61 protein-coding genes, 1 pseudogene and 1 riboswitch (2 of these 63 running past the window's edge) are annotated in these 56641 nt (G+C 48.4%); of the genes and pseudogenes, 18 read left to right on the forward strand and 44 right to left on the reverse strand.

From position 1 onward, the window contains the following. The 5 genes in view from BC351_RS09215 to BC351_RS09235 are tightly spaced (at most 16 nt apart) and all read right to left on the reverse strand, a layout consistent with a single transcriptional unit that may run on beyond the window. On the reverse strand, positions 1-544 hold the 5' portion of the coding sequence (locus BC351_RS09215) for a PPK2 family polyphosphate kinase (protein WP_079411012.1). It extends 272 nt beyond the left edge of the window; the window shows 544 of its 816 coding nt (coding positions 1-544); its start codon is at positions 542-544; its stop codon lies off the left edge, out of view. 12 nt (positions 545-556) lie between these two features. Further along, on the reverse strand, positions 557-1324 hold the full coding sequence (locus tag BC351_RS09220) for a sigma-70 family RNA polymerase sigma factor (protein ID WP_079411014.1): 768 nt from the start codon (positions 1322-1324) through the stop codon (positions 557-559). Continuing rightward, positions 1321-1779, reverse strand: coding sequence for an anti-sigma B factor RsbW (rsbW, locus tag BC351_RS09225; protein WP_079411016.1), 459 nt, complete (start codon positions 1777-1779; stop codon positions 1321-1323). Before rsbW (BC351_RS09225) ends, BC351_RS09220 begins: the two co-directional genes overlap by 4 nt. Then, complete coding sequence (locus BC351_RS09230) at positions 1776-2147, reverse strand: STAS domain-containing protein (protein WP_079411018.1); 372 nt, start codon at positions 2145-2147, stop codon at positions 1776-1778. The genes rsbW (BC351_RS09225) and BC351_RS09230 overlap by 4 nt, the downstream gene beginning before the upstream one ends. A gap of 16 nt (positions 2148-2163) precedes the next feature. Next, positions 2164-2619 (reverse strand): DUF948 domain-containing protein, encoded by a 456-nt coding sequence (locus tag BC351_RS09235; RefSeq protein ID WP_158082025.1) that lies wholly within the window; start codon positions 2617-2619, stop codon positions 2164-2166. Between the two features lie 165 nt (positions 2620-2784). Between BC351_RS09235 and BC351_RS09240 the strand changes: the two genes are divergently transcribed. Next, positions 2785-3243, forward strand: coding sequence for a Dps family protein (locus BC351_RS09240; RefSeq protein WP_079411023.1), 459 nt, complete (start codon positions 2785-2787; stop codon positions 3241-3243). Between the two features lie 34 nt (positions 3244-3277). On the opposite strand, the gene rsbW (BC351_RS09245) is transcribed toward BC351_RS09240, so the two are convergent. From rsbW (BC351_RS09245) to BC351_RS09275, 7 genes are all read right to left on the reverse strand, one after another. Beyond that, positions 3278-3715 carry an anti-sigma B factor RsbW gene (rsbW, locus tag BC351_RS09245; RefSeq protein ID WP_079411025.1) on the reverse strand — a complete coding sequence of 146 codons (438 nt, stop codon included), beginning with the start codon at positions 3713-3715 and terminating at the stop codon, positions 3278-3280. After that, entirely contained in the window at positions 3712-4044 is a 333-nt protein-coding gene (locus BC351_RS09250) for an STAS domain-containing protein (protein ID WP_079411027.1), read from the reverse strand. Before BC351_RS09250 ends, rsbW (BC351_RS09245) begins: the two co-directional genes overlap by 4 nt. A 130-nt stretch (positions 4045-4174) precedes the next feature. After that, on the reverse strand, positions 4175-4858 hold the full coding sequence (locus tag BC351_RS09255) for a hypothetical protein (protein ID WP_079411029.1): 684 nt from the start codon (positions 4856-4858) through the stop codon (positions 4175-4177). A 29-nt stretch (positions 4859-4887) separates the two neighbouring features. Next, on the reverse strand, positions 4888-6039 hold the full coding sequence (glgD, locus tag BC351_RS09260) for a glucose-1-phosphate adenylyltransferase subunit GlgD (protein ID WP_079411031.1): 1152 nt from the start codon (positions 6037-6039) through the stop codon (positions 4888-4890). A 117-nt stretch (positions 6040-6156) separates the two neighbouring features. After that, a complete protein-coding gene (locus tag BC351_RS09265; protein ID WP_079411033.1) occupies positions 6157-7341 on the reverse strand; it encodes a glucose-1-phosphate adenylyltransferase in 1185 nt (394 codons plus the stop codon). Positions 7342-7348: 7 nt separating this feature from the next. Continuing rightward, positions 7349-9250 carry a 1,4-alpha-glucan branching protein GlgB gene (gene glgB / locus BC351_RS09270; RefSeq protein WP_079411035.1) on the reverse strand — a complete coding sequence of 634 codons (1902 nt, stop codon included), beginning with the start codon at positions 9248-9250 and terminating at the stop codon, positions 7349-7351. A 139-nt stretch (positions 9251-9389) separates the two neighbouring features. After that, positions 9390-10526, reverse strand: coding sequence for a SpoIIE family protein phosphatase (locus tag BC351_RS09275; RefSeq protein ID WP_079411037.1), 1137 nt, complete (start codon positions 10524-10526; stop codon positions 9390-9392). 260 nt (positions 10527-10786) lie between these two features. Here BC351_RS09275 and BC351_RS09280 point away from each other — a divergent pair, with 260 nt between their 5' ends. Together BC351_RS09280 and BC351_RS09285 are read left to right on the forward strand one after the other, a co-directional pair. Further along, complete coding sequence (locus tag BC351_RS09280; protein WP_079411039.1) at positions 10787-11203, forward strand: YtxH domain-containing protein; 417 nt, start codon at positions 10787-10789, stop codon at positions 11201-11203. Between the two features lie 184 nt (positions 11204-11387). Continuing rightward, positions 11388-11801 (forward strand): hypothetical protein, encoded by a 414-nt coding sequence (locus BC351_RS09285; protein ID WP_079411041.1) that lies wholly within the window; start codon positions 11388-11390, stop codon positions 11799-11801. Positions 11802-12140: 339 nt separating this feature from the next. Here BC351_RS09285 and fumC read toward each other — a convergent pair whose 3' ends face one another. Continuing rightward, positions 12141-13526, reverse strand: a complete 1386-nt coding sequence (gene fumC, locus BC351_RS09290; RefSeq protein WP_279628323.1) for a class II fumarate hydratase — start codon at positions 13524-13526, stop codon at positions 12141-12143. A 195-nt stretch (positions 13527-13721) separates the two neighbouring features. Between fumC and BC351_RS09295 the strand changes: the two genes are divergently transcribed. Then, positions 13722-14114: an acyl-CoA thioesterase gene (locus tag BC351_RS09295; RefSeq protein ID WP_079411043.1), complete on the forward strand. Its 393-nt coding sequence runs from the start codon at positions 13722-13724 to the stop codon at positions 14112-14114. A 12-nt stretch (positions 14115-14126) separates the two neighbouring features. On the opposite strand, the gene BC351_RS09300 is transcribed toward BC351_RS09295, so the two are convergent. Next, complete coding sequence (locus tag BC351_RS09300) at positions 14127-14702, reverse strand: pyridoxamine 5'-phosphate oxidase family protein (RefSeq protein WP_079411045.1); 576 nt, start codon at positions 14700-14702, stop codon at positions 14127-14129. Positions 14703-14896: 194 nt separating this feature from the next. Here BC351_RS09300 and BC351_RS42130 point away from each other — a divergent pair, with 194 nt between their 5' ends. Continuing rightward, on the forward strand, positions 14897-15061 hold the full coding sequence (locus tag BC351_RS42130) for a hypothetical protein (RefSeq protein ID WP_158082027.1): 165 nt from the start codon (positions 14897-14899) through the stop codon (positions 15059-15061). A gap of 181 nt (positions 15062-15242) precedes the next feature. Then, positions 15243-15851 (forward strand): DUF3298 and DUF4163 domain-containing protein, encoded by a 609-nt coding sequence (locus BC351_RS09305; RefSeq protein WP_079411047.1) that lies wholly within the window; start codon positions 15243-15245, stop codon positions 15849-15851. On the opposite strand, the gene BC351_RS09310 is transcribed toward BC351_RS09305, so the two are convergent. After that, on the reverse strand, positions 15848-16873 hold the full coding sequence (locus tag BC351_RS09310; RefSeq protein WP_079411049.1) for a TRM11 family SAM-dependent methyltransferase: 1026 nt from the start codon (positions 16871-16873) through the stop codon (positions 15848-15850). The two genes, BC351_RS09305 and BC351_RS09310, sit on opposite strands and share 4 nt — an antisense overlap. Positions 16874-16914: 41 nt before the next feature. After that, positions 16915-17805 carry a LysR family transcriptional regulator gene (locus tag BC351_RS09315; protein ID WP_079411051.1) on the reverse strand — a complete coding sequence of 297 codons (891 nt, stop codon included), beginning with the start codon at positions 17803-17805 and terminating at the stop codon, positions 16915-16917. Positions 17806-17929: 124 nt separating this feature from the next. On the opposite strand from BC351_RS09315, the gene BC351_RS09320 reads away from it, so the two are divergent. Then, complete coding sequence (locus BC351_RS09320) at positions 17930-19000, forward strand: branched-chain amino acid aminotransferase (protein ID WP_079411053.1); 1071 nt, start codon at positions 17930-17932, stop codon at positions 18998-19000. A 94-nt stretch (positions 19001-19094) separates the two neighbouring features. Here the strand turns inward: BC351_RS09320 and BC351_RS09325 are convergent, their stop codons facing one another. The 5 genes from BC351_RS09325 to BC351_RS09345 all read right to left on the reverse strand — a co-directional run bounded on the left by BC351_RS09325 (position 19095) and on the right by BC351_RS09345 (position 22654). Continuing rightward, a complete protein-coding gene (locus tag BC351_RS09325; RefSeq protein ID WP_079411055.1) occupies positions 19095-19532 on the reverse strand; it encodes a YkvA family protein in 438 nt (145 codons plus the stop codon). Positions 19533-19578: 46 nt separating this feature from the next. Continuing rightward, positions 19579-19947: a hypothetical protein gene (locus tag BC351_RS09330; RefSeq protein WP_079411057.1), complete on the reverse strand. Its 369-nt coding sequence runs from the start codon at positions 19945-19947 to the stop codon at positions 19579-19581. Positions 19948-19964: 17 nt separating this feature from the next. Further along, entirely contained in the window at positions 19965-20219 is a 255-nt protein-coding gene (locus tag BC351_RS09335; protein WP_079411059.1) for a hypothetical protein, read from the reverse strand. 514 nt (positions 20220-20733) lie between these two features. Further along, complete coding sequence (gene aguB, locus BC351_RS09340) at positions 20734-21609, reverse strand: N-carbamoylputrescine amidase (protein WP_079411061.1); 876 nt, start codon at positions 21607-21609, stop codon at positions 20734-20736. Positions 21610-21619: 10 nt separating this feature from the next. Continuing rightward, positions 21620-22654, reverse strand: a complete 1035-nt coding sequence (locus tag BC351_RS09345) for an agmatine deiminase family protein (protein WP_079411165.1) — start codon at positions 22652-22654, stop codon at positions 21620-21622. 237 nt (positions 22655-22891) lie between these two features. Here BC351_RS09345 and BC351_RS09350 point away from each other — a divergent pair, with 237 nt between their 5' ends. Next, on the forward strand, positions 22892-23527 hold the full coding sequence (locus BC351_RS09350; RefSeq protein ID WP_079411063.1) for an FMN-dependent NADH-azoreductase: 636 nt from the start codon (positions 22892-22894) through the stop codon (positions 23525-23527). A gap of 240 nt (positions 23528-23767) precedes the next feature. Here the strand turns inward: BC351_RS09350 and BC351_RS09355 are convergent, their stop codons facing one another. Together BC351_RS09355 and BC351_RS09360 are read right to left on the reverse strand one after the other, a co-directional pair. Then, positions 23768-24502, reverse strand: coding sequence for a metallophosphoesterase family protein (locus tag BC351_RS09355; RefSeq protein WP_079411065.1), 735 nt, complete (start codon positions 24500-24502; stop codon positions 23768-23770). Positions 24503-24522: 20 nt separating this feature from the next. Next, entirely contained in the window at positions 24523-26484 is a 1962-nt protein-coding gene (locus BC351_RS09360) for a dihydroorotate dehydrogenase (protein WP_079411067.1), read from the reverse strand. A gap of 181 nt (positions 26485-26665) precedes the next feature. Here BC351_RS09360 and hmpA point away from each other — a divergent pair, with 181 nt between their 5' ends. Beyond that, the gene (gene hmpA / locus BC351_RS09365; RefSeq protein ID WP_079411069.1) at positions 26666-27880 is read left to right on the forward strand and encodes an NO-inducible flavohemoprotein; all 1215 of its coding nucleotides are present in this window, start codon (positions 26666-26668) and stop codon (positions 27878-27880) included. Between the two features lie 9 nt (positions 27881-27889). On the opposite strand, the gene BC351_RS09370 is transcribed toward hmpA, so the two are convergent. From BC351_RS09370 to BC351_RS09380, 3 genes are all read right to left on the reverse strand, one after another. Next, the gene (locus tag BC351_RS09370) at positions 27890-28408 is read right to left on the reverse strand and encodes a Crp/Fnr family transcriptional regulator (protein ID WP_079411072.1); all 519 of its coding nucleotides are present in this window, start codon (positions 28406-28408) and stop codon (positions 27890-27892) included. 118 nt (positions 28409-28526) lie between these two features. Then, positions 28527-29021 carry a hypothetical protein gene (locus tag BC351_RS09375; protein ID WP_079411075.1) on the reverse strand — a complete coding sequence of 165 codons (495 nt, stop codon included), beginning with the start codon at positions 29019-29021 and terminating at the stop codon, positions 28527-28529. A gap of 146 nt (positions 29022-29167) precedes the next feature. Continuing rightward, entirely contained in the window at positions 29168-30343 is a 1176-nt protein-coding gene (locus tag BC351_RS09380; RefSeq protein WP_079411078.1) for an ROK family transcriptional regulator, read from the reverse strand. Between the two features lie 171 nt (positions 30344-30514). Between BC351_RS09380 and xylA the strand changes: the two genes are divergently transcribed. After that, entirely contained in the window at positions 30515-31834 is a 1320-nt protein-coding gene (gene xylA / locus BC351_RS09385) for a xylose isomerase (RefSeq protein ID WP_079411080.1), read from the forward strand. 295 nt (positions 31835-32129) lie between these two features. On the opposite strand, the gene BC351_RS09390 is transcribed toward xylA, so the two are convergent. The 7 genes and pseudogenes from BC351_RS09390 to BC351_RS42695 form a co-directional block, all read right to left on the reverse strand. Next, complete coding sequence (locus tag BC351_RS09390; protein ID WP_079411082.1) at positions 32130-32609, reverse strand: CBO0543 family protein; 480 nt, start codon at positions 32607-32609, stop codon at positions 32130-32132. A 10-nt stretch (positions 32610-32619) separates the two neighbouring features. Next, positions 32620-33099: a CBO0543 family protein gene (locus BC351_RS09395; RefSeq protein ID WP_144028326.1), complete on the reverse strand. Its 480-nt coding sequence runs from the start codon at positions 33097-33099 to the stop codon at positions 32620-32622. Between the two features lie 139 nt (positions 33100-33238). Beyond that, on the reverse strand, positions 33239-33493 hold the full coding sequence (locus BC351_RS44085; RefSeq protein WP_425270910.1) for a YiaA/YiaB family inner membrane protein: 255 nt from the start codon (positions 33491-33493) through the stop codon (positions 33239-33241). Beyond that, positions 33485-33679 (reverse strand): annotated as a pseudogene (locus BC351_RS44090) (YiaA/YiaB family inner membrane protein); the annotation flags it as partial. The pseudogene BC351_RS44090 and the gene BC351_RS44085, both read right to left, overlap by 9 nt. 173 nt (positions 33680-33852) lie before the next feature. Then, positions 33853-34305, reverse strand: coding sequence for a hypothetical protein (locus BC351_RS09405; protein WP_079411087.1), 453 nt, complete (start codon positions 34303-34305; stop codon positions 33853-33855). A 4-nt stretch (positions 34306-34309) separates the two neighbouring features. Beyond that, complete coding sequence (locus tag BC351_RS42135) at positions 34310-35092, reverse strand: hypothetical protein (protein WP_244208935.1); 783 nt, start codon at positions 35090-35092, stop codon at positions 34310-34312. Next, on the reverse strand, positions 35082-35219 hold the full coding sequence (locus BC351_RS42695) for a hypothetical protein (protein WP_167388010.1): 138 nt from the start codon (positions 35217-35219) through the stop codon (positions 35082-35084). The genes BC351_RS42135 and BC351_RS42695 overlap by 11 nt, the downstream gene beginning before the upstream one ends. A 90-nt stretch (positions 35220-35309) precedes the next feature. Between BC351_RS42695 and BC351_RS09415 the strand changes: the two genes are divergently transcribed. Next, positions 35310-36599 carry a glycoside hydrolase family 18 protein gene (locus tag BC351_RS09415; protein ID WP_079411090.1) on the forward strand — a complete coding sequence of 430 codons (1290 nt, stop codon included), beginning with the start codon at positions 35310-35312 and terminating at the stop codon, positions 36597-36599. Between the two features lie 72 nt (positions 36600-36671). Here BC351_RS09415 and BC351_RS09420 read toward each other — a convergent pair whose 3' ends face one another. Next, positions 36672-38408, reverse strand: a complete 1737-nt coding sequence (locus BC351_RS09420; RefSeq protein ID WP_158082028.1) for a methyl-accepting chemotaxis protein — start codon at positions 38406-38408, stop codon at positions 36672-36674. 277 nt (positions 38409-38685) lie between these two features. On the opposite strand from BC351_RS09420, the gene BC351_RS09425 reads away from it, so the two are divergent. Next, complete coding sequence (locus tag BC351_RS09425) at positions 38686-41277, forward strand: Ig-like domain-containing protein (protein WP_244208936.1); 2592 nt, start codon at positions 38686-38688, stop codon at positions 41275-41277. A gap of 65 nt (positions 41278-41342) precedes the next feature. Here the strand turns inward: BC351_RS09425 and BC351_RS09430 are convergent, their stop codons facing one another. Then, a complete protein-coding gene (locus tag BC351_RS09430) occupies positions 41343-42383 on the reverse strand; it encodes an acyltransferase domain-containing protein (protein ID WP_079411094.1) in 1041 nt (346 codons plus the stop codon). Between the two features lie 181 nt (positions 42384-42564). Between BC351_RS09430 and BC351_RS09435 the strand changes: the two genes are divergently transcribed. From BC351_RS09435 to BC351_RS09445, 3 genes are all read left to right on the forward strand, one after another. Further along, a complete protein-coding gene (locus tag BC351_RS09435; RefSeq protein WP_079411096.1) occupies positions 42565-42963 on the forward strand; it encodes a hypothetical protein in 399 nt (132 codons plus the stop codon). A 156-nt stretch (positions 42964-43119) separates the two neighbouring features. Next, positions 43120-44220 carry a carbohydrate kinase gene (locus tag BC351_RS09440; protein WP_079411098.1) on the forward strand — a complete coding sequence of 367 codons (1101 nt, stop codon included), beginning with the start codon at positions 43120-43122 and terminating at the stop codon, positions 44218-44220. A gap of 7 nt (positions 44221-44227) precedes the next feature. After that, entirely contained in the window at positions 44228-45139 is a 912-nt protein-coding gene (locus tag BC351_RS09445) for a pseudouridine-5'-phosphate glycosidase (protein ID WP_079411100.1), read from the forward strand. Between the two features lie 370 nt (positions 45140-45509). Here the strand turns inward: BC351_RS09445 and BC351_RS09450 are convergent, their stop codons facing one another. The 5 genes from BC351_RS09450 to BC351_RS43860 form a co-directional block, all read right to left on the reverse strand. Then, positions 45510-46085: a nitroreductase family protein gene (locus BC351_RS09450; RefSeq protein WP_079411101.1), complete on the reverse strand. Its 576-nt coding sequence runs from the start codon at positions 46083-46085 to the stop codon at positions 45510-45512. Positions 46086-46175: 90 nt separating this feature from the next. After that, positions 46176-46949: an ABC transporter ATP-binding protein gene (locus BC351_RS09455; RefSeq protein ID WP_425270911.1), complete on the reverse strand. Its 774-nt coding sequence runs from the start codon at positions 46947-46949 to the stop codon at positions 46176-46178. Between the two features lie 38 nt (positions 46950-46987). After that, positions 46988-48220: an MFS transporter gene (locus BC351_RS09460; RefSeq protein ID WP_079411103.1), complete on the reverse strand. Its 1233-nt coding sequence runs from the start codon at positions 48218-48220 to the stop codon at positions 46988-46990. Positions 48221-48278: 58 nt separating this feature from the next. Then, the gene (locus BC351_RS09465) at positions 48279-48986 is read right to left on the reverse strand and encodes a FadR/GntR family transcriptional regulator (RefSeq protein WP_079411105.1); all 708 of its coding nucleotides are present in this window, start codon (positions 48984-48986) and stop codon (positions 48279-48281) included. After that, positions 48983-49105 carry a hypothetical protein gene (locus tag BC351_RS43860; protein ID WP_279628325.1) on the reverse strand — a complete coding sequence of 41 codons (123 nt, stop codon included), beginning with the start codon at positions 49103-49105 and terminating at the stop codon, positions 48983-48985. Before BC351_RS43860 ends, BC351_RS09465 begins: the two co-directional genes overlap by 4 nt. Before the next feature lie 588 nt (positions 49106-49693). Here BC351_RS43860 and BC351_RS09470 point away from each other — a divergent pair. Continuing rightward, positions 49694-51331, forward strand: a complete 1638-nt coding sequence (locus BC351_RS09470; protein ID WP_079411107.1) for an S-layer homology domain-containing protein — start codon at positions 49694-49696, stop codon at positions 51329-51331. A 152-nt stretch (positions 51332-51483) separates the two neighbouring features. Continuing rightward, a complete protein-coding gene (locus BC351_RS09475) occupies positions 51484-51897 on the forward strand; it encodes a YuzC family spore coat inner layer protein (protein WP_079411109.1) in 414 nt (137 codons plus the stop codon). Between the two features lie 7 nt (positions 51898-51904). Here the strand turns inward: BC351_RS09475 and BC351_RS09480 are convergent, their stop codons facing one another. The 3 genes from BC351_RS09480 to BC351_RS09490 are packed head-to-tail and all read right to left on the reverse strand — an operon-like array spanning position 51905 to position 54776. Then, a complete protein-coding gene (locus BC351_RS09480) occupies positions 51905-52702 on the reverse strand; it encodes an energy-coupling factor transporter transmembrane component T family protein (RefSeq protein WP_079411112.1) in 798 nt (265 codons plus the stop codon). Then, complete coding sequence (locus BC351_RS09485; RefSeq protein ID WP_079411114.1) at positions 52693-54174, reverse strand: ABC transporter ATP-binding protein; 1482 nt, start codon at positions 54172-54174, stop codon at positions 52693-52695. Before BC351_RS09485 ends, BC351_RS09480 begins: the two co-directional genes overlap by 10 nt. Before the next feature lie 5 nt (positions 54175-54179). After that, entirely contained in the window at positions 54180-54776 is a 597-nt protein-coding gene (locus tag BC351_RS09490) for an ECF transporter S component (RefSeq protein ID WP_079411116.1), read from the reverse strand. A gap of 102 nt (positions 54777-54878) precedes the next feature. Beyond that, a riboswitch (TPP riboswitch) is annotated at positions 54879-54988 on the reverse strand. A 190-nt stretch (positions 54989-55178) separates the two neighbouring features. Here BC351_RS09490 and BC351_RS09495 point away from each other — a divergent pair. Continuing rightward, complete coding sequence (locus BC351_RS09495; RefSeq protein ID WP_158082029.1) at positions 55179-55910, forward strand: DUF3105 domain-containing protein; 732 nt, start codon at positions 55179-55181, stop codon at positions 55908-55910. Positions 55911-55915: 5 nt separating this feature from the next. On the opposite strand, the gene BC351_RS09500 is transcribed toward BC351_RS09495, so the two are convergent. Further along, a protein-coding gene (locus BC351_RS09500) for an AraC family transcriptional regulator (RefSeq protein WP_079411121.1) crosses the window boundary here: on the reverse strand, positions 55916-56641 show its 3' portion. Its footprint extends 57 nt past the window's final position; only the last 726 of its 783 coding nucleotides appear in the window; its start codon lies off the right edge, out of view; its stop codon occupies positions 55916-55918.

The raw sequence follows: 56641 nt of genomic DNA on the forward strand, positions 1-56641 counted from the left end.
TTCGCAGCTTCGCAAGTTGGAAATCCTTGGAGATGTGCAAGAAAATCTTCACAATCTTCACGCCGCTGCTCTCCAGCAATTTCTCGAAACGGTTGATATGTTTGAGCCGCTTCTTCACTTCCGCCTCACTGATCCACTTATGTGTTCTAGTGATCAGAACATCTTCGTAATAAGAACGAATAAATGCACCTATCATGCCTTTGGCCGGCACAATTCTGTGTGCTCGCCATAAGAAATCATGCGCCTCTTCTTCTTCTGTTGGTGTCCGGAAGCTATGGACTTGAAAGCCTTGCGGATGCAAGCCACCCAGCGCTCGCTTAACAACCCCGTCTTTGCCGCTGCAGTCCATGCCCTGAATCACAAAGAGAACAGATTGCTTCTTCTCGGCGTACAGCATATTTTGCAGAGCTTCTAATCGTTCCTTCAACCTTTCGATATTGGGTTCCGCCTCTTCTCGATCGTGAAGCGATCCTGTTTCATTCGGATCCATATTGGCTAAACGCACTTTTTTCCCGTGTTCCAAACGAAATTGGCTGCCTTGCATCAACGTGCCCCCCTATGAGTTCTCAGTCATAACTGTCTTTAGCTTATCTATTGCCCGTTTCTGTATACGTGATACACTCATCTGAGAAATTCCCAACTGATCGGCAATTTGCCGCTGCGATTGCCCTTCATGGTAGATGAGGCCAATAACGGTGCGTTCTTCTTCCTTCAGGCACGTCATGGCTTCCTCAAGGTCCATTCGTCTTTCCAAGGTGGTATAATCGTCGGTTGGACCTGCAATCATATCCCCAATCGTGGCACTGTCGCCTTCGCTCGTGAGCGGTGTATCCAAGGACGTATAATTATAATAATCACGGCCGGCCAGAATCTCAATCGTTTCTTCCGAGCTCAGCTCTAAATAAGCAGCAATTTCATCAATGCTTGGCGAACGTTCGAATTTGACCGTCAATTCATCCAATGCCCGTTGAACCATTGAACCTTTTTCTTTAATCCGTCTGGGAACCTGTATGTACCACGACTTGTCACGCAAATAATTTTTGAGGTGACCAATCAGGCTTTTCATCGCATAGGCTTCGAATGGAATTTCCATCGAGCTATCATAATTAGTGAAAAGCCGGAGCATCGACATCTGCCCAACTTGAAATAGATCTTCATACAAATCAGGACGGCTTCGCGACATCTTGCCGACTGCCATACGAACAATAGGTTCATAATGCAGCAGCAGTGCCGTAGCCGTCTCTTGGCAAGCAGTTTCTCTGTAGATTTTCATTTTCAAATACATTTCATATATAGGCTTTGAGGACGATGCATTGGCATTCATACCATTTCCTCTTTTCTATTCAGCTGCCCTGCCAAATGTTTCAACAAAATAACTTCAGTCCCTTTACCGCTGTTCGTGCGTACCTGCACATCATCCATCAGGGCTTGCATCAGGAAGAGACCTAAACCACCAACTGTCGCTTCGCTGATTGACTTGTGATGCAGGGTAGCTTCATCAGGGTCTGTTTGGACATAATTAAAGCTATTGCCCTCGTCTTTTACCGATATTCTCAAATAGCCCTCGCTATGCTCAAACTGAACCTCAACGGTTCCAATCTGATCATCGTAAGCATGAAGAATCGCATTGTTACAGGCTTCAGCCACGGCTACTTTCATATCTTCAATATCTTCAAAGGAGAAACCAGCTTTGGTGGCAACGCCATAAAGCGTTAAGCGAACGATGTCTAAATACTCCGCTTTTGCCGGTATTGTAAGGCCAATGTATAGGGTCGTCATATGATTTCTTCTTTCCTTTCTGTCGCACGCTGATTTGCCGTTGGCGAATTGCCGTTCACGAAATATCGTGACACGCCTGTTAAATCAAACAACCGCTGAATTTTGGCCGGAATATGCTGAATATGGAAGGCTGCTTTCATGGATGCTCTCACTTTGAGCACAGAAACGAACATGCCGATTCCGGTGCTATCGATATAGCGCAGCTCTCTTAAATCCAGCGTAAGACTTTGATTCTCTTGATTAACGACCGAATCAAGCACCGCCGCTAGCTCGGATGCGGCGGACAAATCCAGCTCCCCGCTTAAATAGATAATGTTCTCTTTGCCATTTGACTGCTTATAGACCGTAAATTTGCGTATTGCGTTCACAAGATGACCCCTCTCACTATTTCATAACACCTGTATGCGGTGATTTTTTGGTTTTCATTTTTTGCCACATATCGAAGGAAATCGCTGCGCCTTGAATAATCGCTTGCCATTTGGGGCTTGGCTTTGCTCCTTCTTTCATTATACTCGTTTGCTTCACAGCTGAAATCAAGCTTGTTGCCGATTGTTTCACGGAAGTTGTTAATTCATGAATGACTTGGCCAACATCGTTAACGGAGCCGAAAAGATGATTAAGTTTAGCCAACTTAACGCGTACATCTATGGCCATCTCATTCGTATTGAGAATAACATCCTGGACTTCTGAACTGATTTGTGTCACTTCATTTTTCATTTGGCCCATGGTTGATGTGATCTCATCCAAGGAATGCTTCAGTGATTTCAAGGTTTGTATCAAGTAAAAGACGAGAAATACAAACGCAACGGCAACGATTATCGCACTAATTTGTATTAACATTTCCATCACCCCTGTCTGCTTAATTACTTATAGTTACCCTCCTTGTCTAGGGATGAAACAGGTTACCCAAGAAAATTTCATTATACTTTCTCTTGTTTCAACCTTCCTATGGTTGGGTATTGTTATTCTATACACACCTATACGAATTAAATGGAGGGATTTCACATGGTAAAAGTCGCAACGAAAGCAAATCCGATTACAGAAATTCTGGACAAGCAAGTCGCCAACTTCTCTGTTCTGTATATGAAAATTCATAATTACCACTGGTACGTAAAAGGCGAAAACTTCTTCACCTTACATATCAAATTCGAGGAATTGTATACCGAAGCTGGCTTGCATCTTGACGTAATCGCCGAAAGAATGCTGTCGCTTCGCGCGATCCCTACGGCAACCTTGACGCAGCATCTGGAGAAGGCTTCCGTCAAAGAAGCCACAAATGACGAGACGGCTGAACAGATGGTGAAACAGTTGGCCAGTGACTTCTCGCTCGTCTGCTCGGAACTGACCGAAGGCATTGAGCTCGCTGAAGGAAGTAAAGATCAGCCCACGGCAGATCTCCTCATCGGCATTCGCTCATCCCTGGAGAAACACAGCTGGATGCTGGAAGCCTTCTTGGGAAAATAAGAGATGAACAAAATAACGGATTGACGGTTTCCCGTCAATCCGTTATTTGTGTTTGCACATATTTCACAAGTGTAACCTCGGTCCCCGCATCCGTATTGACGACAACCTCGTCCATCAACGCTTGCATCAAATAAATGCCAAGGCCACCGGGCTGAAGTTCGCTAGGTGAAGCTCCTGTTAGCGGTGCCGCATTCTCACTCTGTTCTTGATAATTGAAACCTGCACCGTCATCCTTCACTTTCACAACCAATTTCCCGTCACTGGACTCATAGCTAATCTCAATTTGCCCAGCATGGCCGCTCTCCGGTTCCCCGTGCAGCACCGCATTGTTGCAAGCTTCCGACACGGCTACTTTCATATCTTCAATATCTTCATAGGAAAATCCTAATTTGCTGGCAATGCCATACAGGCTGAGTCGGACGATATCTAAGTATTCCGCTGTAGCGGGTATCTTTAAGCGAACGACATTCATGCTCTGCCTTCGATCCCTTCGTTTAGGAATCCGGAAATGCCCGTAAGATCAAAGAGCTTTCTGATGCTGGCCGGAATATTGCGAACACTGAAAGGCGCTTTCAGCTCATCCCTAATTTTCAACGCTGAAACCACAATGCCAATGCCTGTGCTATCAATATACCTTAACTGCCCTACATCTAGGATTAACGCTTTATCCGCCCGATGGACAACTTCTTCGAGTGCATGCCGGAAAGTTAGAGCTGCCGCCAAATCCAACTCCCCTCTGATATGAAGCTGTATGGATTCTTCCGATTCTTCTTGATCAACCTGGAACTTTTCCGCTGACATGAGCCACACTCCTTTAAGTTATTCTTCTTCTAAATAGTAACAATACCCTTGGCGTTTCACAAGTTATGTTTACAACAGATCAATCCTCCGCAAACAAGTTCAAGCTGGCCTTAGTGGCCAGCTGTCGCGGTTATGTGCTAGAGAGATGATAATAATCAATGGAGATGGGATTCTGCGTGTCAGGCTGCATAAAAAGTTTAATCAGCGCTTCCTTCCTTTGAAAAACAACCCCATCCTCCGCTACAAAATCAGGCTCGCCAAGCAGTTGCTTGATATCAGCCAGCGTTAAGGAGATTTCTTGATCATTAATTTGAATGCGGCCTGCCCGTGCCGGCACTTGCACAAAAGCAACAACATCTTCATAGAAGCCCACATTGACATCCGGATATTGATAAATGGTTTCTCCTATGAATTGAGGGTCCTCAACTTTGGTAAGCGGAGCCCCCTTTTTAGCTGTTACATCTGCTGTATTATCCTCCAATGAAATGCCTTCCAGACTAACCAAAGACGTCAGGATTGAGCTGCTGCTAACAGCCTGACTCAGATTAGAGGCAGTCCCGGCATCCTCTTGCGCAGCAAGCTTAGGAGGCGAGACGGGCAGGGAGGAATCGTCTGATCCCTCCGGCAGCATGCTGATCACCGCTGGCGAGAGGACAACTTCAGGTTCACCGATGCGCCCTGAGCTTGTCCCTTTTAGCACCAGCAAAATCAGTGTCACCACCAAAGCGAACAAGGCTAGTCTATAAAAGCGGCGTTGATAGCCTGTTACGTGTGTAAGCATCTGGGCTTCTTTCTCACGCATCAATACGTTCATATCCGATCCTCCCTACTCTCGCCTCTGGATTAAAGTATTCCGCTTTTCTCCGCTACGAAGGGATGTGCATACTGTCCGCATAAGACTGCCCCTCGCTCCACAATGACCTGCTTGTCCAAAATGACCCGGTCCAAATACGCGCTGGCTTCGATCGTGCAGTCGTGCATAATCACGCTATTTTTGACACTGGCACCGCTGCTGATCGTCACCCCGGGGAACAGGATGCTGTTCTCCACATACCCTTCAATTCGGCAGCCTGGCGCAACGAAGGAATTACGGACCAATGCTTGCTGATGGCAAGCGATTTGCGGTTCTTCCTCTTTCCGCGTGTAGACAGATTCCTGATTAATCATGAACTGCTTCCACCCCTGAGGCTGCAGCAGATGCATACTATGCGCGTAATAACTATCCACAGAGTCCATGATCGCGATATAGCCATGATTGGCATAGCCCTGCACATAAATATCATCCAAATGAGCCCAAATCACATTTTTCAAATAAATTTCCGTGCCGCTCTTCATACTCTTCTCGATAAGATCAATCAATAAGCTGCGCCCAATCACCATCGTATCCAGGTCAATATTCTGCAGCGTTAAACTTGGCAATGCATGATAGGTGGGCACAGCCCGGATGACACGGCCATGGTCATTCATTTCCAGATTGTACGCATGACCAATATGCGCGTGGCGGTCGATCTCCGTTAAGTTTTTGTAGAGAACCGTAATTTCCGCTCCGCTGCTGAGATGATAATCAACCATATTTTCAAAATTAGAACGGTAAATCACACTGCTCGGAGCCAGCAAAATATACGTTTCCGTACAGGATTTCAAATAATCCAAATGACTGTACAGATGGAGGAGATCACCATGTTCAAGCGTGCGCAGCCGATCCGCGTCATCAATCCGCAAGGAGACAGGCGGGAGAATGGACACTCCCCCTTCCTGCGACGCATCCAGTCCCCAATCCTGCCCATCGCCAACATGCTCAAGCAAAGATTCTGCCTTGGAATTCGCCAACACGACGACCTTCTGAATGCCCGAATTGCTCATATTGGAAAGTGCGAAGTCAACGAGCCTATACTTCCCTGCAAAAGGTACAGCAGCCACACAGCGATTACGTGTAAGCGTCGACAAATCATCCTGTTCATCCATAAGATTGATCATACCGAGAACATTTTTCATGATTTACTCCTCCTAAGAGATTTGCTTTAGCAAATCTAGCTTCGTAAGCATAATCTTGAGATTTGCTTTAGCAAATCTGGCTTCGTAAGCATTATCTTGAGATTTGCTTTAGACGCCTTATCCGAAATTCACCCTTGTACCCGTCAGTTTCGCTGGAATCGAAGCAGGGTAGTGACGTCCAATAATCGCTTTCTCTCCAATGACGGTCAGCTCCGAGCCACCTGGTTTGCCAACAATGGCCCCATCTTTGATAATCGTACCTTCGCCGACAATCGCATTCAGGACTAGGGCATTTTTGCCGATCTGAACACCCGGCATAATTACGCTGTTCAAGACCCTGCTGTTCTCTCCCACTCTCACACCATCAAAAAGCACGGAATGGCTCACACTGCCATAAATAGAAGTGCCCTCGCCAACAACTGCGTTATTTACCCTAGCGCTGAGCGATACATGACTCTTGGCGTCACCACGTTCCTTGGTGAACACCGGCCAATTCTCATGATCCAACTGCAGCCTTGGCGTATAGCCAAGCAGATCCATATGAGACTCCCAGAGACTCTCGATCGTACCGACATCCTTCCAATAGCCTTCAAAAGGATACGCAGATATATAAGCACCCGCATCCAGCAGCGCAGGGATAATATCTTTGCCAAAATCATGCGTAGAGGATTCATCCATCGCATCAATCTCCAAGGAAGAGCGAAGCACTTCCCAGTTGAAAATATAAATCCCCATGGATGCTAGATTGCTCGTCGGTTTAACCGGTTTCTCGGCAAAACCGGTAACTCGGTGAGCATCGTCCGTGCTCATAATCCCGAAGCGGCTCGCTTCCTCCCATTTCACGGGAATAACAGAAAGAGTGGCATCGGCGCCAGAGGCTTTGTGATGCGCCAGCATCTTTTGATAGTCCATGTTATAAATGTGGTCACCGGAAATAACCAATACATAGCTTGGATTATGAGCCCGCAGATAGGATAGATTTTGATAGATGGCATCTGCTGTACCGGAATATGCGTTAGGCGCGCCAACCTGTCTTTCCAGAATAGAAATGCCGCCGGACTCACTCTCCATCCCCCAAGCTTCCCCATTGCCGATATGGGCATGCAAAACAGCTGGCTTATACTGCGTGAGCACGCCAACCGTATCAATGCCGGAATTGCGGCAATTGCTCAACGTAAAATCGATAATTCTATATTTTCCGCCAAAATGAACGGCTGGTTTTGCTATATTTTTCGTTAATGGGCTAAGCCTAGTCCCCTCACCGCCAGCTAAAAGCATTGCTACACATTCTTGTTTGTTCATGACATCCTCATCCTTCCGAAGGGGTATATTTGAAGATCACAGCTGCAAGTGGTGGTATATGAATCGTTATGCTATAAGGGCGATCCTGACAGGCGAATTCCTCTGCCATTAAATGACTTTCGTTCCCTACACCCGATCCGCCGAATTCCGGCTTATCGCTGTTAAACACTTCCTGATAAGTGCCCTGCTTCATGACCCCTAAGCGATAGTTTTCATGAGTCTCTGTCTTAAAATTGCAAACAATCACGAGATGCTCATCCGTCTTTTCCGCTTTGCGAATGAACATGACCAGACCATCACTTCGGTCCTCGGCGCCAATGGCTTCGAAGCCGCTTGGGTCATAGTCGAGTTCCCATAACGCTTTCTCTGCTTTATAGAAATGATTCATCATCTTCACGAAGGCCTCAAATTGCTGATGTTCCTCGAACTCCAGCAGATTCCATTCGAGAGCACTTTCCGAATTCCAATCGTCCATCTGGCCGAATTCATTGCCCATGAATAACAGCTTTTTGCCGGGATGCCCGATCATATAGCTATACAACACACGCAGATTCGCGAAACGCTGCCAGTTATCATCACCAGACATTTTACCCAGAAGCGATTTGGATGAATGAACCACTTCATCATGCGCATAAGGCAGAATATAATTCTCCTCCCAAGCGTTCAGCAGGGAATTCGTTAATTGATCCTCCGCTTCGCCGCGCTCCTCTTGCGTTTTCTTCATATATTCCAAGGTGTTCCACGTATAGCCTAAGTTCCATTTATAATTAAACCCGAGTCCGCCATGATCAACCGACGTCGTTACGCCAGGATATGAGCTCGAATCCTCCGCCATCATCAGCGCATTTGGGTACCTGGAGAACACAACCGCATTCAGCTTCTGCAGAAAAGCGATGCCTTCCAGATTCTCGTCGCCTCCGAATTCGTTCGTAATACGATCCCCACCTTCTCTGTCGAAATTAAGCGTCAATATGCTATAAACGGCATCCACTCTTAATCCGTCAATATGATACACGTCCATCCAGAACAGCGCGTTGGAGATTAAGAAGCTCAGCACCTCCGGCTTCCCATAATCGAAGATTTGGGTCCCCCAGGTCGGGTTTTCTCCCTTCCGGCTGTCTGCATATTCATAAAGCGGCGTCCCATCGAAGCGAGTCAAACCATGAGCATCTTTGCAGTAATGCGCCGGCACCCAGTCCATAATGACGCCAATCCCCTTCTGATGGCAGCGATCAACGAAGACCATGAAGTCCTTCGGCGATCCAAATCGGCTCGTCACCGAGAAATAGCTTGTCACCTGATAGCCCCAAGAAGCATCCAACGGGTGCTCCTCTAATGGCATCAACTCGATGTGGGTATAACCACGCTCCAGCACATAGTCAACCAGCTCATCAGCCAATTCCAAGTACGTGTAGAAACCTCCGTCTTCCTTGCGCTTCCAGCTGCCCAGATGCACCTCATAGATCAAAAGAGGCTGCTGCAGAAATTGATTCGAGGTTTTCGTAGCCAGCCATTCCTCATCCTGCCATTCGTAACCTTCCAAAGAAGTTACAATGGATGCCGTTCCAGGACGAAGCTCCGTGTGAAAAGCGTACGGATCTGATTTCAGATAACACTCGTCATCCAAGGTGATGATCTCGTATTTATACAGCGTACCTTCCTCCAGCTTCGGAATGAAAAGCGTCCATACACCGTCTGACATCGACATCTTATGATTGCTGCCATCCCAGCCATTGAAGCTGCCCGATACATTCACTTGTTTCGCATTTGGTGCCCAAACGGCGAAGTTGATCCCCCTCATGCCTTGCCGTTCTTCCATGTGGGAACCCAGAAATTGATAGCTTTGATACTGTGTGCCCTCATACAATAAATAGGTAGCGTCTGAATCCGGTGCAGATGCCATCGTCATCCCATTTCCTCCCATCCTGATTGGATTGATATTCCTTATTACACCTCTTTGTGCCTATTGAAACAAAAAACGCACAAGTTTTATTCCCATTTGGGATAAACTTGTGCGTTCTCATATGTGATAAATAATAAGGCCCGTATTACTCTGCTGTAATCAAAACCAAGCACATATCATCTGGGGGTGAGCCGCTTTTGGCATATGGATAAATCCGTTCGATCAAGCCGTCAGGATCGTGCGTCTGCATAGCCTCCAAGCCCCCTTGGATCTTGCTGATCCCGTCCTCTTGCTCATCATCAAGCCATTCGGAGAGGCCATCTGTGAACAGAACAATTCGGGCATCCTTCTTATAAGGAATAACCCCCTTCGTAATCTCAATGCCTTCAAAAAAGCCAATGGCGCAGCAGCCTTCCGTCAACAGCTTCACCTCGCCATCCAAAATGGCAATTCCGGTAGGATGCCCGGCATTCACATATTCAATCGTACGATGCTCGGTATCGAGCACCATATAAATCGACGTAAAGTAATAATTGATCAAATTATCCGCTTTATGCAGCTGATTCATGCGTCCATTCAATTCTCGGATGACGCCTTCCGGATCACAAATATTCGTAATCGTATCCTTCAAGGCTGAGTAAATGTACATGCACACCAGCGAAGAAGAAATACCGTGCCCCATCATGTCCAGCAAAATAATGCCATACCGATTCGGTCCGATCGGGTACCAAGCATAGAAGTCGCCAGCCAGCTCCGATGAAGGCTTATAGACAGCCGATATGTTGATATGCTCATCCTGAATCGGACTGCTAAGTACGCTGCGCTGCACTTGTTTGGCCAGATCAAGCTCATACTTGATTCGCTTATCCCGCTCTTTGTGCCAATCCTTCTCGAATTTGAGACGAAGCGTGGAGCGAATACGAGCCAGCAGCTCTACTTTATTAATTGGCTTCATCACGTAATCCAGCGCCCCTGCATCCAGTGCTTCCGCCAATTTATTGGAATCTCCCATAGCCGTTACGAAGATAATCGGGATATCCCGGAACCGTTCATCCGCTTGAACCGTTCGACAGGCTTCAACCCCATCAATTTCCGGCATCATCATATCCATCAAGATCAAGTCCACGGGTACTTCTCCCGTAGTTGGTGAATTCATCTCTAATAATTGATACAGCTCTTTGGCTGAAGAGACCATTGTTAGATCCGTGTATCCGGCTTTAAGCAGAATTTTTTCGATTATAAGTAAATTCGTCGCGTTATCGTCGACAATGACAATACTCATGGCTCAAACCCCTCTCGGGCAAAAGTTAAACAGTAACCCTCACCATAGTTTAGCATAGTTTAAAAAATAAAAATCGCTAGAGTTCTTCTATTTACTACCCGCATTTGAAAATTTCAATCAGAATACAGGCATTCCTTGCACGTTTATATTAATGAAATGGAAATCTAAATAAACTTTTGCTGTTTCAGAATCAGGAAATACGGTTACTTCCTACTATGAAGCATGACAAACCATAACCCAATTTGAAGGAGAGATGACTCATGAGTGAAGCAGTCGGAACAAACAAAGGCGGACTATTATTAGGTTTAGTTATCGGCGGAGCGGTTGGTGCAGTAGCTTCCCTGTTATTTGCCCCTAAAGCTGGGTCAGAGCTGCGCGAAGACCTTTCTAATACGTACCGTACTTTAAACGATAAAACAAGCAAATTGGCTTCAACAGTTGGTCAAAAAACACAAGAAATTGTCTCCAGTGTTTGCGAGACAACCCAAGATATCGCGGCAACGGCCAGCGAAAAAGCCAAAGACATCGTTTCCACCGTCAGTGAGAAATCACAAGAAATCGGCAGCAAAGCCTCCGACGTAATCGATAAAGCCAAAGAGAGCAAACAACTGGTAGCTGAGTCCTTGCAGGCCGCCACAAGCAACAGCTCCCATGGCAGCAATAACAACCAGCATTAGAAGAGGGAGCTGGTAGAACAAACATTAGAACAGGGAAAGCTGGTTTCGGGCTGGTAGAGCAAATATTAGAACAGGCAGAAAGTCTGTTTCTGGCTGGTAGAACAAACATTAGAACACAAAAAACCGGTTTCGGGCTGGTAGAACAAATTTGTTTAGCCGCAGGTTTGAAAGGAGCGTTTGGACTATGGACAAAAACGCCTTGCATCAACAACTCACCGATTTGGGATTAGAACGTATTGAATATACAGAGAAATCGGTATACCAAATTAAAATCTACAACGAAGCTACCTCCGTCGGATACCCGCTCACATTGACAACACTGACGACCGAGCATGGGAACACCACCGTTCACTTCCACGAAGCCGACTTTCAAGAGAATGAATTCGTTCCTCTTCAAGTCCGGCGGGCTGCGCTGGATAAACTTATCGAACTCGAGCGACTATGCAACGGTTCCGCCAGCAAATCCTTGGAAGAAGCCAACAATAGCTCCATGGCCCAGGATATGGGCGAAATCAAAAAGCTCGGCAACGAGATGAAGCACATGAAAACAAACAGTGAATTACTGGAGAAGAATCTAATTCCCGATCCGATTCAGTAAGCAAGGATGAAGAAGGAACCTCTAACGCCACTTTGTGGGGTTGGAGGTTTTTCCCATGTTAGCTGGGTGCGGGCAGGGTGGTTGGGTTGGCGGGGCCCGGGAGTTCCAGCACTTTAAGGTTGTTTTTACTTAACAGTGGACACAACGAATTGGGGAGTTCGGCCTTATGGTGGGTCAGGTGCGTGTGTTGTGGGCTTTAGGGCTGGGAAACAGCCTTACGGTTGGCGGATTTGGTGGATCTGATGGATTCCACCACTTTGAACATACAAAATCCTACAGATTCGCGGTTTGCCGCTTCTGTAGGATTTATTTGTTTGCTTAACCGAGACAGACTCGATCTTATGCCTTCGGATGCACCATATCTTCCGGCTTAACGTAGCTGTCGAACTGCTCAGCCGTCAGGTAGCCGCTGCGCAGGGCTGACTCCTTCAGTGTCAGCCCTTCTTTGTGGGCTTGCTTCGCAATGCTGGCTGCTTTCTCATACCCGATATACGGGTTGAGCGCCGTGACCAGCATGAGGGATTGTTCCAGATTGCGCTGGATGACAGCGCGATTCGGCTCCATGCCCGCGAGGCAATTGTCGTTGAACGAGCGCATACTATCGGCCAACAGCCGCACCGACTGCAGGAAGTTGTGAATGATAACGGGCTTGAACACGTTCAGCTCGAAGTTGCCTTGGCTGGCGGCGAAGCCGATTGCCGCATCGTTGCCCATTACCTGGCAAACGACCATCGTCATCGCTTCGCTCTGCGTGGGGTTGACCTTGCCCGGCATGATCGAGCTGCCGGGCTCGTTCTCTGGGATCGTAATCTCCCCGATCCCGCAGCGGGGACCGCTGGATAGCCAGCGCACATCGTTGGCTATCTTCATTAAGTTCGCCGCCAGCGCCTTCAGCGCGCCGTGGGCGTAAACAATCTGATCATGGCTGGTCAGCGCATGAAACTTGTTCGCCGCCGAGACGAAGCGCGTGCCCGTCTCGCGAGTCAACGCTTCGGCGACGCGCGCGCCGAACTCGGGATGCGCGTTCAGCCCGGTGCCGACCGCGGTGCCGCCAATAGCCAGCTCGCGCATCGTATCCACGCTGCTGCGCACCATGCGCGCAGTCTGCTCCAGCATGGCCCACCAGCCGCTGATCTCCTGCCCGAGCGTCAGCGGGGTAGCATCCTGCAGATGGGTGCGGCCGATCTTGACGATGGAGGCGTAAGCCTCCATCTTGCTGTGCAGTGTCGCCTGCAGAAGCTCCAGCGCAGGCAGAAGCTCTTGCTCCACCGCGATGACGCCAGCTACATGCATCGCAGTTGGAAATGTATCGTTCGAGCTCTGCGAACGATTCACATCATCATTGGGATGGATGCGAGTACCATCCCCCATCAGCTCGCTGCCTCGGTGAGCAATCACCTCGTTCACGTTCATGTTCGACTGCGTGCCGCTGCCCGTCTGCCAGACGACAAGCGGGAACTCGTCGTGCCAGCGGCCTTGTACGATTTCGTCTGCCGCCTGAGCGATCGCCTCCGCTTTCTCCGGCGTCAACCCGCCAAGCTCGCGGTTCACCTGAGCGGCTGCTTTTTTCAACAAAGCAAAAGCCCCTATCAACCGTTCCGGCATCCGCTCCGTGCCGATTTTGAAATTCTCATAGCTGCGCTGCGTTTGAGCCCCCCACAACTTATCCACAGGTACTCTGATTTCCCCCATTGTATCCTTTTCAATCCGATACTCTTGCGTCACTCGAACCGCCTCCTATTGCTTCGTTATGCTGACATAACCCGCTAGAATGTATTAACCAATCACCAAACACATAAATCTTATTTTACCCAGATCATGGCAACCTATGAGCCATTTGCTGGTTTTCTCCTCCATCGAAGAGATATAATAAACAAAAAACACCCGCCAAGGCAGGTGCTGCCAAAGGAGCAAAGCCTCATGGAAACTAGACTAGACATTATCGTCCGATCCACCGAAATTGATGTGAATGGCCACGTCAACAATGCCAAATATTTGGAATACCTCGAATGGGGAAGGGAAGAATGGTACGAGCAATCCGAGTTGTTTTATGATACGTTTGGCGCGATGGGCATTCAAACCGTTACCGTGAACATCAACATTAATTATAAAAAAGAGTGCAAACAAGGTGAGCACCTGACCGTCACTTGCCGGCCTGACAAAATGGGACGCTCCAGCTATGTGCTGAAGCAAGAAATTGTCAACCAGCAAGGCGAATTGTGTGCCGATGCCCTTGTAACCAGTGTGACGATGGACAGTACAACACGCAAAAGCGTAGAGGCCCCTGAGGCATTACGAAAGCATTTTAGCTAAAGAACAAGTCATTTACACAGTCCCTGTGGATAACTTCTGGCCCAACGGCGTTGGCAGTCCATCCATGCTGACCATATTTTTCTCCTGCCAGTAGTCCGTTAATCCTTGCTCGCCTTTTTGTGCGGCCCATTTCTGCAGTGTCGTGCGTTCTCCCTCGTAATTGTAAAAAGGGACGCTATAGCCGCATGAGGTCTTGACCTCATGCACATCAACAACAATCATTTGACGCGCTCCAGGCAAAAGGGTGAACCTAGGCGCGATCACCTCCCACTCCTGCGTACCTGGCAATACGACCCGCCCTTCTCCATAGAGGCGCAGAATCATGGGCGGTCCCTCAAAAGCCATAAACATCACGGTAATCCGTCCGTTCCCGCTCTCCTCCAGATGCGCGCTCGTCTCATTCCCGCTCCCGGTTAAATCGAGATAGGCCACCTCATTCTTCGATAAAATCCGAAAAACATCGTGACCCTTCGGTGAAAGATTAACATGACCTTCCCCCGACAAGGGGGCAGAACCTACGAAAAAAATATGCTGCTTCGCGATAAACTGCTCATGATCCGGCAATAGTGCCTCGAAAGATTTGCCCATCGGCCATCCGCCTCCATTCCCAATTTCTTCTATTATGCTCTTCATAACGACATTTGTGAAATACCTAAAACAGACTTCTCTTATAGTTTTTACCTATGAAGATTCCCGCTTTATTCATCGTTAAAATTATCTGCATACTTATGGGGATTGCGAGACATACTTAGTTAGTTGAAACTTAGAGGAGGTGATCTTACATGTCAACGAACAACAGTGATGATGTGGTGAGCCATGCCATTAATGCCGCTGAGGCGAATGCAGAAGACAGCCAGTCCAAACAGCAAGTGGAGGAACTAAGTGCCTTGCTTCAGAATGAAACAACGAACTCCGCTGTCGATGAAGATTCATCTGAACAAGCGTAATTCGGATTATTTCTTTTACAATCGTCTCGTCGGCTCCTATAGCTTTGTGGAAGCCAGCGTAAAAAAGAGCTTTTCCGCTAGGTCTTAAACGACCGTGGAAAGGCTCTTTTTATTGGTGTAATGAACTAAACGCCCATCCACCGAATAAAATTATAGTAAAAACATTGGGATGGATGATGACATGGACGGATTGGATCACCCCGTTAGTATACAAACCTATCGAGTGCAGCGCAATAAATTGAAATTGTTATACCCCGCAGTCGTAAACCACACCCCTCAAGCAGCCCAACATGCCATGAACACGACTATCGTCAATGCGGTCAACAAGCAGCTTCGCGAGCAAGGCTACCCGAAAAATCCGCTAACAGACGTGACCGCTTACTTCGAGCTCAAAACGAATGAGCGCAATGTGCTTAGTTTGACTTTGTGGAATTACGCCTTTTCGGGTGGGGCTCATGGACTGACAATTCAACACGGATTAACGTTTAATACAGAGACTGGCAAGGACTACGCTCTGAAAGAATTGTTTAAACCACACAGCAATTATGTCGGCAAGCTCAGTGCCCTTATTCAAGCCGAGCTCAAAACACGGGATATCCCCCTGTTAGTTGAGTTCAAGGCCATACGTCCGGATCAGGATTTCTACATCGCGGATAAGTCTTTGGTCATTTTCTTCCAGGTCTATGAACTGGCTGCTTATGTGTACGGTTTTCTTTATTTTCCTATTTCCGTGTATGCCCTTCAGGACATCATTGAAGAGGATAGCCCTCTGGGTAAAATGCTTTATTAAAGGCAAACGATTATTTGCCTATTGAACTTGCCTTTGTGAACGAGGCAGCGCTCTGCGATCCGGAAGCCTGCTTTCGCAAGAAGCGGATCAATCTGCTCCGTCGTAATGATAACGGCGCGGTCCGCCAAACGGCGAGCGGACTGGAGCATTTCGAGCTGCTCCTCCTCCGGCAGCTTCGAGCAGAGATTATACGGCATGTCGAGGATGAGCGCGTCATAGCGGCTTGGCAGGTCGTTCGGTGGAACCTGAACCTGATCAGGAGCAGAGGCAGCCGCGAATGTGTGTGGCAGCGGGGACAGGGACTCATGAGCGTCTGCCGTTGCCAAGCCCAGCGTCCGCATGTCGGCGATGCGCACCACATCCGGCATGCCGAAGTGGGCGAGATTCACCCGCGCGCCGCGCACTGCCAGCGGGTTCAGGTCTGTACCCACGATGTCGATCCCCATCGACATCGCCTCGATCAGCACCGTGCCGATGCCGCAGCACGGGTCAATCACCTTCGTGCCGGCTGCATCCGGCACGGCAATGTTGACCACCGCCCGCGCTACGCGCGTGTTCAGGGCGGTGGAGTAGTTCTGCGGCTTCTGCTGATGCTGAAGCCAAACGGCTTCGCCGTAGCTGCAGTCGCCGAACAACCACCGGCCTCCCAGCTCCGTCACGGCGAACCACTGCTCCGGCCGTTCCAGCTCCGCTTTGCCGCGGAGCTGCCGGCCTATTTCGCGTGCGACCTCACGCTGGCGGTCCGTAGGGACCGCAGCTTCCGTCTCCGCGAACACGACCTTGAACGTTGACCCTCGCGGGGGCAGCGTCTCTACCTGCGAGGCCAGCTCCGGCAAGCTGCCGGCCTCGAGCAAGACACCGAGCCGCAGCTTCAGGAACGGGCTGCGGCTTGGCTCCACTTTGCGTGCGCTAACGGCGCAGCGCGCACCGATAACGGCATCTGCGCCCAATAGCGAGCGCAGCTCCAATTGACACAGCGCCTGCTCGTCTTCGTGACAAACATAGGTATAAATATATTCCATGGCATATCCCTCATTTTACATGTGACTTACTTGGTTGTTTCTCAGTAGATTGTGGCATCGTCAAGAAATTGGTGTTTCAACTGCTTCATAAACGTATCCGTCGTTTTGCATAAATACATGTCCTTACGGTATACGATCCCTACATCCTTCTGCGGAACAGGATCGACAATCGGAATACAGATGATCTCACTGCTGCGGATACTATCCACATACGAGCCTGGCAAAATCACCCCGACCACATTCTGTTTAGCCATCTGGAGCAAAGACTCCAGCGTTGAGAGCTCAAGTATCGGCTTCCATTCAAAGCCATTCTTTTTACAGCATTCGTCCATCAATTGCCGTACATAGAACTTGCCTGGCATCATCGCGACAGGAAGCTGAACGAGCTCTTCCAGTGGAATCGCTTGGGCCTGCGCAAGCGGATGCTTGTCAGAAACAACAAACAGCAGCTTCTCATTATACAAGGGGATGCAAGCCAACTGCTCATCTTCATCAGGCAAAAAAACAACGCCAATATCGAGCTGGTTATTCAGCAAACCATCCTTGGTTTCCTCCGTGGCAAGCTCGGTTACGGACAGCTCGATCTTCGGATACTGGGCATGAAAGGCCATAATGGTAGCTGTCAGCAAATGATTCCCGGAGCAGCCAATCCGCAGCTTGCCCCGCTGCATCCCCTGAATCTCATTCAACGCCGCTTGCGCTTGATCCAATTCATGAAAAATATTTCTGCTATGCTTCAGGAGAATTTCTCCGGCTTCCGTGATATACACCTTTTTGCCAATCCGTTGAAAAAGCGGAGAGCCCACCCGATGCTCAATCAAACGAATCTGTTGGCTGAGCGTGGGCTGACTGATGCCCAATTTCTCCGCTGCTCTAGTGAAATGCAATTCCTCGCATACGGCAATAAAATATTCTAATAATCGATACTCCATTCTTGCCACCACCGATCATAGCTATTACCTATGATGTTAATTGATAAATCGGAATTGATCAATGATTGAAATTTCTCTATAGTAGAAGGAATACTTTCATGGGAACGAAAGGCGGTTATTCGCGATGTATGGAACTATTCGGATCGAGCGCAATCCCTCTTGCAAAACTAAGCCTGGACAAGAAGAGAACCTAGGATTCGGGCGTCATTTTACTGATCATATGTTTATTATGGATTACGAGGAAGGTCAAGGCTGGCATGACCCCCGCATTATTCCTTACGGTCCACTGTCTCATGACCCTGCTGCTATGGTTTTTCACTACGGGCAAGCCGTGTTCGAGGGGCTCAAAGCTTTTCGCACAGATAAAGAAGATATCGTTCTTTTCCGTCCCGACCAAAACGCGAAGCGCCTTAACCGTTCCTGTGAACGGCTGAGCATGCCCGCTCTAGATGAGGAATTCGTCGTTCATGCCATTCAAAGTCTTGTACGCCTAGATGCCGAATGGGTGCCTCGGAAAGAGGGATCCTCCCTCTATATTCGCCCTTTTGTTATGGCGACTGAAGCCGGATTGGGTGTGCGGGCTTCGTCACGCTACTCGTTCATTATCATTATGTCGCCCGTTGGCGCTTACTATGAAGAAGGTCTTCAGCCTGTTAACATCTTGGTCGAGGGCCATTTTGCCCGAGCTGTCCAAGGCGGCACAGGCAACGCCAAAGTTGCAGGAAACTACGCAGCCAGCCTCAATGCGCAAGCTGTTGCCAAAGAAAATAACTGCGCCCAAGTTCTCTGGCTTGATGCCATCGAGAAGAAATACCTCGAAGAAGTGGGCAGCATGAACGTCTTTTTCAAAATTAACGGAGAAGTTGTGACCCCTAGCCTTAGCGGCAGCATTCTCGAGGGGATCACTCGCAAGAGCATCATCCACCTGTTGAACGAGTGGGGCATTCCCGTGAAAGAACAAAAAATCGCCATTGACGATATCGTAGCCGCCTATGAGAACGGAACGTTAGAGGAAGCCTTCGGAACTGGAACTGCCGCGGTTGTCTCTCCGATTGGCAGCCTGCTGTGGCAGGGCAAATCGATGGTCATTAATCAGGGGAACATCGGTGAGCTGGTTCAGCGCCTTTACGACACGATTACGGACATCCAGTTTGGACGTACCTCAGATACTCATAATTGGTTAGTTTCCTGCTAAACCGCTTGAAACATCATAAATAAACAAAAAGCTCCATTTCCACTGCTTGTGGAAACGGAGCTTTTTGGCGTTGCAACGGAAGTCGAAATCACGTTTACTTCCCAAGGTCCATACCCGACATCGCGGGGTCCTTGTCTTTGTCCGCTACGAGCTGCCCGTCAATATCAATAATATCTTTGCTGCTCATCACTTCATCACCTAGAAAATCCCGCAGCTTGCTCTTCGCTTTACGCTTCACGTCGTCATCAATGCTCTTGGCAACCGCAGCTAACGCTAGTCCAAGCACACTCAAATCATCGACATAGCCAATAACCGGCAGCAAATCAGGCACGATATCCAGCGGCAGAATGAGATAGCCCAGCGCTCCATAGATTTGTACTTTGGCTCTGAGCGGAGTTTTCGGACTCTCCACCGCATAGAAAAGCAGCAGTCCACTGTAGATCACTTTACTGCCTGCTTTTTTGGCCCCTTTTTTGAGCTTGGACCAGAAGCCGTCGGTCGAGAAATATTTTTCATATTTAGACGGATCCATCTAACGATCACTCCAATCATTATTGGCTAGCATCCTGCCAGATTCATTATTTCTGCACTTTCGCTAATTCATAGCCTGACAGCCACTCTTCGCTGGTCGCCCACTGTTTGACAGGGTTTTGTTCGCCTAGAATTTCGGCACAGGCATAGGCCATGATCCATTCCTTGAGTCCGCTGCTTTCGCTAGACTTAAGAGTTTTGACTAAATATTCAAGCCCAGCATCGCCGTAGCTGATTATATCATCACAGGCTTTCTGTTGATTGGCCATGTAGACACCAGGATTGCTGGAAGCCTGCGACTTCGTATCCGTCGTGATGGTTAAAAGATCCGCTTCAATGGCTTGACCTATATCTTTGGCGCAGCCCGTTAGAAACAACAAGAGCGCACCTACAGCCAGCAATAACCTTATCTTCATCCCACCAACCTCCCGTCTCAATCAGCCATCCCCAGAATCCAAGTAATCAGAAAAAGGAATGCAGGAACCCCTAGTGTAACAGACAACAGGCTTCCCCAAAATAAAGGTGTGCGAAGCAGCTCTATTAGGAAATCAGATACTCTATTATTAGACGTATTGCTGCCTACTTTACGCAAGCTTTCCTGCAAAAATTTATGCACATACGCTTCATTGTGATGTTGGAGTTTATTCCAAATTTCATCGTGCAGAGCCTTATTATCCGTTCCCTTCATAATTAGCAGCAGCCCCTTTATCGAGCATTTCAATTATATACCAATTATACCACTTAAAGCGGATTGGAGCTAACCATCGCGCTTGCGAGCCGCTGCCTGGCTATAAGTACATTTTTCGGCGTTAAAGTGGAGATGTGGCACTAACTGAGTGTAAGAACCTGCGAATATGCAGGAATTTTCAGGAGAATTCGATAAAAAAGTGGAAATTCCTGCAATAGTGCAGGTATTTTTGTCTTTTCCAGCCATTGATGCAGAAAAAGCCTAAAAAAGATGCACAATCGCAGGAATTTCATGATTGAGGCTGTCCCCTGAGCAAAAAGGATGCTTATTTGCAGGTTTATACAAGCAAGCAACTAGAGCAGGAACAAGACTGCCTCATGGCAGTGAGAAAGCAAAAGGGAACTGCCCTCAAGTAGGTTAATCTACTTAGGAAACAGCTCCCTATGATGGCAATCAAACCAAAAATTATTACTATGACACCCGAAACCCGTTCAGCAAATGTACAAAATGCCGATTACAGCACCTGATCTCCATCATAGGTACCAATCTTCTTGTATAGATCCGGACGACGGTCGCGGAAAATCCCCCACTCAATTCGCTGAATTTCCAGCTGATCAAGATCAAACTCAGCGACGAGCACCGTTTCTTCGTCGCGGCCAGCTTCTTCAATCAAATTGCCCTGCGGGCCTGCAATGAACGATGAGCCATAGAAGTCGATGCTGGAATCTTCATCCACTTCCTTGCCGATTCGGTTGGATGCGATGACCGGCATGAGATTGCAAGCCGCATGGCCGCGCATGCACATTTGCCAGTGATCCTTGGAATCGATCGATCCATCCTGCGGCTCGGAGCCGATTGCCGTTGGGTAGAACAGCAGCTCAGCTCCCATAAGCGCCATAACGCGGGCCGCTTCCGGGTACCACTGGTCCCAGCATACGCCTACGCCGATTTTGGCGTAGCGGGTTTTCCAAACTTTGAACCCGGTGTCACCAGGATTGAAATAGAACTTCTCTTCATACCCCGGACCGTCCGGAATATGGCTTTTGCGATACGTGCCCATCACTTGGCCATCTGCATCAATAACGGCAAGCGAGTTGTAGCGCGCATAGTTCTTTTTCTCGTAGAAGCTGATCGGCAGTACGACCTGCAGTTCTTTGGCAATCTCACGGAAGTGATTGATCGCTTTATTGTTTTCAAGCTCGGTTGCGTAACGGTAGTAATCGGCCTTCTCTTTTTGGCAGAAATAAGGCGTCTCAAAAAGCTCTTGAATCAAAATAATTTGCGCACCCTTAGCGGCTGCTTGACGAACCAAGGCCTCAGCCTTGCGAATGTTTTCATCTATGTTATCGGAACAGCTCATTTGTGTCGCTGCTACTTTGACGTTTCTCAATGAAAGTCACCTACCCTTTCTGGCTTGCTGGCATTTGCTGTGTTGTGCAGTGGACATTGCCACCCTCTTTGATGATAGACATGCCGTTGATTTTGCGGATTCGGCGATCCGGGAAGGCCGCGCTCAGCACTTCTTCAGCCTTGCGGTCTGTTTCTTCTGCTGTTCCGCCAAATACCGGCAAAATAATGCCGCCGTTCACGAAATAAAAGTTCAAATAGCTGAGCGTTAACCGCTGCTCCTCAAAGAAGGTAAGAGGGGGCTGCTCGATTTGGATAATCTCAAAAGAGCGTCCTTTGGCATCCTTAGCATGACGTAAAATTTCTAAATTTTCTTGTGTGATCGCATAGTTGGCATCCGACGGGTCGTTGCAGACTTGCAAAATCACCTTGCCGGGAGCTGCAAAGCAGGCGATATTATCGACGTGACCGTCTGTTTCATCCCCGTCCAACCCTTTGTTCAGCCAGATGATCTTCTCTACGTTAACGAAATCTTTCACGTATGCTTCGATCTGCTCGCGGCTCAAATCCGGATTGCGGTTCGTGTTCAGGAGACATTCTTCCGTCGTCAGAAGCGTGCCTTCTCCATCCACATGAATGGACCCGCCTTCCATGACCAGCGGAGCGTCAAAACGCTTCACCCCATGATGCTCGAGGATTTGCGGAGCGACGTTGTCATCCAGATCCCATGGCGCATATTTGCCGCCCCAAGCGTTGAACTTCCAGTTCACAGCCGCGATTTCCTGCTGCTCATTCAGCAAGAACGTTGGCCCGTTATCGCGGAACCAAGCATCATTGTGCTCGATCTCCAGAAAATCGACATTGCTCTCGGTAAAACGTGCTTTCACTTGCTCCGCTTCCGCAGGATTCACAACCACGGTCACAGGCTCGAACTCAGCAATCGCTTTGACCAGATCCTCATAGCCTTTGGTCACCACTGCGTGATCTTCAGGGTAGACCATGGAATCTTGCACGGGCCAAGAAATGAACGTTCTTTCGTGGGTTGTCCATTCGGCTGGCATTTTATAGTTTGCATCTGTAGGTTTCATCATCATCCATCTCACTTTATATAAATTTGTCAGTAGACTGTGTAGCGTAGACATCAAAGAATAGTGCCAAATGCACCGTCTTTCATCATAACCCAAAAGGAGCTTAGGCTCAATGCAAATCCCTTTACAAATTTAGCAAATGTGCGGATTAAGACGAAAATCTTGATGCATAGTTTGCCGGCTTTTAATGAACATTATAGAGGTTCAAAAGCCCACCATAAGAAAGGAAGATCAACTTTGGCAACGATTTTATACATCACAGCGCATCCGCACGATCACCAAACTTCCTACAGTATGGCCGTAGGTAAAGCTTTCATTGACGCTTATCGGGAAGCTCATCCGAGCGACGAAGTAATCCCTCTCGACTTGTACAGCATCGCTGTCCCTCACATTGACGCCGATGTGTTCAGCGGATGGGGGAAACTGCGCGGCGGCCAAGACTTTTCAACCTTAAGCCAAGATGAACAAAACAAAGTCAGCCGGCTCGGGGAATTAACCGATCAATTCGTCGCAGCGGATAAATACGTTTTTGTCACACCGATGTGGAACTTTTCTTTTCCTCCGATTATGAAGGCTTATCTCGACTCCCTGTGTATGGCCGGCAAAACATTTAAATATACGGAAGCAGGCCCTGTCGGCCTACTGCCGGGCAAAAAAGCACTGCATATCCAAGCCAGAGGCGGTATTTATTCAGAAGGACCGGCAGCCGCCATGGAATCCGGACACCGCTACATCGGCATTATTATGGGATTCTTCGGCATCACGGATTTCCAAGGACTGTTCGTAGAGGGACATAATCAATTCCCTGACAAAGCAGCGCAAATTAAAGAAGAAGCCATTGGCCGCGCGAAAGATTTGGCAAGAAACTTCTAAGGATAAAAAAAAGGGCTGTTCCATAGTAGATCAATCTACTTGGGGATAGCCCTTTTTTTGTATTTCTTTGATGCGCTCCACTTCACAGGAGCAGATTTCCGAGTATTTGAGAGCAAATAAGAGGCTTTAAAGGCTCCTATTTCGCTCAAACGCCCGCTTTTAAAGTAGATAGAAGGCTCTTGGGGCTCCTGTTCTCTACCTGAGGCACATCTTCGGGCGTTTGACAGCAAATAACGCTGGTTACGTTTTTTTCCTGCCGCGATATTGCCCTGTGCGCAATTCCAGGATGTAAGCTTCGGCATCAGGCATCCCTTCATCTTTAGCCTGCTGTACAGCCAGTTCGATGTCGTACGGAATTCGCACGTGCTGAAGGTTGAAAGCACCAGGCTCCTCACTGTGATAATGCCCCTCGAGAAGCACATAGGAGGCTTGCGTAATATCCAAGGGATTGCCTACGCTTCCTGTGTTAAACAGCATTCTGCCATTCAGAATCTGCAGGTAAGCGTTGTGAACGTCCCCATAGCCTGCTACATCCGCAGGCCGCAGCTCTCCACAAAACTCCGAGGCTTCAAACATCGACAAGCGGCTCTCCATCGAATCCCAAGGCTGAATGCGTTCATACACACTTCTAGGCGAAGCATGAAACAGCCTTACAAATTTCCCGCTCATCCAAAACTCGTAGCAGAAAGGCAGCCCTTTTAAATACGCGATCCGTTCCTTGCCGAGTCTATCCTGCTGCCACAGAAGTATAGCGTCCTTCGTTGGATTTCCGATGAAATCATCCCAATTTCCCATGATGACCACATCGCAATCTTCACGTACCCGATCCACGGCTTTTTCGGAATGGGGGCCCTTGCCTATCAAGTCTCCGAGACAAATGATTTGTGTCACAGCCCGCTGCTGAATATCCTTCATCACGGCTTCATATGCAGGCATATTGCCATGGATATCGGAAATAATCGCTAGCTTTTCCACAAGCCACACCTGCCTTTATGTTAAAATTGTTCGTTCGTTCTCGTAACGCGGGCATACTTGCCTGCGCTGCTGACCAGAAACGGATACAACAAGTACAATCCAATTCCGTATAGCATGACAGCTATGTAAACTGGAAGCAAATGAATGAAATCCATATAGCCAATGTGAAAATGAATCAGCAGACCAGCCGTAAATCCGGGTAATCCGCCCCAGAGAAACGTCCACCAAAGCCAGCTTTCGCCTTGCCCTACTCCCCAAAGCGCAGAGGCTGTAATCGCTACCGCGAGGGAAAAGAGGGCTCCGCCAAAACCAGCTCTGTCATGCGCAATAAGCGGAATAAGTTGATTGTTCCAAGCCGCCAGTTGTTCGGCTGTGAGGCCTATATAGACTAAATCTGTGTCCACAAACACATTCGTAATCCCCACGAAGGATATCGTCAGACCGCCGATGGCCAGGCCACAACCGAGTACAACGAAGCAGCACTGCCCCCACTGCGCTCTGCGCCAAACAGCGTCGTTGAGCAAGCCAGGCGGCTTGCGTGAAGGATAATCCTTCAAGCCGCGCATGGTGAGCAGCAGCATCGGCAGAAGTATCGCCGCGACTGTGGCATGAAGAGGATCGAAATAGCCATAGCCAAGATAAAGGAAAAAGCTGCTGAATCCTACGGCGCATGAGGTGATAACCGCCGTCCGCGCCCAGTGCAGCCCGCTTCGCAAGCCATGCCGAGCCAGCTGCGAATAGAAGATGCCAATCGAGATCATCGTCCCCGCCAACGTTATGCGGTCATGAGACATGAAATGTATAATATGCCCGTTAAATCGGTTTATGACACTTCGGCTCACGCCGAGGAAGGTTTCATCATAAGGCAGGAGCACAGTCGTTGAGGCAATAAGCCACGCCAGCACGCCGCCAACCATCATGCCGATCCCAAGCAGGTTCATCCAGCCCCAATTCGCCCAGAATGAAGGCGGAATCTGCTCCTCAGTGTGCTGAATGCGATCATATATAATCGCTTCATTAATTCGCTTAGGCAATCCAGGCCCTGCATAGACCAGCCCGCTGTGCAGCTGAACGCTATTCGCGCCGGCTGCCAACAGCTCAAGAGCGTCCTGCGGCTGGTGAACTCCGCCAGCCGCTACGATGCTGCTCGCCTCGCCAAGCGCCTCGCGGAGCAGCCGAACCCGCTCCAGCTGCGCGGCGAGCGCCTCCGCTCCGCCAACGCGCATGCTGCGGGTGCCCGCGTCGCGCTGCGCTTCGCCCACGACAACACCGCTGTAGCCTGCGGCTGCGGTGTCTACAAGTTCACGCAGCATCCCGATGGGATATTGCTGCGGCACGTACAGCAGCAGCGGCTTCCCCTCAGCCGCTGCCTGCCCGAGCTGGCGCACCTCGTCGAGGTACGCCAAGACCTCTTCCGATGGCCAGCCTTCGGCGAGGCCATCGATGTAGAAGCCCGCCGCGTACGGCGCCAGCTTCTCCAGCAGCTCCTGCTGCTGAAGCAGCGCCTCGCGCGGCGAGCTGCCGGGCATCGGCGTGAGCCGCACGAAGTGCGGCAGGCGATGCCCTGTGCCCTTGCGCAGGCGCGCGACAATCGCGTCGGCGCCGTCATTCGCATAGCCATCGGGATAGACGATGGCTTCTTCTTCGGCGATGCGCGTGATTGGCGCATCGCTGTGCACGGCTCGGACCGTCACAGGTCCGAGCTCGATGAAGCCGATCCCGAATTGGGCCAGCGCCTTGTGCGCCGTCCCATGGGGATCGAGGGAACTGCTTAAGCCGATCGGGCAAGCGATCGGCACGCCAGCCAGTTGATCTTCCAAGACAGGCGACAGTTCCATATGCCCCATCGTCTTGATCACGAACGTGCCGCCCGGGATGCGGCTTAACCCGCCAATGGCATGGAGCGTCCAGTTTCGAGCTATTCGCCCTGGCAATCGAAACAGCAACGGACGAAATATCGCATGGTAAGACCAATCCGGCATCGAGACACTCCCGTTCCTGACAAAATGGAAATTTCTTCATTCTAGTATAACGCGAATACCGCGAGGTGCAACAGACACAGTTTGTTGGCTTTTCCTGTGATTACGATCACAAAGCCTAAGCTTTATTTTCGATATACTTGCCTCATCAACAGAATCTTGCACATAAGTGAGGCGAATAGCTATGCTGAGTCAACGCACAATTGAAGTCATTAAATCTACGGTTCCCGTTTTAGAAATCCATGGCACGGCCATTACTACACGCTTCTATGACATGCTTTTCACGGCGCATCCGGAACTTCTGCATATTTTCAATCACGCCAACCAAAAACAAGGCAAACAGCAAACTGCCTTAGCCAACGCCGTTTATGCAGCCGCCCTGCACATCGATCGATTAGAGATGATTCTGCCGGTGGTGAAACAAATCGCTCACAAACATCGCAGCTTGGGCGTGCAAGCCGAACATTATCCGATTGTCGGCAAGTATCTCCTTGCGGCTATTAAAGATGTACTCGGAGATGCCGCTTCGGAAGACATTTTACAAGCTTGGGGAGAAGCTTACGGTGTTATTGCAGATGCTTTCATCGGTATTGAAGCAGATATGTATGAACAAGCGAAGTCACAGGCAGGAGGCTGGGCCGGTTTCAGACCATTCCGAATAATCCAAAAGGTAAAAGAGAGCGATGTTATCACCTCTTTCTATATAACACCACTTGATGGCGGAGCATTGGCTGCTTTTGAGCCGGGGCAATATATCAGTGTGAACGTGCAAATCCCAGGCGAAGAGCATGCGCATATTCGGCAATACAGCCTCTCCGATGCTTCAGACAAGCCTTATTACCGAATCTCGGTTAAACGGGAAGACGCCATCGCAGATCGTCCTGCCGGAAAGGTTTCCGTGTATCTCCACGAGCAGAAGGAAGTCGGCGATATCCTCCCTATTTCGGCTCCAGCAGGCGATTTCACACTCGATCAGCAGGATTCCCGCCCTGTTGTGCTGATTAGCGGCGGTGTTGGGCTAACGCCTATGGTCAGCATGCTGAACACCCTGGCAGTAACGAAGCCGGCTCGTCAAGTCACATTCATTCATGCCGCTCGCAATGGCCAGCTTCATGCCTTCAAGCAGCAGGTCGAGACTATCGCCCAGCAGCATTCGAATTTGAGCATCCATTGGTGTTACGAGAAGCCGAACGAGCAGGACCTAACCGAACAAGCATTTCATAAACAAGGCTACATCGACCTGAACTGGCTGCAAACCGTCGTCCCTGCCAAAGAAGCCTGCTACTATTTCTGCGGACCTGTCCCCTTCATGAAAGCGATCAATGGCGATCTTCTCGAGTGGGGTATCCCTGCGGAAGATATTCATTACGAGTTTTTTGGCCCTGCCGGAAGCTTGTAGCTCTTACTTCTACTCCGTTGGGGAGGTCATCTTAACTTGCTCACGCAGCAGCCGATTCACCGTCTCGCGGCGAAGCCCGATGAATTGACCGATCTCTTCCTGCGTCAAAACATCCGTAAGCACTATGCTTCCCAAATAGGTGTGTATCCAGCGCTGAAGCTTCTGAAGCCTCACGGCGGGTTTCACTTCAGTCAGTTGATCAATCCGCTGCTGCATCATTCGCAGCTTGTCCTGCAGCTGCCGCGCAATTTCGCGGAATTTCTCCGGCTGCTGCTCCAAATCCCGATACCACTGCTCGGCCGGAAGTCGTTCAATCTGGCAAGTCACTAACGCAATCGCGGTGCCATAGTTAGGGCTTGGACTTAGGAGCGAGTGATGCGGTATCGTTTCTTCCGGCACAATGATATTCACAAGCGTCGGCGTCCCATCCTCATGGACACGGACAATCTTCAGCAGACCGCTATGCAGTCGGTAGAGCCCGCCTTTTTCACCTTGGCGGAACAAGGTCTCACCTTTATGGAGGATCATCTTGAACTCCTTTTATTATGCCACAATGCGAGCATTTTGCGCTTTCCCAACCTATTATTTGCTCATATAGTGACAAAAAAGCGACAGCAGTTCCATCTGCTGATCGCTTTTTGTCGTTTTAAAGTTCTTTTTTGAGTGGTACGAATTTATTGCGAAGCAGCGCAAAGGATAGCGACCATTTCGTAACGAAATGCAATCGTTCCACCTTGCCCATAAGCCAAACCGACACCACAAGCCCTAACAGGGATACAACAACAGCCGCAGGCAATGCCCAGAACGAAGTTGGATGTGCGAAAAAAGGAATGAAGGATACCGCCAGGATGGGAGCCGCATTCCATTTGAAAAATTGAATCAGCAGGATCGTCATCAAGGCCGTTATGAAAAATGAAACCGCACCATGGCTTAAACTATACATGAGACTGCCAATGGATACGGCAATCGCAGCACCAAGCGTAATGCGCCCGATGTCTTTGATTTGATCAACACGATGCATAAATAAGAAGCTGAACGCACCGAGAGTCGGAAAAAAAACCATCTTCAAGAATGGGAAGTGATAAGATGCCCAATACGCTCCCATCAAATAACAGCACATAATTAGTGAACGCAGAAGCATCGTTGATTCCCGTCCTTCTATGTTTAATGAGGAAATACCGAGTTTATAACTTGGCTTTCTACATTCTACATAAGAAACGAACCGTCGGTCAATCCTTTCCCGCTTGGAAAAAATCACCTCATGGCGGGCACCAATTCGCATCCCTTTTAGCTGCGCTCGACCGACACCGTCGTTGAGGCAAAAAATTTGGCCACAGCAAAGGATGCCGCCCCAAGCACAGTTGAGCGATCGCTCAATTGGGAAAACTCAACCTTAGGCAGCTTGCGAAGGTGAGAAAGTGACCGCTTCTCCAGCAGCTGAAGCAGCGGCTTCATCAACCACTTCTCCGCTCCAGCCAAACGGCCGCCGAGAATGATAAACTCTGGATTGTACCCGTTAATGATATTGACGACGCCCACACCAAGATAATAACCAAGGCGCTCAAAAAGCGCGATGGCCGCCGCTTCGCCAGCCTCTGCTCTCCCGAGCAGCATGTCTAAGGTAACAGCGCCTCCGAATTCTCGGCGAGCCTGTTCCAATAACGCGTGCTCCGATGCATAGAGTTCCCAACAGCCTAGACTGCCGCAGCGGCATTTGGGTCCGTCATGCTGGATGGAGATGTGCCCAATCTCCCCCGCAAAGCCCGTCGCACCGCGATACAGCTCGCCTTTGATAATAATCCCCGCGCCAATTCCGATGCCGATTGAAATATACACCAAATTCGCTGTATCTTTGCCCGCCCCGAACTGCTTCTCTCCGACTGCGCCTGCATTCGCTTCGTTATCAATCACAACAGGAATGTTGAAAGTCTCCTCCATTTGCTCTAGCAAAGAGACGTTCTCCCATCCCAGATTCGGCGCGAACAGAAGATTGCCGTCTTCATCGCAGATGCCGGGCACTCCGATACCGATGCCGATAATCCCGTAGACGCTTTCCGGCGCGCTGCTGATCAGCTCACGAATGATCGTCTTTAGCTGATCGATGACTTCTTCAGCCGAGTTGTTGTCATGCAGGACCCGCTTCTCACGAACGACCTTGCCGGTCAGATCGGTGAGAACAGCAAGAATATCGTGCACACCCAGATCTACACCGATTGCATAACCCGCTGTCCCATTGAACAGCAGCATCATCGGTTTGCGTCCGCCACTTGACTCCCCGACTCCGATCTCATCGACGAGACGGCTCTCCATAAGCTCATTAACCAAACTGGATACCGTCGCCTTGGTCAATCCTGCAATCTCCGCAATCCGTGCTCGTGAGATCGGCGAGTCCGTGCGAATATGATGAAGTACGATGGATTTATTTATTTTTTTAACCAGATTTAAATCGCCTGTTTGCTTCATGCCAGCCCCCATACTACTCCGAGTACTTGTCTTTTTATGTGTTGAAATGATTTTAACATGAATGGCTTTTTCTCGCACCAACTAAGTTTGTTTAATGAATTTACAAACTATTCGAATGGTGCTATGATGGCTTCAGAAGCATTTATCAACCACAATAGGGAGGCTGAATTCATGAGTTATTTTGATAACATTCAACCGATTAAGTACGAAGGCCGCACATCCACGAACCCGCTATCCTTTAAATTTTATAATCCGGACCAAGTTGTTCTAGGCAAAACTATGCGCGAACATCTGCGTTTTGCAATCGCTTACTGGCATTCTTTCTCAGCGAATGGCTCTGATCCTTTCGGCAGCGGCACGATGGTTCGCGCTTGGGATCAATATTCAGGCCTAGAGCTGGCCCAAGCTCGTGTTGACGCTTGCTTTGAGCTGCTTAACATCCTCGATGTCGACTATTTTGCCTTCCACGACCGTGATATCGCGCCTGAAGGCGACACTTTGCAGGAAACGAACAAGAACTTAGATGCCGTCGTCGCGATGATTAAGGATAAAATGGCGTCCAGCGGCAAAAAATTGCTCTGGAATACTGCAAATATGTTCACTAACCCGCGCTTCGTGCACGGTGCCGCTACAACGAATAATGCCGATGTCTTCGCGTACGCGGCTGCTCAAGTGAAGAAAGCTCTCGACCATGCCAAAGAGCTTGGTTCTGAGAACTATGTTTTCTGGGGCGGCCGTGAAGGCTACGAAACTTTGCTCAACACCGACCTGGGTCTGGAGCTCGACAACTTGGCTCGTTTCCTGCACATGGCTGTTGATTATGCCAAAGAAATCGGCTATACGGGTCAATTCCTGATCGAGCCTAAACCAAAAGAGCCTTCCAAACACCAATACGACTTCGATGCGGCTACGACGCTTTCATTCTTGCAAAAATATGATTTGCTGCCATATTTCAAATTAAACCTGGAAGCCAACCATGCTACGCTTGCCGGCCATACCTTCGAGCACGAGCTTCGTGTTGCTCGCGTCAACGGCATTCTTGGTTCGATCGATGCGAACCAAGGCGACCTGCTGCTCGGCTGGGATACCGACGAATTCCCAACAGACTTATACGCGACTACCCTCGCGATGTACGAAATCCTGCTCAACGAAGGCGGCATCGGCCGCGGCGGCGTAAACTTCGACGCCAAGGTTCGCCGTACTTCCTTTGAGCCTATCGATGTGGTCTACTCCCACATCGCGGGTATGGACGCGTTCGCTCGCGGCTTGGAAGTTGCCGCCAAATTGATCGAAGATCGCGTATTCGACAACATTTTGGATACGCGCTACGCTTCCTTCAAATCCGGCATCGGCGCGGACATCGTCTCCGGCAAAGCGGACTTCAAATCTCTGGAAGCCTACGCCCTGCAGAACAGCGGCACCATCGTGAACCAGTCCGGTCGTTTGGAATTAATCAAAGCCACCGTGAATCAATATCTGATCAACTCTTAATCCGAAGGAATTCCAGCTTTCTCCTGCATCGCCTCAGGTACGCGTCCAAGCTTGCGCGTATCTGGGGCGATCTTATTTCTGTAAGCACCTCACCTTTTCCAGCTAGGAGGAACTATGGTACGCTATTTAACCAATTACGCCCATTATCCAGCCTCCAGAGGAACTACAATCCGCTATATCCACAGTTCCCGCCTCTTTGCCCCACATTTTTGACAAATAGCGTACCCTAGTTCCCTGTCACCACCGATTGAGTACCTATTCCTCTAAATAGAGGATCGTAGTTCCTAACAAGGAATTATTCCTGAACCCCCTTTTTCTCGCGAAAAAACCACCGGTTAAAAACAAGCGACAATTGCAAAGTCACCCAAATGCTCAGAAACGTCCAATACCAGTTCCATGAATGATAGCGAATCACGTCCGTATATGACTCAAGCAGTATTTCGGTGAATGTTATTCCTGCGGGATAAGCCATGATGTATAGGAAACGAACCCATAAGCTTTTGGCGGCGGGATAGTAGATATTCAAATAGACGGCAATCGCCGGATAACCCATAATTTCAAAAGTTAAACTTGTATAATTATGTTTAAGTTCTCTAACGGGATATTCCAGCCAACCATTTTGAACAACAATAAGCCCTAGAATCCAGGTTAAAAACTGTTGAAATAGAAAAGCTACCTGCGCCTTGCGTCGATGCCGCTTAGGTATAATGAGCAAACCGATCAGGGAAAAGGTCCATACGGCTATGATGATTATGCGCTCAACCGTCCAGTTCATAGGGGATGTACTACCTTTCCTGATGCGTTTTCTTTTGGAAAAACCAAATCCCGTATAATCTCGTCATATTCAAAATGATCACTGTTACCAGCATCTGAAGATATACATTCAAATGAATATAACGCAGGAGTTCTGTATATTTAGAGATACAAGCAATGTAAATCCCTCCGCCAACAACAAACATTAATTGATACAGCACCTGTAAACCTAAACTTTTATGATTAGGGTAATAGAGGGAAAACAGCGCTGATAAAAATGGAAACAGCAAATAATTGTTCGTGAAATTGCTCCCCGAGGCCGCGGGAAATTCGCGAATCGGATTTTCTAGCAAGCCCCACTCAACAAACATGACACTTAGGATCCAAGTCAGCAATTGATTGGCAAGAAACAAAAGGATAGCTTCCCTACTTCGATGCTTGGGTATTAGAATTGGCATGAGAACGATGCAAAGCACCCAAACCCAGATCAAAATAGCTCGTTCAACTGTCATACGCTCAGCCTTTCTATGCGAATTAGCTCATTATCCCAATATGCCCGATTTGTTTCTGTTTATCCCCACAACAAAGAAGTTTAGCTCATGATCATGAACTAAACTTCTTCGTCATTTCCTGCTTTTATTTCTTAGTTATTTATAGCTCTTCGAATTTAGGCTCAACCGGTTGCAACGGCTCATCATCATTATTATCACGGACGGTTTTCTGTAAGACAAAAGAGGACATTGTAAGGAATAACGCTGTAACCGCATAGTAGCCTTTGACCGAAAGCAGCTGTTCCAAGTTAATGATTCCGATGAACATCCCTAGCAGCGCCAGCGCGAAGGAACTCCACGCCAAGAAAGTGAAAGCGGCTGTATTCCGCTTGCGGCCGATGTAGCCATCCTCCAAATTATCACGGATTACCTTCTGCAGAACAAAGGCAGACATCGTGAGAAATAACGCACATACCGCGAAATAGCCTTTGACACTCAGTGATTCTTCCAAGGTATAGATACCAATGAACATCGCCAGAAATGCGCCAATAAAGGATGCCCATGCCATGAATGTGAATGCTGTTGTATTCCGTTTCCGAATGTTGTTCATCTCCAAAATCCCCCTGTGGTTGCTGCTGCAACGCTTTAGTATGCTGCTCTTGTTTCTTATTATAGGGGATTGTTTTTCTTCCAGATAGTACTATTTACCAGTAGTACCAGTCCAAATAACCCGCTCGAGCTTAGGCTCTGACGGGTTTCTGTCCAATCTATTCCTCAATCGCACACCGCAACACCAAAAGCAAGATGCTCCCAGAAAACCTCCTGTATATGTTTAGCCTCTTCACGGGCACAAGTTACAAGTATAATGACTTCGGATTTCTTGGTTTTCGCTTTCGTTATTGAACTCCTCTTCTGATGCAGGATATCTATGACAAAACCGATCAGGAAACCGACTACAGCACCAATAATCCCCCATAGAATGGCTCCTCCCTTCAAAATAAACCCATAGGAAGATCCGATCACTGTGCATGCCGTGGCCAAAGCAACGCCAGCATCGAATAAGCTGATCCCATCCGAGCTATTGATGCTGTCGAACATCTTGGGCTTCTTTGGCCTTTCCTGCAAGGGGACGGCATAGATGCGTTCTTTGGGAATACCCAGCTCTTCCAACGCAGTAATCGCCATTTCCAAATAGATCGAATGGTCGAATGATGCGATGACATGCATGGCGTCATCCTCCTCCTTTTTGTTGTGGCGATTGTGGAAAAAGGAATTGAGGATGCTGGTAATCCGCTTTCAGCATGACAGCCTGTTCATGATCAAATAGTTTGTTATATTCAACCGTATTCACATAAGTATCATAGACAGCAAACCCATAAATAGATGGTAAAAACAAAATCCAGTGCATGGTAATCACACTCGCCGAACGCGTTAAATCCCCTAAAATCAAAAAATGAATGCCTTCCAGCAAATGCGACCAATAGCAAAGCATAATCCAGTTGCCAAGAACAAAAAAGGCCATAATGATGCGATGTGTAAAGAGCTGCCCCATGCCTGGCATTAATAAGGACCAAACCACTCCTAACGAAGGAGAGCGTTTATCGAGGTAGTTAATTTCCATGCCGGCCATTTTGAAAGGTGCGATCGGCGCATTTTCCCTTTTGGCCAGGATGTATTGATGATTTAAATCAATGGAGGTGCGGTAGCTGTCATAGATTGCGAATAAATAGACAGGCGCATACAGCGACATCCAACGGAGTTGTATGACGTCATTAGCTTGCTCGAAATGTCCGATGAAGGTATAGACCATAGCTTCGTTCAAATGCATCTGAGTATTAATGAACATTTCCCAGCCAATCAGAATAAACCCGCGAAAGTATTTGGATAAGAGCAGATGACCGAAACCTGGAAAGGCGGCAGACCACCACATAATAATGAGTGGATTACGCAGATGCAGCTGTGTGATGCCCAGCAAGCTAAGAAACGCAATTTGGCGACGAGGTTTAGTTCCCATAAACAGCATCCTTATGATTTGATTTCCAATTCTTGTAGTATCCGCTTTCCCCCGCAAGATATACATCTCTGCCGTAATCCTTATCAGCGCGGGGTTCTTGCAATCTGTATATAGTTTCCCTAGACATACACCCATCCCCCTCTAGGCGAATATGGTAAAAGAAAAAGGTAGGCTCGGATTCCATCCTTCAAGCTTACGAAGAAAGCGAGGAACCCCCATGCAAATTCACGTTGTCCAGAAGGGACAGTCTTTGTACCGTATTTCGCAGCTCTATGGTTCATCTATAGAAGCCATTGCAGCAGCCAATGAGATGATACCCAGCGAGTCATTGGTCATCGGACAGGCATTGGTCATTCCGATTGCAGGCTCCTACTACTGGGTGCACGCTGGCGAAAGCCTCTATATGATTGCCGCAAAGCTGGGACTCGACGGACAGACCTTGGCTGATATGAACGGCGTCCACCTCTATCAGCATCTCCCCGTCGGCTTTCGCCTGTACATCCCACCCACCCCGCGTACTCAGGCGGAAGTGAATGCTTATTTGGAACCTAGAGGCACGGATGTAGCCCCAACTTTGATTCAATCTGCCAAGGAAGCAGCCCCTCATCTGACGTACCTAGCTCCCTTCAGCTTCCGCATCCAGCGAGACGGTACGCTGCATGCCCCTCCGCTGGACGATTTGCGTACTATCGCAGCTCAGCATAACGTCACATTAATGCTCGTGGTGACCAATCTGGAAAATGATCAGTTCAGCGCAGAACTCGGACATATTTTCCTTACGGACGAAACCGTTCAAAATCGATTGCTTCAGACGATTCAATCGACCGCTAAGCAATATGGCTTCAAGGACATCCATTTTGACATTGAGCATCTGTTCCCCGATGATCGCGAGGCCTATAATCGCTTTCTTCGCAAAGCAGCCGATCAAATTCATCAACAAGGCTATCTGATGTCCACCGCCCTCGCTCCCAAAACAAGCGCAGCCCAAGCTGGCCAGTGGTACTCCGCACACGATTACAAGGCGCATGGCCAAATTGCGGATTTTGTCGTGATTATGACCTATGAATGGGGCTACAGCGGTGGTCCCCCTATGGCGGTGTCCCCAATCGGTCCTGTACGCAAAGTACTGGAGTATGCGATTAGCGAGATGCCCGCCTCCAAGATTATGATGGGCCAGAACCTCTATGGCTACGACTGGACACTGCCCTTCGTGAAAGGCGGAGCTTTTGCCAAAGCCGTCTCTCCCCAAGCTGCCATACAGTTAGCCCGTAAATATCATTCGCAAATCTTGTACGACTACACGGCTCAGGCACCGCATTTCAACTATTGGGATGAAAATGGCAAGGAACATACCGTATGGTTCGAGGATGCCCGCTCCATTCAAGCGAAATTCAGCCTGTTAAAGGAGCTTGGGTTGCGCGGAATCAGCTACTGGAAGCTTGGTCTTAAATTCCCGCAGAACTGGCTGCTTCTTGAGGATCGTTTCAAAGTTGTGAAGCGAGCTTGATCGGCACGCAGCCCCCTGATACGGGCAAAGAAAAGAGGATTCCCTCTTCGCGACTGGGAAATCCTCTTTTCTTCATATCCGGAAACGAACAACCGCTTGCTGAAGCTGCTCAGCCATATCAGACAACAGTTTGGAGGAAAATGAAATCTCCTCCATCATCGCGAGCTGCTCTTCATTCGCTGAGGCAGAGTCTTGGCTCGATACCGCTCCCTGATTGGCAGATGCCGTTACCCGTTCCATTTGCCTAACAACTTCATCGCTGCGCGTTGTCACATGTGCAATGGCTGCGCCCACATCCTCCACCTTTTGCGAAACTCCGTCAAATGCTTCCTTCATAAAAACAAGCGAGTCGTTCACTTGCTGAGAGGCATTCACGCCATCTTCCGTAAGTTTCATCCCTTGGGTCATCACCTTGTTGACGGCTCCCGTTTTGCACTCTATCTCATGCAAAAGACGTGCAATCTGCTTAGCAGCCTCGTTCGTTTGGGCAGCCAGCTTGCGGACCTCTTCAGCGACAACACTGAAGCCTTTTCCGCTATCCCCCGCTCTAGCCGCTTCAATCGCTGCATTCAGAGCCAATAAATTCGTCTGCTCTGCAATTTCTGCAATAACGGAAGTAATCGAGCTGATTTCTCCACAGCTGGAGCGAAGCTCACCCACGATCGTTCCGGCCGCCGACACCTCATTGAAGACAAGTCCAATTCGCTCTCTCATCATCTGAACGGAGTCCATTCCTGCAAGAGAAGAATCAGCAGCCGTCTCGGCAAGCTGCGCCATATGAAGACTGTCTCCTTGGATGACAGCCATCTCCTCTTTCATAACTTGTATGGTCATTAGCGTCTCTGTGGCAATTGTCACTTGCTTCTGTATGCCTTCAGCGAAGACGTCCGTTGATGCCGCAATGGTTTCGGCCGCCAGTTTGCTTTGCTCCGCATGGCCGGCAAACTGCTCAGCTTGCTGCGCAAGTACATGCGCGCCACGCTGCACATCCCCGATGAATGCCCGCAGGCTGACAAGCATGGCATGGAATGAACGATTCAGCATGCCGACCTCATCTTTGGCGATGCCGCTGTCCTCTTGCAGAGAAAGATTGCCCGCCTCCGCTTCCGCCATAAGTGTCTGCATCGCTCTCAACGGTTTAACAATCAGGGTAGATATCCACCTGCCAATTGAATAGAAGACGGCGACTGCTATCAGAGAGGACACAATCAGCGTCCATATCAAAGTCTTATACTGATGTTTACGCTCCTTATTCAGAACCTCAGAGATCTCTAGCCGATCTTGCTGCAAGCTGTCCATGTAACTATTGATGTCTTCCATTGTGCTTTTGATATGTGACTTATAATAGGAATAAGCTTCTTTTTCCTGGCCTGCGGCTGATAATGCTTTTACCTTTTGCTTATCCTCCTCGTAATCGAGCAAAGCTTTGTTAAGCTTGGACATCCATAGCTCCGCCACCGGCTCTCCCTGCAGCGATATCTCATAATCCTTCAGCAATTGGTTCGTTTGCCCACGAACTTTGGACATCTCATTGTCCAGGACATCCTTGTAGTGGGCATCAGGAGTTAAAATCAATTCCAGAAGACTGTTATTCATCGTATGGACATTGCTCTCCACTTGATTGATCCAGGTTGTAGGCAAATAATCATTTTCATACATACTTTCCGCATTGCTGTTCATATTTCTCAGGAAAAAGAAACTGGTCACCGTCAATATAATGAGAAAAACAACCGCTACTACATTCAAAGCCAATATTTTATTGCTTATTTTCATATCCGCAGCTATTCGCTTCACCTGATAAACCCTCATTTTCTTCTCCCTCTCTTTGTCAATGATTACCACATAAACTAACTGTAGCATAGATTTGTAAAGTTCAAATAAAATCAATATTAATATTATGTTATTATACTTATTTTGTTGTTTTTAGTTGCATTGCTATATGGCTGTTACCTTTAATATCCGCTGGATGAATACAGGTATTTATTGTGACTTCTATTCACTTTCTCCTTCGGAAAGCCGATAATAATAGAGTTCCATAATTTTCTTAGCATTTTATATATAAGGGAACAACAGGAGGAAACAGAGCGTGAAATCTAGACACAGTAAGTGGTTGTCGATGGTTATTATTTTCATCCTTGCGAGTCAAACCTTAGTATCAGGAATCGCGTTGGCTGCTGATGAAATTTCCAAACTCGTCATGAATAAAAACGAGCTCTCGCTGCAGGTCGGAGGTACCGAAAAATTGACGGCAACCGCTATTTTCGTAAGCGGCTCTACAGTAGATGCAACCGTCAAGACCGATTGGAATTCCGGTACGCCAGATGTTGCGTCCGTCTATGCAGGCGTCGTGACCGCTAAGAAAGAAGGCAAAGCAGTTATTACTGCTACGTATATGGGTAAAACCGAAATTGTGAATGTCACGGTCAGCAAGAAGGTCAAATCATTAACCAAAAATAAGACCTCTTTGGATCTTCGTTTGAATGGAACCGAGCAACTCGTAATTACAGCCTATTACGATGATGGAACATCCGAGGATGTAACCAGCAAGGCGGATTATACCGTAGATTCAAGCTCTATCATTACCGTGACGAACGGATTAGTTAAAGGTCAGAATCCCGGCAGTGCAATCATAACAATTAAGTACATGAACCAATCGTTGACCCTGCCAGTTGATGTAGAGGTTGTGCGACGCATTGATGCTGAGAAATCAGAAATTTCTCTCCTGGTTAAAGGCACAGAGAAAATTAAACTTATGGCGACATATCCCGATGGTACAGTTGCTGACGTTTCCGAGAAAGCCGAGTGGACAACTGACAAAGAGAACGTAGCCGATGCCATCAAAGGTACAGTCACTGGCTACAGTGCTGGGACAGCGAGCTTAACCGCTAAATACGGCACAAAAACAACAACAATTAAAGTCGATGTAGATAGTACTCTCAAACTCGAATTAGACAAGCAAAGCATCCTATTGAAGAAAAATGCAACAGGTACGCTTAAGTTGACTGCCACTTATGCAAATGGCACAAAGGAAGATATTTCAGACCGTGCGGAGTGGACTTCCAGCGATGCCAACATCGTGCAAGTAACCAAAGGAACGGTTTCTGCCATTGCTATTGGTGAAGCCACGATTTCTGCCAAATATGGCGAGAAGGTCATTACAGCGAACGTGGACGTTGAAGTTCCTCGTCGACTCGTTGTTAATAAAGACCTTCTAAGCATGCAAACGGGTCAAGAACAAACACTTAGTCTCACTGCTACGTATGCCGATGGAACAACTTCCACAGTTACCGATGGGGTTACTTGGACCGTAGATGATGATTCGATTGCTTTTGTCACCAAAGGCAAAGTAACTGCCTATAAACCAGGTATTGCTACAGTAACCGCAACGTATGGCGGCAAAACGACAACAACCAAGGTTGAAGTGGACATCCCGACAATGATCAAGCCAAGCAAGAAAATCGTCAATCTGCAAATTGGCGGCTCTGAGCAGATTGTCTTGACGGCCTATTTCAAAGACGGTCGAGAAGTTGATGTCTCCTCCAAAGCAGAGTGGACGACAAGCTCCAAAGAAGTCGCAGAAACACGCAACGGGGATATCTCCGGTATTGCAACAGGCGCGGCAACAATTACAGCGAAATATGGTACGCGTACCGCGGCTATTCAAGTATCGGTAGGCGTTCTGAAGAGTCTGACCATCAGTCCAGAAAAGCTGGTCATGAAAAAAGGCGATGCCGTTACTTTGAAAGCAACTGCCGTATATACAGATGATTCAACCAAAGATGTAACTTCCGACGTGATCTGGACAAGCAGCAATGTCAAAGCAGCTACCGTTGAAGCAGGAAAAGTGAAAGCTGTCGCATCAGGAGAATCCACGCTTTCGGCGCAGCTGGACAGCAAAACGATTACGTTGACCGTCCAAGTCGACATGGCCAACGATCTTACGGCGAACGTCACCAATCTTGTTTTTGACTTAAATGAAACAAGATCCATCGTATTAACGGCGGTAGATTCGGATGGGGCTTCACGCACCGTTACGAATGAAGCCGAGTGGAAAACCAGCAACAGTGCAATCGCAACAGTTACCAAAGGGGTTGTTACACCGGTATCCCGAGGGAAAACAACCATTTCAGCGGTATATGGCGGCAAAACGGTGACCATTCCCGTCGAAATCGGTGTGATCCAGGCCTTAGTAGCTGATAAGACTTTCATCGTTACCAAAAGCGGTGACCAAGTCCAAGTAAGGCTCAAAGCGACATTGACGGATGGGACCATCAAAGATGTCACAGAAATCGCAACTTGGAAAGTATCCGCATACAAGCTTGGAACGGTTGCGAATGGACTTTTCACAGCAACAGCCTCAGGTAAAACAACCATTACCGGCTCCTTCGGCGGCAAAATGGTGGCAATTCCGATAGAAATCGATTCCCTCAAATATCTGAAAACGGATATTGTAAAGGTTGAGCTTCAAGAAGGCAAAACAGCTAAAATTGAAGCAATAGGCACTTACACAGACGGCACGGAAGAAGATGTAACCAAGCCTAGTCTATGGACTTCCTCCAACATCATGATCGCGGATGTGAAAGATGGCGTCATCCGAGCAACAGGTAAAGGAACAGCTAGAATTACGGTTTCCTATTCCAACATGAGAACTACGGTTCAAGTGACGGTTACTAAATAAATAAAAAGGAGCTGCCCAACAAGTAGGTAAATCTACTTGAGGGCAGCTCCTTTTCATATTGTTCTCTACCTGCCGATACCTGCCTGCATAGTCTCATCAAGATACAGGAAACCCACGCCATGATCAAAATCTTTTCCACTTATCGCGTAATCCAGCACGGCGCGCTGCAGGCTTGAGGTGCGAGGCGCGGATTGCAGATCCACCGGCTTTTCACCGAACACTCGCTGAAAGATTTCATCCTCATCCACAACCGCATGCACAAGTGTAAAAAGCTTCTGAAATTGAACAATGTTGGACTCTGAAGAGAGGACTTGACGCAAGGAAGGTCCCAACAACCAGGATGAACATACGAACGCAGCAAACTTTTTGTCCGGAAAATAGGTTGCAAAGAAGTGAACAGCCTCGTTCATCGATTCCCTGCACAACTCCGAGCTCAGCTTGCCTCCTTCCTGAACGTGCACCTCAAGAACAGGCGTATCCTCGAACAGTACGAGCTTCCATACTTGCGGATCAAGCCGGATCGTATGCGGCATGACCACTGCTTCCGAAGAAATTGGGTTGCCCACGATTTCGTGAGAAGTTGGCTTCTTTACATTAGCAACTATTTGCAGATGGCCCGTTCCATGATGAAGGTAAACCCATACTTTCATTTCCCAGCGCGGCTTATGGATGTATTGCAACCTACCTATCTTGAATAAGCGGCACTGAACATGATTAAGAATCCAACCGATCTGGCTAAGCCCCCATCGTCCATGCTTGCCGTAGTAATCCTTCATCCACACGTGAATGTCAGTAAACGTATCAACGAGTATAGGAAATGGAACTCCAATAGCCCTATACTGTTTTTGAACAAAAGGGATTATGGCAAAGATCGCCACAGCAGCAAACATCCCTGCTTGCTCCCCCATTTCTGATTCTACGGAACATAGAAGTGGGATAAGTTCATCGGAATTGCTGTCGCCTTCAATGAGTTGAAGCAGACGATGATGACATAGCGAAGCATGCTCGCGGAGCTGTTCATTCTTGTTAATTTTATCTACGGCCAGATCATATGCTTCCCATATCGCATCAGGCAACTGAAGGATAGGATTGACTTCATTCTTCATCTTTCATTCTCCTTGCAGTTCTACTGCCGTTTTGTCCACATCGTATCATCAAATGATGAGACCGTCGATATGACCTTGGAAAGGGAGCTTCTATCCCATACATAAGATTCTGTACATAGGGGAATATATCCTTACCTGCATTTACAGACCACCATTCAACAAGGGCTTGGAGGTATGAATCATGTTCCCGCGTTTTATAAAACTAGCTTTGATCTCTTTTCTGTGTATAACCACCCTGCTTGGAGCTCATCGTTATCGGACACATCCCCATAATCAGCAAATGATGGCCCAGACGGCAAGCTGGGAAACCGCTAAACAAGGCTCGCCAACTTTCTTTCAAACAAATCCGTTTGGCATGCCTGGTGTGGACGCCCGAATAGAAACGCAAAACAGCCTAAGCAATCACGCCGCGGCCTATGGTCTTACACCTCCTACTTCTTTCAAAGCTTTAAATGTCCCTGATCAGACATTGAATTCGAACAACGAAAAGACTTCGTCAGGTTGGAATTACTTAGGACTGCTAGGGTTGCTTGGTATGCTAGGGCTCAGCAGACGCTCGGATTCTCCGCATTCCAAGTAATTTTTTGATCATTGGCTAACAGGAGCAAGATTCCCAGCTGGGGACAGGCTCCTTTTTCATTCCATAAACAGGTTAATAAACATATGTTTATACTATAGACTTTTGTTTTAAAAGGGAGTAAGATAAACGTAGCACTTGATTGAAAGGAGCCATTTCATGGATCGTGAACAGCAAATTCTAGCGCTTATTCGTCAAAATCCTTTCATCTCTCAGCATGAAATGGCCACACTCATTGGCATCTCCCGTTCTGCTGTTGCCGGCTATATCGCGGCGTTGACGAAGAAAGGCACGATCCGCGGCCGCGCTTATGTCACCTCAGAGCCACGTACGATCACGTGTATTGGCGGAGCCAATCTGGACAGCAAGGCTGTGAGCAAGCAAGCCATTCGTCTGGCTTCCTCGAATCCGGTCACTGTGTCAGAATCCTGCGGCGGTGTTGCCCGCAATATCGCAGAATCACTCGCAGGGCTCGCATGTCCGACAGCACTTCTGACTGTTGTAGGGGATGATAAAGCTGGCCAGTGGGTACTGGACGAAACGCGGAAACGCGGCGTTGATGTTAGTCAGGCCGTTACCTTGCAAGGCGAAAGCACGGGGACTTATACCGCTTTGCTTGATGCCTCAGGCGAGATGTTTTTGGCTTTTGCTAACATGGATATTTATGATAAATGCACGCCCAATCTACTCATTGACAAGTGGTCCCACATTGCCTCATCTGCGCTGGTTATTGCTGATACCAATTTACCGGCCGACACCTTGCGCGAATTAATAGTACGCTGCCAAGAAGAAAATATTGTCCTATTCATTGACCCGGTCTCATCGGAGAAAGCCAAAAAGCTGCCACAACAGCTGCATGGCGTTTCAGCTATATTCCCCAATTTGGAGGAAGCTTATCAGTTAGCAGGCATCGCAAGAGAGGCTAATGCGGACTATAGGCAGTTAGCCGAAGCGATCCGCGAACGAGGCGTGAAACATGTGTTCATTACACTCGGCGGTGAGGGCGTACTATATGTAGGCGAGGAAGGCGATAAACACTTCCCTCCTATTCCCACCAAGGTTGTTGAGGTTACCGGAGCAGGTGATGCCTTCTTAGCGGGTATTGCTTATGGCATTGCGCATCAACATACTTTTATGGAAGCCTGTTCCTTTGGGCTTGCAGCTTCACATATCACCCTGCAAACCGCACAGTCTGTCGCGAGTGAGCTTACGGAAGAACGTCTTGCCCAAATCCATATGACTTTAACTAAAGGAGACTAATCCCACTATGCATACATCCTACTTAACATTTACTGATGAGGTCAAAGAAGCTTTAGCGAACAATAAACCGGTTGTCGCTCTGGAAACAACAATTATTTCTCATGGAATGCCTTATCCGCAAAACATTGAAATGGCTAAAAAAGTGGAGCAAATCATCCGCGACAACGGTGCAGTTCCAGCGACAATCGGGATCATGGACGGCAAAATCAAGATTGGTCTTAACGAGCAGGAACTTGAAGCTTTTGCAACAAATGGCCAAGTTGAAAAAGTCAGCCGCCGCGATTTCGGATACATCCTGTCCTCCGGCAAAATCGGTGCTACAACCGTAGCCGCTACTATGATCGGCGCTGCGCTTGCCGGCATCGAAGTGTTCGCTACTGGCGGTATCGGCGGCGTTCACCGTGAAGGCGAAGTGTCCATGGACGTCTCCGCTGACTTGACAGAGCTGGCACAGACTAACGTTGCCGTTGTCTGCGCAGGAGTGAAGTCGATTCTCGATATCGGCCGTACGCTCGAGTACTTGGAAACCCACGGCGTTCCCGTGGTTGGTTACCAAACGAGCGAGTTCCCGTCCTTCTACGCACGCGAAAGCGGCTACGGCGTAGACTTCCGCCTCGATGAAGCAGCTGAAGTTGCGGCCATGCTCCGCACGAAGTGGGAGCTTGGCATCGCTGGCGGCGCCATCATCGCCAACCCGGTTCCCGCGGAATCCGCGATGAACCATCAAGAGATCGAAGGCGTCATCCAGCAAGCGCTGGCTGAAGCCAAAGATCAGAACGTGACCGGGAAAAAGGTCACGCCTTTCCTGCTAGCGCGCATTAAACAGCTGACGGAAGGCCGCAGCTTGGAAACCAACATCGCGCTCGTTTACCACAATGCGCAAACCGCCGCAAGGATTGCGGTTGCGCTGAAGAAATAAGCCATGACCCTTGTGTGGTCATAGCGAATAAAAAAAGAGGCTGTCCCTCGAGTAGATAAACCTACTCGAGGGACAGCTTTTTTGATTGGGATTCGGAGAAGCTCAATCGTGCCTATACCAAACTGAACTCTAGCTCCAGTTGCCTTCTCTAAACCTGCAATTATACATCTATTTTGCTCATGAAATAGCCTCAACGATTAAATTCCTGCGTTTGTGCAGGTTTTTGAGGCTTTTTCTGGATGAGCGGCTGAAAAAGATAAAAATGCCTGCACAATTGCAGGCATTTCCATTTTTCAACCAAATTCACCCGGAAATCCTGTATTTTCGCAGGCTTTTACACTTCGGTGAACTTTTTCTCGTGTTCAAGCAGCTACTCGCTTACCCAAATCGTCTTCTGCGCGTAAGGCGTGCGCTTGGCATTCTGCGGCTCCATATCCGGGTAGCCCAGATAGATGAAACCGACCATCTCCTCTTTGCCGGAGAGTTCGAAGGTCTCCCGCATCTTGGCATGGTACGTCGGTGCGCCTGAGCGCCAAATCGTGCCGAGCCCTAGTGCATGAGCGGTAAGCAGCATATTCTGCACCGCCGAATGCGCGGCCGCGAACTCCTCAATCTCTGGCACGATAGGAGTTGCCGAAGGAGTTACAGCAACCGCAATAACGACAGGAGCACGATAAGCTTTCCTCTCCTGAGCACCCGCAAGCTTCGCAAGTTCATCCGCAGAAAGGTCAGGATTCGCTTCCGACAAAGCTACAGCGGCATAACCACGACCTAGCAGCCCTCTGCCTTCCCCGGTCATCACCCAGAATCGCCAAGGCTCTGTTTGACAATGGTTAGGCGCCCAAGTGCCTGCTTCCAATATTTCTTCGATTAGCGACTTATCGATAGGATCTTGTTTGACCTTACCGATACTGCGACGATGACGTATTGCTTCCTTAACATCCATGATTTCCACTCCCTGCAGCGTTTTCTTTCTCTATTGTTACACGTCTGCTGCTTCGTGCGCAAACCCGAATTATGAGAAGCTTGCTCTACGCTATTCCTTCTTCGATGGAATCGAGAGCCACGGACGCTCACTCTGCCAGTTCACTTCGACCGGCGTCTCGAAGAAGGACGACAACCGAGCGCTGGACAGCACATCACGCGAGTTCCCTTTGGCAAAGACCTCGCCACGGCGAATCAACAGCGATTGATTAAAGACCGGAAGGATTTCCTCAATATGATGGGTCACAAACAATAAGGTAGGCGCATCCGGCCCCTGTGCTAATTCATTGACACTGGTCAGTAATGCTTCCCGCGAAAGAAAGTCGAGACCATTCGTCGCTTCATCCAAAATCAGCAGCTTCGGCGATGCCATTAACGCACGGGCTATGAGCAGCTTTTGCTTCTCACCCTGGGAGCAGGATTGATACGTGCGATCGTATAAATGATAGCAGGATAGTCGCTGCATAAGCTGGACAGCTCGTTCGAAATCTTCTTCACTCGGTTTCTCATAAAGTCCAATCGAGGCATGCTTGCCGCTAATAACAACATGCTGCGTTTTATCAGAAGCATACAGTTTCTCTTGCAAGGATGAGCTCACCCAGCCGATTGATTTCCGCAAATCTCTTAAATCAACAGAGCCAAATGGATGTCCCAGTACAGACATATCGCCTTGGCTTGGCCAGATGTAGCCATTAATCATATTGAGCAGCGTCGTTTTGCCTGAGCCGTTCAACCCCAGGACAGCCCAATGCTCTCCCTGCCTAACTTGCCAGTCTACTTGGTTTAATATCGTTTTATTTTCCCGAAACCAAGACACCTTGTTCATTTCAATAATCGCGCTCACCTAGGTTCGCTCCTTCTGAATTAGGCTTTGACTGCTGTTTGTTGCAGCAGCTCAGCATCCTGTAAATGCAACTTCTTGTCCGTTGGAAGGAAAGCTGCCAGCAGACCAATTAATGGTAGGAACGCACAGAGCTTAATCACAAATGAGATGCTTGTCGCATCCGCCAACATCCCAAGCACAGCCGATCCAATCCCTCCAAGACCAAATGCCACGCCAAAAAACAATCCAGACACAGTCCCCACTTTACCAGGCAGCAGTTCTTGCGCATAAACGATAATAACGGAGAAACCTGACAGCAGAATGAACCCGATACAGGCACATAGAATACCCGCCCAGAACAAATTGGCATACGGCAGAAGCAGCGAAAACGGCGCTGTTCCAAGAATCGAGAACCAAATCATATTCCGTCTTCCGAAGCGATCCGCCAGCGGGCCACCCATGAACGTACCCAAAGCACCGGCAGCAAGCAAGCTGAAAATAAAGAGCTGCGCCTTTTCAACTGAAAGCTGATTATGGTCAATCAAATAAAAGGCGTAGAACCCTGTCATGCTTGCCATATAAACAAACTTCGAAAATAACAGCATAATCAGAATAGATATCGCGAAGGCCACGGTTTTACGAGGAAGCTTCTTGTGAACAACCTCTGTTTTGTTTGATACAGCTGGACGTCTTCCGACATTCCGATACCATTTGGCAACGAAAATCTGTACAACAATCCCCACAGCAGCCACGATGGAAAACCAGATGATACCGAATTGACCAAAAGGCACAAAAATCAGCGCTGTAAAAATGGGAGCCAAAGCCTGCCCAATGTTGCCTCCGGTTTGGAAAATCGACTGCGCCAGCCCTCTACGAGGCCCAGCGGCCAAATAAGCCACACGCGATGCTTCCGGATGAAGAACCGACGATCCTAGACCGACCAGAATAACGGCGAGGATGACTTGCATGAACGTAGACGCAACAGCCAGAACAATTACGCCTATAAGGGAGAAAAATACCCCAGCGGGCAGCAGAAATGGCTTTGGCTTCGAGTCCGTATATAAACCAATCAAGGGTTGAAACATGGAAGCCGTGATGTTGAGAGTGAAAGCAATCCACCCAATTTGGGTAAAACTAAGCTGTAAAGAAGTATGAAGAATCGGAAAAACAGCAGGAATAGCAGATTGAATGGCATCATTTAATAAATGAACCAAACTGATTGAAAATAAAATGGCAAAAACGGTTTGATTACGTGCAATACTTGAATTCGACATTTGACCTCGAACCCCTTTCATCATATCATCTGACGTTTAAAACGAGAGGAGAATGAAGCTACTCCTGGTTAAGATACTTTTTAAGCTGTGTGACCGTGTCATCTAGATTTTGCTGGGTCCAGTAAGCCGCACCCGATACATCCTTGTCTTTAATGGCTTGATACATGCTTTCGTGCTGGAGATTGTGGGGATCATGGACATCCTGAACGCTCACCAATTTATGAGAAGCTTCAAGAAAGACAGTTGAAAAAGACCGATACAGGTCGATAGCAACGCTGTTTTTGCTAGCGATAGCGATGGATAGATGGAACTTCATATCTGAAACCAAATAGTTACTCATATCGCCCTTCTCCAAAGACTCTTGTCTTTGATCCAAAGCATTGCGCATCTGCTCAAGATCGAGATCATTACGGCGCTGAGCAGCTAGTCGGGAAATTTCCAGCTCGAGCATTTTCCTAACCTCATAGACCTCCAGAATTTCGGCTCTGCGAAGCCTATGATCAAGAGGCTCTTGTATACCTGTGTTTGCTGTCAAAAAGGTGCCAAAACCTTGCTTCTTTTCGAGCAGCCCCGCATGAACAAGCACCCTGACCGCTTCGCGAATGGTTGAACGGCCCACTCCGAATTGCTGCATCAGTTCAGGCTCTGTTGGAATCTTCTCACCCGGCTTAATTTCGCCTTCTGAAATTTTCTTCTGCAATTGATTCACAACATCGTCAACCAGCTTGGGTCGATTCAGCGTTTGGAATGACATTTTAGCATTCATCTGATCATCTCCTGTTTGTGTAGTATAGCATAGCTGTCTGAAAATTTTCCAGCATATTTTTCTATCCATCTGAATTTAGTTAGCTCTCCAAACAAATTTGAGGTTAATTCGTCTTTCATATATTAGAATCCCCCTATCTGCTGCTGGTCAATACAGACCTTCACAACGATGAGGAAATCAAAAAGAGCCTTAACGACCTCGAGTTGGCTCGAAGTGAGCTAGTTTGTCGTGCAACGGTCCACTAACTAACTGCCCCAGAACCCAAACCATATAAGTTCTTCTTAACAACAAAAAGAACTCCACCGAATGTAGCCATTCTTAAGGAGTTCTTTTTTAAAACTTCTATATGTACGAGACTTATTTGTCTTTTTTAGCGTGTGAACCGTCGCAGTTACCTTCTACGCTTTGTGTGTTTCCGCATGCGCATTTCCCCATGATCTCAGCCTCCTTCGCTCGTTTATGATGCTGAGTTCATTATATCTATTTCACTTACATTTGTAAAGCGGTTTACTTAAAGTTAGTAATTGAGTTTAATTATCATTCTCATTTGCACAATTTCCACGGTTAGCACTCTCGTACGTAGATTGCCAAGAATTTGACAATGACGTACTCTATCGTGCAAGGTATAGTTATAGCAACAAAAGCACACACTCGATAGCTTGCTAGAGTCCTATTTTTTCAAAATTCATTTAATCCTAGGAGGTACTATGAAAAAACTTACGATGATCGCGACTGCAGCAATGGCATTCTCTTTGTTTGCATCAGCTACCCTTTCGCATCCAGCTTCTGCCGCGACGAAAACAAGCGCTGACTTCACGGATCTGTCCACTGCGGATGCCGCATTGAAAGCCAAGATTGATGCTATGCTGACACAAGGTATTTTCGAAGGTGTTTCGGACAGCTCTTTCGGCATTAATCAAAATATGACACGTGCTCAATTCGCAAAAGTAGCTACGCTTATTTATGATGTGAAAGTTGATCCTTCCGTTAAGGTATCCAGCTTCTCCGACGTTCATGCAGAGGATGCTGCAAACGGTTGGGCGATCCCTTATATTGAAGCAGCGAAAAAAGCCGGCCTTATCGACGGTGTAACTGATACAACATTCGAACCAGGCGCCTCTGTAACAGCAGGTCAATTAGATACTTTGCTGCTCAAAGGCTTAGGTAAAAAAGTCAGCACAACAGGTTCACCTTGGTATGCCGATGCCGTTAAGCAAGCTACTGATCTGGGGATACACCCAACAGGGAAAACCGGCGACCAATTGGCTATCCGCGCTGATCTTGTTCAGAGCTCTTATACCGCTCAGCAGGCTTTTGACAAGTTAACGCTTGTTTCTATTACTAAAGCCGCAGCAGGTTCCGATACGAAAAGCGTACAAGTTACTTTTAACCGAAATGTAGATACTTCGAAAGCAACACTCGTCTTGAAAAATGGTTCAACCGTTGTGCCTACAAAGGCAACATGGTCCACTGACGCGCAAGCTGTAACACTGACAACTGATCTTGCACTTGCCGCGGGTGACTATACGGTTACGCTTGGCGGGCTTGATGCTTCTGCGATTCAAACAGGCACTGCCAGCTTTAGCGTCGCTGCGGCTCCGAGCGATTCTGGAAATACTGGGAATTCCGGCAATTCTGGGAACGTATCCTTTGTTGGCAGCTACACATTAGCAGATGTTTTGGATAGCGGACTGACAGACACTGCAACAGGCACGGATGGTTTCATCGATAAAGCTACCGCTCAAGATCCAACCAAAAGCAAGCTGGCTAAAGAAGTTAAAATTAAAGTAACATCCGGCGGCGAGGAAGTTGCCGTTCCAGGAATTATACAATCCATTTTCTCCTCTGACCCTAGCGTTGTTAAAGTAGGACTAGACTCTGCAACGCATCGCGGGTATATTCTTGGAAATAAAGCAGGCACAGCTGATATTAGCGTCATGGTTCAAGTTGGAAGCGGCAATGCTAAACAGCTCCACGTCACTGTAACAGTGAAAAGTGACTCCGTTGCAGCCAAAAAAATTAAAGCAGACAATACGACAATTGAACAAAGCATGAATGGCGCGGCCAGCACAAGCTTTAATGCTTTCAACAAAATGGATTTAACTATCACTGATAATTATGACCAAACTTATGAAGGTGCTGAAGTTGCTAATTACAATTTTGCCCTTGGGACAGCTTTCACCACCAATAAAATTAAAGGGGATGCTGCCAAAGGCGATGTTGGTTCCGTATCCGTTGACCCTACCGGCAAAGTAGTGGTAACTGGAAATGTAACCTCATTCGAATTAACAGCAGTTACATCTTCTGGGCAAACAGCAACAAGCTTTGTAACGATTACTCCTTAATCTTTAAGCAAAAACATAAAAGCACCGCAACCACATTCCTGTGGTTTGCGGTGCTTTTTGTTGTTGACCAGCGGCGCAATAAACCATGCACAATCGCCCCTATGCGACATATATTGCTAGTGCTCATGAAAACCAAGAAAAGGGGCGCCTCGATGTTGATATACAACCACACTGCCTATTTCCCCTATCTTCTGCCACTTTATCGCTTATATGTTATTCATCCTACCTGCTACGCAGCAGTTACAGCACCATCCCCGTTATGGAATCGGGATTATCCACATATAGATACGAAGATTCTTCACCATTCTGTGTCATCTTCACAAGCCTTATTAAAAGATGCCGCGCTCATTACCGCCAAGCTCTCCGAACCTGCTATCGCGCAGCAAATGATGACCCATGCTCAGACCGGCGATCAAAAGGAAGTCGACCGCATCGTTCATACTTTCGGCTGTGAATCGGCCGTCATCACCAGCTTTACGCCTAGTACCGTTCATTTCACGATTGATCCGCGAACGAATGGGAAATCGTGTTGCGAAGTAACCCTATCCATGAAATGGGGTCTATGAAGGTAAGTCATCGGACGTCAAAAGCATCCACAACCGGCCATGCCGTCCCCAACCAATGCGCCAGAATGACAAGTAAAGCCCAATAAACGATATAATAGATATCCAAGATTGAATAGGCTGCCAGATAATAATAAGTGCGTTTGGCCCCTGTGGAGAAACGCTTCGCTTCCATAGCCACAGCTGTCCGGTGCGCGCGGCGAATGCTTTGAGCAAGCAAAGGGATGGCATACATGCGCAGCGTTGTGTACCAGCCCGTAAGCAGGTTTGGCTTCTTTCTCTTGCCTCTCACCTTGAGCGCATAATGGAGGGTTTGAAACTCCTCCAGCATTAGCGGCAGCATGCGCATCGCGGCGAGGAAGCTGTAAGCATATTGGGGCGCCACCTTCCATTGCTGCATCATCGCGTAAAACAATGCCACAGGACGCGTTGTTAAGCTGAACAGCAGCCCAACCGCAGCAACCTGCAGTCCGCGAAATCCAAGATGGAGGCCGCGGTAAAAGCTTTCTTCTGTGATGTGGATGAATCCCCACTGGAACCACAGCGTTTCTCCGTTTCCGAACATCATCATCCCTGTCGCAGAGGATATGAAAATAAGCAAAAACGGTGACGTATACAGTAACAACCGCTTAGCCCCATGACCCGAGAGAAACGCGAGCGGCAGAAGGGCGCCCAAGGTCAAATACATCATGGTGTTCAGGTTGTGTGTGAACACAACAACGATGAACATCAGGATGGACAGGACAAGCTTCACACCGGGATTCACCCGGTGAAGCCAGGTTTCACGAAACACGAAGCTTATTTGCATAGCTGCGGTGCTCCTTCCCGGCCGTGAACTGGGGAGGCTGGCAGCTCCGCTGCCGCCCTTTCCGTGACACGGCCTGCCTCAACCTGCCAAACGCGCGTAGCCCAGCGTTGAACGATCTGTGGATCGTGGGTGACCATCACGATCACCGTCCCGCTCGCCCGCAGCCGCTCCAGCTGCTGCAGCATGCGCAGCGTACCGTGCGCATCGAGCCCGAACGTGGGCTCATCCAGCAGCAGGATGCGCGGGCCGCGAACCATCGCGGTCGCCACACTAAGCCTGCGCTTCTGGCCCATCGATAGCTGGAACGGATGCCTCTCGCGCAGCGCGAGCAGGTCGTACTCCCGCAGCAGCCGCTCAGTGGCTGCTAATTGCGCTTCACGGCTCTCCGCCTCTGGCAAGGAGTAAGCCAGCTCTTCTTCCACCGAATTCGTCACGAATTGGAATTCGGGGTTCTGGAAGACGAAGCCTACCTGCTCCGCAAGCTGCTCGATTCTATAACCCTTAGCGCCGTCAATCCAGCAGTCGCCTCCAGTCTTGATGAGGCACATGATGGCCAGCAGCAGCGAGCTTTTGCCTGTCCCGTTGGCTCCGACGACGGTGATCCAGTCTCCAGGATATACGTTCAAGTTATCCACAGAGGTCTTGATTTGTCCGCCACGAAGCCCTACAAAGTCGCGAAATGTCATGACCGGTGGCAGATTATCCGTACTCATCTCCCCGCCTGCTCTCGCATTCATTTGCTCATAATCATCCCAAACACCTGGATACCAAATGCCGTATTCCGCAATTTGTTGCCTGTACGCCTGAAACACCTCTTGCGGAGGGCCATCGGCGAGCAGCTCCCCATCAGGAGACATTACGATGAGACGATCAATCAGATCAAGAATTCCGCTGATTTTGTGTTCAACGATAACAAGTGTTTTCTCCGCACTAATCTCACGAATCGTGTCCCACACCTGCTGTGTGCCCTCTTCATCCAGCAATGCCGTTGGCTCATCCAGAAACAGCACCTCTGGCTCCAAGGCAAGTACGCTTGCTATGGCTAACCGCTGTTTCATGCCTTGTGACAGCTGTCCAATGAGAATATGAGCATCATCAAGCTCAAGCCCTACTTGGCTCAAATAATGTGCAATGCGAGCAGGCATCTGTTCCCTCGGCACTTGCAAATTTTCCAGCACAAAAGCAAGTTCCTCATCAACATAAGGCATACAGAACTGGGTATCGGGATCTTGAAACACATAGCCCCACCTGGCAGGTGTGCGGATTTCATCTGCTTTCATCGGTATTTCGATAATATCCGGAACGATGCCGCTCAGTACTTGCAGCAAGGTAGATTTGCCTGAGCCGCTTGGTCCCAAAAGCAGCACCTTTTCCCCTGGCTGAATAGAAAAGGAAACCCCCTGAAATAACAGGGGGGCGGCTTCTCCGGGATATTTTAACCTTAGATTGGTCACGCCTATTCCTTCACTCATCTCATTTACCCCAATACGTCGTAATCTTTCTTCGAAGCTGGACGAATGAGGCTGAGCACGCCTGTGCGAGACAGCGCACCCGCCAAATAGTACGCGAACACGCCGGCAATCAGCGCACTGCCCAAGAGGCGAAGTCCGATGAACAAGCAGTAATTCCAGAAGGTAAGCTGGTCAATATAACCATAATATTGGTCAACCAGCAAGGATAGTGCAGCGGATGCGAATGCCGCCAAAATCGTAACACCTACATTCACCCGGCGATAAAGGAAAAGAGCAAAAATGATTTCAGCGCCAAGCCCCTGCAAAATGCCATAGACAAGCGTGGAGACGCCCCATGAACCGCCGAACAGTGCCTCGATTGTCGCCGCGGCCACCTCAGCCAATAAAGCAACTCCCGGTTTACGAATAATCAGAAAGGCAAACGTTGCCGCCATAAACCACATTCCGTAGCTTAACTGCTCCGCATGCAAACCTATCGGTTTCAAAATATCGTACATAGGCCCCCATATGCGATAAATCACCCCAAATACAGCTGCGATCACGATCGTGATCAAAATATCGGCCAACTTTAACCCCTGTGTTGCTGTTTCTTTTTGCGCCATCTGATTTCCGACTCCTTTTCGTGGATACGTTTTTGTAAAATGAGATAGGCGAACACGTAAAAAAAGCCCACCGAATACCGGCAGGCATAAACTTAGTGCTAGACAAAAAGGCACTTCATTCTCTACGCTGGCATTATCCAGATCAGATTAACGGTCAGTGGCATAGGGCCACTATCTCAGCCTGACTTCATCAAGCACCCGTGTTGCTATTCATTTGGCTTAACTGTAGCTGATTAACCGATATTTGGCAATCTTTTTCGGAAAATTATTTTTGCTCAAAAACTCAGCTTGCTCCATTACCTCTGCCCTATTTTAGTTTAAAATTTGACTTCTGCCCCTCCTAAAACTACAATACGTAGTGTACTAATGCAAATTTATTTTCAAAGGAGTTTGATGAGATCCATGGACCATTCCACAATGTCACAGGGAACAGATTTTATTGCTATTTTGCTTTACATAGGCCTAGCCTTTTTTGTTGTTGCTATAATCGGGTACGTCCTCTCTGCCAAAGCGCACAAAGCGAATACGAGTCGACTGAAAAAAGCAGAAAAACAAGCCCAAAACAAAAAGCGGAAAACCTTGCTCTTCGTCTCGCACATGCTGGTTATTGTTGCTTTTTGCTTTGTAGGAACTTCACTTATTCAGCGCAGCTCCGGCAAATATAGTGTTGAGAAATTAAATTATAACGCCCCCATTCAGGTCACGACGGATAAGGATTACGGACGCGGCCATGACGAGGGGATGTTGACTTATGAGATGAAAATCCCGACCTCTGGCACACACAGCCCGCATGATTTGAAGTTTGGATTTTATAAGGAAAGACCGCCTTATGCAAAGCTGGTGCACAATTTGGAGCATGGCGATATTATTATTCATTACCATCCGGATGCGCCAAAGGAATTGCTTGATCAATTGGAGTATTTGACCCATTTCAAAAAGGCCGGTGCAGGCATTCTGGCTGTCCCTAACCCCGACGTGCCCAGCGACAAGGAAGTTGTTGTAACGGCCTGGACCAAAACGATGCAGCTCGTCAAATATGATGAAGCGAGTGTCGGCACATTCATCTATCAGAACATCGATAAAGGGCCTGAACAAATCCCTTCCGAAGTGCGCCGCGGCGGCGGTACGATGTAGTCGCGTTATTTGCGAATGGTTTCACGGTCCGATACCAAATCAGTGGGAACCAAACCCGTCAGCCGCCTGAATACCCGGTAGAAATAGGACGGGTCATTATATCCGATAAACTCGGATATCTCCGATACCGTTAAGGCGGAATGGCGAAGCATGTATACGGCTGTTTTGATTCTGGTCGCATGCACGAATTCGCTGATCGTCTGACCCGTCACTTTGCGAAAAAGCGATGCTGCATAGTTCGGAGATCGGCTGATGCAAGCACCGAGCTCATCCTTGGTCACATGCTCCCGGTAATGGCTCTGAACGTACCCCTTCATCTGCTCCACGAGCTGCAGGGTCGCCTTTGAGGCAGCGGCTTCATCCCATTCACGATGCAAATAAACGAACAGCTCTTTTAGCAGCGCTTCACACAGCGTTCGATAATAGGGCTGTTTGTCTTGCCACTGTAGGTGCATCAGGCGCAGGCGATCGAGGATAAGCTCATACTTGCCCGTAGATCGGGTTGTATAGTGCTGCTGTTGAAGAAGAGGGAAAGAATCCGCCGCTGCGAGCGAGGAGAATTGTACCACATATTTTTCATGGATCATTGTTGGAACGCTTCGCCCATAAAAGGGGACCTGACTAGGAATAAGCAGCCATTGCCCCTTCTCCAGCACCTGTTTCTTCTCATTGATCCAGTAGATGCATCGCCCATAAGTGACGAGTACCAGCGTCCAATTCGAACAGCCCTC

Origin of the sequence: Paenibacillus ferrarius, from assembly GCF_002027705.1 — a bacterium.
GTDB classification, from domain to species: domain Bacteria; phylum Bacillota; class Bacilli; order Paenibacillales; family NBRC-103111; genus Paenibacillus_E; species Paenibacillus_E ferrarius.

Coding starts and splice junctions, on each gene's coding strand:
- BC351_RS09220 (WP_079411014.1), bottom strand. CDS start 1,324: ATGAATGCCAATGCATCGTCCTCAAAGCCTATATATGAAATGTATTTG.
- rsbW (WP_079411016.1), bottom strand. CDS start 1,779: ATGACGACCCTATACATTGGCCTTACAATACCGGCAAAAGCGGAGTAT.
- BC351_RS09235 (WP_158082025.1), bottom strand. CDS start 2,619: ATGTTAATACAAATTAGTGCGATAATCGTTGCCGTTGCGTTTGTATTT.
- BC351_RS09240 (WP_079411023.1), top strand. CDS start 2,785: ATGGTAAAAGTCGCAACGAAAGCAAATCCGATTACAGAAATTCTGGAC.
- rsbW (WP_079411025.1), bottom strand. CDS start 3,715: ATGAATGTCGTTCGCTTAAAGATACCCGCTACAGCGGAATACTTAGAT.
- BC351_RS09250 (WP_079411027.1), bottom strand. CDS start 4,044: ATGTCAGCGGAAAAGTTCCAGGTTGATCAAGAAGAATCGGAAGAATCC.
- BC351_RS09255 (WP_079411029.1), bottom strand. CDS start 4,858: ATGAACGTATTGATGCGTGAGAAAGAAGCCCAGATGCTTACACACGTA.
- glgD (WP_079411031.1), bottom strand. CDS start 6,039: ATGAAAAATGTTCTCGGTATGATCAATCTTATGGATGAACAGGATGAT.
- BC351_RS09265 (WP_079411033.1), bottom strand. CDS start 7,341: ATGAACAAACAAGAATGTGTAGCAATGCTTTTAGCTGGCGGTGAGGGG.
- glgB (WP_079411035.1), bottom strand. CDS start 9,250: ATGACGATGGCATCTGCACCGGATTCAGACGCTACCTATTTATTGTAT.
- BC351_RS09275 (WP_079411037.1), bottom strand. CDS start 10,526: ATGAGTATTGTCATTGTCGACGATAACGCGACGAATTTACTTATAATC.
- BC351_RS09280 (WP_079411039.1), top strand. CDS start 10,787: ATGAGTGAAGCAGTCGGAACAAACAAAGGCGGACTATTATTAGGTTTA.
- BC351_RS09285 (WP_079411041.1), top strand. CDS start 11,388: ATGGACAAAAACGCCTTGCATCAACAACTCACCGATTTGGGATTAGAA.
- BC351_RS09295 (WP_079411043.1), top strand. CDS start 13,722: ATGGAAACTAGACTAGACATTATCGTCCGATCCACCGAAATTGATGTG.
- BC351_RS09300 (WP_079411045.1), bottom strand. CDS start 14,702: ATGGGCAAATCTTTCGAGGCACTATTGCCGGATCATGAGCAGTTTATC.
- BC351_RS42130 (WP_158082027.1), top strand. CDS start 14,897: ATGTCAACGAACAACAGTGATGATGTGGTGAGCCATGCCATTAATGCC.
- BC351_RS09305 (WP_079411047.1), top strand. CDS start 15,243: ATGGACGGATTGGATCACCCCGTTAGTATACAAACCTATCGAGTGCAG.
- BC351_RS09310 (WP_079411049.1), bottom strand. CDS start 16,873: ATGGAATATATTTATACCTATGTTTGTCACGAAGACGAGCAGGCGCTG.
- BC351_RS09315 (WP_079411051.1), bottom strand. CDS start 17,805: ATGGAGTATCGATTATTAGAATATTTTATTGCCGTATGCGAGGAATTG.
- BC351_RS09320 (WP_079411053.1), top strand. CDS start 17,930: ATGTATGGAACTATTCGGATCGAGCGCAATCCCTCTTGCAAAACTAAG.
- BC351_RS09325 (WP_079411055.1), bottom strand. CDS start 19,532: ATGGATCCGTCTAAATATGAAAAATATTTCTCGACCGACGGCTTCTGG.
- BC351_RS09330 (WP_079411057.1), bottom strand. CDS start 19,947: ATGAAGATAAGGTTATTGCTGGCTGTAGGTGCGCTCTTGTTGTTTCTA.
- BC351_RS09335 (WP_079411059.1), bottom strand. CDS start 20,219: ATGAAGGGAACGGATAATAAGGCTCTGCACGATGAAATTTGGAATAAA.
- BC351_RS09345 (WP_079411165.1), bottom strand. CDS start 22,654: ATGAAACCTACAGATGCAAACTATAAAATGCCAGCCGAATGGACAACC.
- BC351_RS09360 (WP_079411067.1), bottom strand. CDS start 26,484: ATGCCGGATTGGTCTTACCATGCGATATTTCGTCCGTTGCTGTTTCGA.
- hmpA (WP_079411069.1), top strand. CDS start 26,666: ATGCTGAGTCAACGCACAATTGAAGTCATTAAATCTACGGTTCCCGTT.
- BC351_RS09370 (WP_079411072.1), bottom strand. CDS start 28,408: ATGATCCTCCATAAAGGTGAGACCTTGTTCCGCCAAGGTGAAAAAGGC.
- BC351_RS09375 (WP_079411075.1), bottom strand. CDS start 29,021: ATGCTTCTGCGTTCACTAATTATGTGCTGTTATTTGATGGGAGCGTAT.
- BC351_RS09380 (WP_079411078.1), bottom strand. CDS start 30,343: ATGAAGCAAACAGGCGATTTAAATCTGGTTAAAAAAATAAATAAATCC.
- xylA (WP_079411080.1), top strand. CDS start 30,515: ATGAGTTATTTTGATAACATTCAACCGATTAAGTACGAAGGCCGCACA.
- BC351_RS09390 (WP_079411082.1), bottom strand. CDS start 32,609: ATGAACTGGACGGTTGAGCGCATAATCATCATAGCCGTATGGACCTTT.
- BC351_RS09395 (WP_144028326.1), bottom strand. CDS start 33,099: ATGACAGTTGAACGAGCTATTTTGATCTGGGTTTGGGTGCTTTGCATC.
- BC351_RS09405 (WP_079411087.1), bottom strand. CDS start 34,305: ATGCATGTCATCGCATCATTCGACCATTCGATCTATTTGGAAATGGCG.
- BC351_RS42135 (WP_244208935.1), bottom strand. CDS start 35,092: ATGGGAACTAAACCTCGTCGCCAAATTGCGTTTCTTAGCTTGCTGGGC.
- BC351_RS42695 (WP_167388010.1), bottom strand. CDS start 35,219: ATGTCTAGGGAAACTATATACAGATTGCAAGAACCCCGCGCTGATAAG.
- BC351_RS09415 (WP_079411090.1), top strand. CDS start 35,310: ATGCAAATTCACGTTGTCCAGAAGGGACAGTCTTTGTACCGTATTTCG.
- BC351_RS09420 (WP_158082028.1), bottom strand. CDS start 38,408: ATGAGGGTTTATCAGGTGAAGCGAATAGCTGCGGATATGAAAATAAGC.
- BC351_RS09430 (WP_079411094.1), bottom strand. CDS start 42,383: ATGAAGAATGAAGTCAATCCTATCCTTCAGTTGCCTGATGCGATATGG.
- BC351_RS09435 (WP_079411096.1), top strand. CDS start 42,565: ATGTTCCCGCGTTTTATAAAACTAGCTTTGATCTCTTTTCTGTGTATA.
- BC351_RS09440 (WP_079411098.1), top strand. CDS start 43,120: ATGGATCGTGAACAGCAAATTCTAGCGCTTATTCGTCAAAATCCTTTC.
- BC351_RS09445 (WP_079411100.1), top strand. CDS start 44,228: ATGCATACATCCTACTTAACATTTACTGATGAGGTCAAAGAAGCTTTA.
- BC351_RS09450 (WP_079411101.1), bottom strand. CDS start 46,085: ATGGATGTTAAGGAAGCAATACGTCATCGTCGCAGTATCGGTAAGGTC.
- BC351_RS09455 (WP_425270911.1), bottom strand. CDS start 46,949: ATGAACAAGGTGTCTTGGTTTCGGGAAAATAAAACGATATTAAACCAA.
- BC351_RS09460 (WP_079411103.1), bottom strand. CDS start 48,220: ATGTCGAATTCAAGTATTGCACGTAATCAAACCGTTTTTGCCATTTTA.
- BC351_RS09465 (WP_079411105.1), bottom strand. CDS start 48,986: ATGAATGCTAAAATGTCATTCCAAACGCTGAATCGACCCAAGCTGGTT.
- BC351_RS43860 (WP_279628325.1), bottom strand. CDS start 49,105: ATGAAAGACGAATTAACCTCAAATTTGTTTGGAGAGCTAACTAAATTC.
- BC351_RS09470 (WP_079411107.1), top strand. CDS start 49,694: ATGAAAAAACTTACGATGATCGCGACTGCAGCAATGGCATTCTCTTTG.
- BC351_RS09475 (WP_079411109.1), top strand. CDS start 51,484: ATGTTGATATACAACCACACTGCCTATTTCCCCTATCTTCTGCCACTT.
- BC351_RS09480 (WP_079411112.1), bottom strand. CDS start 52,702: ATGCAAATAAGCTTCGTGTTTCGTGAAACCTGGCTTCACCGGGTGAAT.
- BC351_RS09485 (WP_079411114.1), bottom strand. CDS start 54,174: ATGAGTGAAGGAATAGGCGTGACCAATCTAAGGTTAAAATATCCCGGA.
- BC351_RS09490 (WP_079411116.1), bottom strand. CDS start 54,776: ATGGCGCAAAAAGAAACAGCAACACAGGGGTTAAAGTTGGCCGATATT.
- BC351_RS09495 (WP_158082029.1), top strand. CDS start 55,179: ATGGACCATTCCACAATGTCACAGGGAACAGATTTTATTGCTATTTTG.